Genomic DNA, 57,671 nt, shown 5'->3' with positions numbered 1-57,671 from the left:
GACCTGGGCACCGGCCGCGAGCAGTCCGTCACCATCTCCGGCGGCTCCGCGATGTCCAAGGACGACATCGACAAGATGGTCCGCGACGCCGAGCAGTACGCGGAGGAGGACCGCAAGCGCCGCGAGGAGGCCGAGGTCCGCAACAACGCCGAGTCCCTCGTCTACCAGACCGAGAAGGTCATCAAGGACAACGAGGACAAGATCCCGGCGGACGTGCGGTCCGAGACCGAGGCCGCGGTGGCCGAGCTCAAGACCGCCCTTGAGGGCACCGACGTCGAGGCCATCCGCTCGGCGAGCGAGAAGGTCGCGCTGGCCAGCCAGAAGATCGGTTCCGCGATCTACAGCCAGGGCCAGCAGGGCGGCGCCGACGGTGAGGCCGGCCCGTCCGCCTCGGAGACCGCCGACGACACCGACGTCGTGGACGCCGAGATCGTCGACGAGGACAACGGCAAGGGCAACCAGCAGTCCTGAGTCCCAGGTCGAGCCGAGGAAGGAGGGCGCGTCGGACATGGAGCCGTCGGACAAGAACAACCCCGGCACCGGTGACGGTGACGAGAAGCAGGGGCCGGTGATCCGCGACAACCGCCGGATCGACCCCGAGACCGGTGAGGTCCGGGAGCCCAAGGGGGCCACCGCCTCCGGGGAGGCCGCCGGCGGGCCGGACGACTCCGATGAGGACGTCGTCGAGGCCGAGCTGGAGGACTTCCCCGAGATTCCGGACACACCGGAATCCGTGGTCACGGACGCGATCAACGCGGACGAGCGGGTCATCGAGCTGACCAACGACATCAAGCGCGTGCAGGCGGAGTACGCCAACTACCGCAAGCGCGTCGAGCGCGACCGCGTGGCGGTCCGCGAGATGGCCACCGCCCAGGTCCTCGGCGAACTCCTGCCGATCCTGGACGACATCGGCCGCGCTCGGGGCCACGACGAGCTCAACGGCGGGTTCAAGGCGGTGGGTGAGGCCCTGGAGGCCTCCGTCACCAAGCTGGGCCTGGAGCGCTTCGCGGACCAGGGCGACGAGTTCGACCCGACCATCCACGAGGCACTCACCCTGGTGCCGGTCCCCAACATCTCCGTACAGTCGGTGATCGAGGTCTTCCAGCCGGGGTACCGCATCGGTGAGAGGATCCTCCGTCCGGCCCGCGTGGTCGTCGGGGACCCGGTGGACGGCGGCGGCGAGGCTCCGGCCGAGTCCGCCGAGAACAACGGGGCCCCCGGAACGGACGAGGCCGACGCCGCGGCCGAGCCCGGTCGCGAGGAGAACGGCAAGTAGCGGGCACGCCCGTGACGCTCCGGCCGTGACCTCCGCGCGAGCGGCGGCCACGGCCGGAGGCGGACCCCGGCCCGTGGCGGGCCGGGGTCACGTGGAACCATCGGACGCAACCGGCACCAGCGGGGAGAAGGCACCAGTCGATGAGCACCAAGGACTACCTGGAGAAGGACTACTACAAGGTCCTGGGAGTCTCAAAGACCGCCTCGAAGGACGAGATCAAGCAGTCCTACCGCAAGCTGGCCCGGGAGAGCCACCCCGACGCGAACACCGACGACCCCAAGGCCGAGGACCGCTTCAAGGAGGTCTCCGAGGCGTACAACGTCCTGTCGGACGACAAGCGCCGCAAGGAGTACGACGAGGCGCGTTCCCTGTTCGGCGGGTCGTACCGCCCGGGTGGCGGCACCGGGCCCGGTGGGTTCGACATGGGCGACCTGTTCGGCCAGGGCTCCCCCGGGAGCGGTGGCGGCGCGGGCGGTGAGCGCCTGAGCGACATCTTCGGCGGCCTGTTCGGCAACCGCGGCCGGGGCGGCGGGGGTACCCGCAGCCGGCGCGGCGCCGACGTCGAGACCGAGACGAACCTGAGCTTCCGCGAGGCCGCCGACGGGGTCACACGGTCCTTCCAGCTGACCAGCGAGGAGCCGTGCCCCACCTGCAAGGGCACGGGCGCCAAACTCGGTACTGCCCCGCGGATGTGCCCGAAGTGTTCCGGCACCGGGCACGAGAACACCAACCTGGGCGGCTTCTCGCTGTCCGAGCCGTGCAGCGAGTGCAAGGGCCGCGGCCTGGTCGTGGACGACCCCTGCGCCACCTGCAACGGCAGTGGGCGCGGCAAGAGCACCCGCACCATCCAGACCCGCATCCCGGGCGGGGTGTCCGACGGACAGCGAATCAGGATCAAGGGCAAGGGCGCGCCGGGTGAGAACGGCGGTCCGGCGGGCGACCTCTACGTCGTCGTCCACGTGAAGGAGCACCCGGTGTTCGGCAGGAGCGGCGACAACGTGACGATCACCGTGCCGGTGAGCTTTCCCGAGGCGGTGCTCGGCGCGGACGTCCGCATCCCAACGCTCAACGGCTTTCCGGTGACCGTGAAGATTCCGCCGGGTACACAGAACGGCCACAAGCTGCGGGTGCGCGGCAAGGGCGCGACCCGCAAGGACGGCACCGCCGGCGACATGGTCGTCACGGTCGAGGTCGCGGTGCCCAAGACGCTCAGCGGTGACGCGCGAGAGGCCCTGGAGAAGTTCCGCGCGGCGACGTCCGACTACGACCCGCGTGACGGGCTTGAGGCGCGGGCGAAGGGTGCGTGAACAACGTGAACGGCTCCTTCGGCGCTGACGCCCCGGTCTACGTGATCTCGGTGGCCGCCGAACTCGCGGGGATGCACCCGCAGACCCTGAGGCAGTACGACCGGCTGGGGATCGTCTCCCCCGGTCGGGCGTCGGGCCGGGGGCGCCGCTACTCGATGCGCGACGTGCAGACGCTGCGCGAGGTGCAGCGGCTGTCCCAGGAGGAGGGCATCAACCTCGCCGGGATCAAGCGGATCCTGGAGTTGCAGCGCGAGGTCGAGCAGCTGCGCGAGCAGATCTTTCACGTGGCGAACGAGCTGGAGGCGGCCCGGCGGGCGGTGTCCAGGCGGGGCAGGCCCGAGACGGGGCCCGCGGTCCGCGGCGAACTGGTGCGCCGTACCCGTGTGACCATCTTCAACACGGCTGAGCCCTTCGGCAGCGCGGGAAGCGACGAGGAGCCCCGGGACACCGGGCCGAACGCTCCCGGTCAGCAGGGGAAGCCCGGCCAGGGCGGACCCGGCCCGGGGATTCCCGGGCAGGGCGGGGGCCAGGACGGCCCGCAGCGCGGAACCGGGTCCGGCGGTCCGGAGAGGGGCCGTCCGAAGAGGGGCCGTCCGGAGGACGGGCGGGGCTGACGGGCCTCCACTCCGGTGTCACGGGCAACGGTCGGCCATCGAACATCACACTGTGTGACATGATTTTTTCGAGGAGTCACCGCACATGAACTACAAGCTCACCCAGAAGAGCCAGGAGGCTCTGTCGGTGGCCATCCGCCGCGCCACCACGGACGGCAGCCCGCAGACGGAGCCCACGCACCTGCTGGCGGCCCTCCTGGACCAGCCCGAGGGGATCACCCGGCCGCTGCTCAAGGAGGTCGGCGCCAGCCCCGACTCCCTCAAGGACAAGGTCGAGGCGGCCGTCGGCGCCCTCCCCAAGGCCGCGGGTTCCACGGTCAGCTCGCCCAGCTCGTCGCGGCAGTTGATCGTCTCCATCAACACGGCGGCGCAGCGCGCCCAGCAGATGGAGGACGAGTACGTCTCCACCGAGCACCTGCTGGTGGGTCTGGCCACCGACGGCGGCGAGGCCGCCCGTCTGCTCACCGAGACGGGGGCGACACCCGACGCCCTCCTGGAGGCGTTCGAGCGGGTGCGCGGAACGGGGAAGATCACCACCGAGAACCCCGAGGACACCTACAAGGCGCTGGAGAAGTTCGGCGTCGACCTCACCGAGCGCGCCCGCGAGGGCAAGGTCGACCCGGTCATCGGCCGCGACGGGGAGATCCGCCGGGTCATCCAGGTGCTCAGCCGCCGGACCAAGAACAACCCCGTGCTCATCGGTGAGCCCGGCGTGGGCAAGACCGCCGTCGTCGAGGGGCTCGCCCAGCGCATCGTGGCCGGTGACGTGCCGCAGTCCCTGGTCGGCAAGCGCCTGGTCAGCCTGGACCTGTCCGCGATGGTGGCGGGCGCCAAGTACCGGGGCGAGTTCGAGGAGCGGCTCAAGTCGGTGCTCTCCGAGATCAAGGCGTCCGAGGGCCAGGTCATCACCTTCATCGACGAGCTGCACACCATGGTCGGCGCGGGCGCCGCCGAGGGCGCCATGGACGCGGGCAACATGCTCAAGCCCATGCTGGCACGCGGCGAGCTGCGCATGGTCGGCGCGACCACCCTGGACGAGTACCGGGAGAAGATCGAGAAGGACCCCGCCCTCGAACGGCGGTTCCAGCAGGTCATGGTGGGGGAGCCTTCGGCGGGCGACACGATCGCGATCCTGCGCGGGCTCAAGGGCCGCTACGAGGCACACCACAAGGTCCAGATCGCCGACGCGGCGCTGGTGGCCGCGGCGACCCTGTCCGACCGCTACATCACCGCCCGGTTCCTGCCCGACAAGGCCATCGACCTCATCGACGAGGCCGCGTCGCGGCTGCGCATGGAGATCGACTCCAGCCCGGTGGAGATCGACGAGCTCAAGCGCACCGTCGACCGCCTCAAGATGGAGGAGATGGCGCTGGAGAAGGAGTCCGACCCGGCCAGCGTCCAGCGGCTGGAGCGGCTCCGCGCCGACCTGGCCGACACCCAGGAGCAGCTCACCGGCCTCGTGGCCCGGTGGGAGCAGGAGAAGGCCGGTCTGAACCGGGTCGGCGAGCTCAAGGGCCAGCTGGACGACCTGCGCACCCGGGCGGAGCTGGCGCAGCGCGAGGGCGACTTCGGAGAGGCGTCCCGGCTCATGTACGGGGACATCCCCGAACTGGAGAAGCAGGTCGAGGAGGCGTCCAAGGCCGAGGAGAGCGCCGCCCCCCAAGACGGCGACAGCATGGTCAAGGACGAGGTCGGGGCCGACGAGGTCGCCGACGTGGTGTCCGCGTGGACCGGTATCCCGGTGGGGCGGCTGATGGAGGGCGAGACCTCCAAGCTGCTGCGCATGGAGGACGAACTGGGTTCGCGGATCATCGGCCAGAGGGACGCCGTCGTGGCGGTGTCGGACGCGGTGCGCCGGGCGCGGGCGGGGATCTCCGACCCGGACCGGCCGACGGGTTCGTTCCTGTTCCTCGGCCCGACCGGTGTCGGAAAGACCGAGTTGGCCAAGGCGCTGGCGGAGTTCCTGTTCGACGACGAGCGCGCGATCGTGCGCATCGACATGAGCGAGTACTCCGAGAAGCACTCCGTGTCCCGCCTGGTCGGGGCGCCCCCCGGGTACGTGGGGTACGAGGAGGGCGGCCAGCTGACCGAGGCGGTGCGCCGGCGCCCGTACACGGTGGTGCTGCTGGACGAGGTGGAGAAGGGGCACCCGGAGGTGTTCGACACCCTGCTCCAGGTGCTGGACGACGGCCGCCTGACCGACGGGCAGGGACGCCAGGTCGACTTCCGCAACACCATCCTGATCCTCACCTCCAACCTGGGATCGCCGTTCCTGGTGGACCAGTCGTTGGAGGAGTCGGTGCGCCGGGACCGCGTCATGGACGTGGTGCGGGCGACGTTCAAGCCGGAGTTCCTGAACCGGTTGGACGACGTGATCATGTTCGACGCCCTGTCCACGGCGGAGCTGACACAGATCGTGGACCTCCAGGTGGACAAGCTGGCCGGCCGCCTGGCCGACCGGCGGCTCGGCCTGGACGTCACCCCGGGCGCCCGGGAGTGGCTCGCCCTGACGGGCTTCGACCCGAACTACGGCGCGCGTCCGCTGCGCCGTCTGGTGCAGTCCACCATCGGCGACCCGCTGGCGCGGGAGCTGTTGTCGGGCTCGCTGTCCGAGGGGGACACGGCGGTCGTGGACGTGGAAGACGTGTCGGACAAGCTGCGGGTGACCGTGCGCAAGGCCGACGTGCCCGTCTCCTAGGGGCACCGGCGGGGGTGATCGCCCCGTCCCCGGACGGGGGCGGGGCGGATGGGGCGAGAGGCCGGAACCGGGCCCGTGCCCGAGCAGCCCAGTCACACGGTGACGATCCGTACCGCGCTGTCGAGGCCGACGAAATCGTCGGCGTTGCGCGTGTACAGGGGAAGCCCCTGCACCGAGGCGACTGCGGCGATCATCAGGTCCAAGCGGCGCGGCTTGGGGCTACGGTTCGCCGCAAGGGTGAGGGCGACCAGGGTTCCGTATCGGACTGCCGCCTCACCGTCGAACGGGAGGGGAAGGAAGTCCACCGCTGCGGACTGCAGCTTCTCCGCGCGCTGGGCTCTGCTCACCGGATCCTTCGCCATCGCCACGCCCTGGTGGAGTTCGGCCACCGTGACGGAGGTGATGTCGGGGAACCTGGGGAGCAGGTCGGGATCGAGCTTGCCGAGGTCGACGAAGACGCACGTGTCGAGCACCCCGTTCTCAGGCCGCTCAACCACGCTCGTCGTCCCCGACGCGGTCCCCGCCACCGAACAGGTCATCGGCTTCCTCACGCATCCGCGTGTAGTCCACATGGGGGAGCCTGCGGTGACGCTCCACCAGTTCCTCCGCGCTGAGTCGGCGGCGGCGTGCGATCGGACTGACCTCGGCCACCTCGACCCCGTTGCGAGTGACGTGGAACGTCTCCCCGGCTTCGACCTGGTCCATGACGGAAGCCGCGTTGTTGCGGAACTCGCGCTGAGTGATGGTCTTCATCACCTCATCGTAGCTCGCCGTGTCTCACCGTGCTACACGCTTGTTCCGGAAGGCACAGAACAGCTTCGTGCGCGGTCTCGCCTCCTTCGGGGCCGTCCGCGCACGGCGCACGCGGGCCGCGGATCACCCGGCGGCGAGGACCCGTGCCTCCACCTCGGGGTCCAGCCCCACCGTCGGGCGGTCCGGCCGCTGGGGGGCCGCACCGCCCACGGACAGCAGCCACTCCCAGGTGTCGGCGACGGTCTCCGCCACCGGGCGGCAGCTCAGTCCGGCCGCGAGCGCCCTGGCGACGCCGGCACCGTGCATGGACTCGTGCATCTCGCCCGGCGGCAACCAGACCGGCAGGTCCGTCCACGGCCGGATGCCCGCGTCCACGACGGTCCCGGGGTCGGTCCACCGGAACTCGGCGTCGGAGCCCGTGGCTGCGGCGCAGGCGTCCAGAAGCCCCTCCATCGTCGTGTGCCCCGCGGGGCTCACCAGGTTGTGGGGGCCGCCCAGCCCCTTTCCGACCGCGTCCAGGGTCCAGGCGGCGAGGTCGCGCGCGTCCACGTACTGCAGCGGCAGGTCGCGGGGGCCGGGCGCCAGGACCGGGCCGCCCCGGGCGATCCGGTTCAGCCACCAGGGCAGTCGGCCGATGTTCTCGTACGGGCCGAGGATGAGGCCCGCCCGCACGGACAGAGCCCGGTCGCCGAAGACCCGCTCGGCGGCCAGTTCGCCGCCCCGTTTGTCGTTCGCGTACTCGGTGGCGCCGGCGTCCGGAGCCCCCTCCACCACCGGCCAGTCCTCGTCGGAGCCCGGCGGGGAGGGGTAGGTGTAGACGGAGCAGCTGGAGACGTAGGCGTAGTGGCCGACACGGTCGGCGAGCAGGTTCGCGGTGGCGGCCACCGCGCTGGGGGCCGCGGACCAGGTGTCGACGACGGCGTCCCACTCGCCCGTCCCCAGCTCGGCGAGCCCGTTCCCGGCCAGTCGGTCGCCGTGCAGCACGGTCGCGCCCTCCGGGGCGGGCCGGGTCCCCCGGTGGAACACGGTGGTGTCCCACCCGCGCCCCAGCGCGTCCTCCACCACGGCTCGTCCCACGAACTCGGTACCGCCCAGCACGAGAAGTCTCATGGCCGGGAGTCTGCCGGTTCCGGAACCGACCCGCCAGGGCTGCCTGCTCAGGGCAGAACCGTGCGCGGACCTGACACGGGGGCGTTTCCCGCCCGGCTCCGTGTCAGGAAGGCTCCGACCTCGTCGCCGACATCACCGGCCGACAACCGGCGCGGATCGTTCCGGCGGGAACGCTCCGAGGCCCCGGACCGGAACCCTCAGCCCCCGGCGCAGCCGCGGACGCGCTCCAGGAGCAACGAGCGCTCGCGCTCGTTGAGGGTGAGGTCCGCGGCGCGCCCGAACTCCTCGCGCGCCTCCCCGGGGCGGTCCAGGCGCAGCAGCAGGTCACCGCGCACGGCGGGCAGCAGGTGGTACCCGTCCAGGACCCCGGCGTCGCGCAGGGAGTCCACGATGTCCAGGGCCGGCCCCGGCCCGTCGGCCATCGAGACCGCCACGGCCCGGTTCAGCTCCACCACCGGCGATCCGGTGACCCCGACCAGGGCCAGGTACAGTCCGGCGATGCCCGCCCAGTCGGTGTCCTCCACGTCCGCGGCCTGGGTGTGCTTGGCCGCGATGGCCGCCTGGAGCGCGTAGGGGCCGCGCGGCTCGGACGGGTCCGGCGACAGCGCGTGCCGCAGCGCCCGCAACCCCCGAGTCACGAGCCTGCGGTCCCAGCGGGTGCGGTCCTGGTCCGCCAGCGGGACGGGCTCGCCGCCCGGGCCGACCCTGGCCCGAAACCGGGACGCGTGCAGCTCCATCAGCGCGACCAGTCCGTGCACCTCGCGTTCCCGGGGCAGCAGCGCGGCGAGCACCCTTCCCAGGCGCATGGCCTCCTCGCACAGCTCGGGGCGTATCCAGTCGCCCCCGGAGGTGGCGGTGTAGCCCTCGTTGAACACCAGGTAGACGACCTCCAGGACGGAGGTGAGGCGGGCGTCGCGGTCCTCGCCGACCGGCACCTCGAAGGGCACCCGCCTGTCGGCGAGCGTGCGCTTGGCGCGCACGACGCGTTGGGCGACGGTGGACTCCGACACCAAAAACGCGCGGGCGATCTCCTCCGTGGTGAGCCCGCCGAGCAGGCGGAGGGTGAGCGCGACGCGCGCCTCGGTGGAGAGCACCGGGTGGCAGCACACGAACATCAGCTTGAGGAGGTCGTCGCCGTAGTCCTCCTCCAGGACGGCGGCGAACTCGGCCTGCCCGTCGTGTTCGGCGATGTCGCGGCCCAGGTCGGCCATCCGCTTCTGGAAGCGCTCGTCGCGGCGCCAGCGGTCGAGCATGCGCCGTTTGGCGACGGTGGTCAGCCAGGCGCCGGGGTTGTCGGGCACCCCCTCGCCGGGCCACTTCTCCAGGGCGCTCACCAGGGCGTCCTGGGCGAACTCCTCGGCGAGGCCGATGTCGCCGACCATCCGGGTGAGCGCGGCGACGAGGCGGGCCGACTCGATGCGCCAGACCGCCTCGACCGCGCGGGTTGCGTCGGTGTGGCTCACGGAACAATGACAGCACCGTCAGCCACACCACCGCAAGCCGGGACGGGCCGGCCGTTCAGGCCTCGTGCTCGTTGTGGGCGCGCAGCTCGCGCTCGCGCTCCTTGAGCTCCTCGGGCATCTCGTCGCCGAAGTCGTCGGTGTCCATGATGCGGCGCAGCACCAGGCTCATCTCGGTGGTGTCGCCCTCCGCCGGGTGCGGGCAGCGCCTGGCCCACTCCACGGCCTCCTCGGGCGAGGACACCTGGATGATCCAGTAACCGGCGATGAACTCCTTGGCCTCGGCGAAGGGGCCGTCCGTGACGGTCGAGCGCCCGTTGGAGAAGGTGACCCGGGTCGCCTCCGCGGAGGGGGCCAGGCCGTCACCGGCGAGCAGGACCCCGGCCTTGACCAGCTCCTCGTTGTAGGCGGCCATCGCCTCGAAGATCTCCGGCGTCATCTCGGTGTTCGCCTCGGCCTGCGGGTCGGACATGATCGACATCATGTAGCGCATGGTGTTCGCCTTCCGTGTGAAGGGGGAGCCTCTCTCCCCCGCTCTCGTCTACACGTCGAACGGAACGGCGCAGGATCGACACGACGGCCGAACTTTCTTCGGAACTTTTCCGGGGAGCCCCGACCGGACCGCCGACCCGGCGTGCGGGCGATCGGGCCGTGCACGGGAGCACCCCCACGCCCGTACGTGGCCACAACCGGTCATCCCGGTGGCCGCCTCGGGCCCGACCTGGGCCGTTCGGTAGAGTTCCGGCACGGTCGCGCCGGGCGGCGGTCGCGGAGCGAGGGGGCGGTTCGGATGGGCTTGTTCTTGGACACCGCCTTCGGCTTTCCGACGGTGCTGTTCACCCCGCTGCTGATCGTGGCCGCCCTCTACTGGCTGTTCGTCGTGATCGGCGCCGCCGACCTGGACCTCCTCGACGGCGTGGACGCCGACGGCGACGCCATGGGCCTCAGCGCCGTCATGGGCAGGGTCGGGCTGGGAGGGACCGCGCCGAAGGCGTCCGTTGAGGGCGGTGGCCCGTCCCGCGCGCAGCGCCCCACGGGCGGTGGCGGGCGACGGGCGGGCGTCCCGGTCACGGTCACGCTCACCATGCTCGTCTGCGTCGCCTGGTTCGTGAGCATGATGGGAGGCATCATGAGCAACCTCCTGAACACCACCTCCACCCCCCTGCTGCTGGCGCTCGGCGCCGTGGTCCTGCTGATCGCGCTCGTCGCCGCGTGGGCGGTCACCAGCGGGCTGGTGATGTCGGTACAGCGGTTCATCCCCCAACGCACCAGCGGGTCCAAGCACGAGCTGGTCGGACGCACCTGCGTGATCCGCATCGGTGAGGCCGACGAGTCCTTCGGCCAGGCCGAGATCACCACCGCGGGCGGCGCGTCGATCTCCATCCCGGTGCGCACCACCGGCGGCGAGGTCCTGCCCCTGGGCAGCACCGCCCTGATCTTCGACCACAGCTCGGAGAACGACGTCTTCCTCGTCACCCACTTCGACGCTGCGCTGGACCCCGGCCAGTCCTGAGTCGGCCGGCCCTGGACCCCGGCCCGCGCGCCGTCGGGGCCGGGCCGTGTCAGCGGGTCGGCCGGGACGGGGCGAAGCGGTCGGGCCCGACCCGCCTGGGACGAAGCGGAACCGTTTCGGGTGGGCCCGCGTCCCACCATGACGAGCGCACTTCTCCGGGGCGGCCACCCGCAGCCGCCACGCCCCCGAAGCCCCCGCTTCCCCCGTACGCCACTCGCGGAAAGAGACCCCCACGTGTTGCTGAGTGCTACCACGAACGGCCAGGAGGCGGCGGACGCGGCCTTCCTCACCGTCGGTGTCGCCGTGGCCGTCGGCCTCGTCGTCCTCCTCGCCCTGCTGCTGATGGTCACGCGCCTCTTCCGCAAGGTCGAGCAGGGCAAGGCCCTGATCATCTCCAAGGTGCGCGACGTCCACGTCACCTTCACCGGCGCGATCGTCCTCCCGGTCCTGCACAAGGCCGAGATCATGGACATCTCCCTCAAGACGCTGACCCTCGACCGGCGCGGGCGGGAGGGGCTCACCTGCAAGGACAACATCCGCGCGGACATCAAGGTGTACTTCTACGTCCGGGTCAACGAGACCGCCGAGGACGTCAAGAAGGTCGCCAAGTCGATCGGCACCGCACGCGCCAGTGACCAGGACACGCTCCAGGAGCTGTTCAACTCCAAGTTCTCCGAGGCGCTCAAGACCGTCGGCAAGCAGTTCGACTTCGAGGAGCTGTTCACCCACCGCGAGCAGTTCCGCCACGCGATCGTCTCCCTGATCGGCACCGACCTCAACGGCTACAGCCTGGAGGACGTCGCCATCGACGAGCTGGAGCAGACGCCGCTGCACCAGCACGACAGCAACAACATCCTCGACGCGCAGGGCATCTCCAAGATCACGGAGCGCACCGCCAAGGAGCACAAGCGCACCAACGAGTTCGAGAACGACCGCAAGAAGGAACTCGACCGGCAGAACACCGAGACCGCCGAGACCCTCGCCGAGCTGGAGAAGCGCCGCGAGGAGGCCACCGCCAAGGCCAAGCGCGAGATCGAGATCATCCGTGCCCGTGAGGAGGCCGAGACCGCCCGCGTGCAGGCCGAGGAGCGTCTGAAGGCCGAGACGGCGAACATCCGCACCTACGAGGCGCTGGGCGTCCAGACCCAGAACCAGCAGCGTGAGATCGCGGTCGCCGAGAAGAACCGCGAGCGCGTCATCGCCATCGAGAGCGAGCGCATCGAGAAGGACCGCATGCTGGAGGTCATCGGGCGCGAGCGCGAGACCGAGCTGAGCCGCATCTCCAAGGACAAGGAGGTCGAGGCCGAGCGCCGCGAGGTCGCCGAGGTCGTCCGCGAGCGGATCGCCGTGGACCGCACCGTGGCCGAGCAGGAGGAGGCCATCAAGCGCCTGCGCGCCGTCGAGGAGGCGGAGCGCCAGCGCCAGGCCGTCATCATCCACGCCGAGGCCGAGGCCCAGGAGAACCTGGTCAAGGACATCAAGGCCGCCGAGGCCGCGGAGGCCGCGTCCAAGCACCGCGCCGCCGAGGAGCTCACCCTCGCCGAGGCCCGCCAGCAGGCCGCCGAGCTGGACACCCGCGCCAAGATCCGCCTGGCCGAGGGCACCCAGGCCGAGGCCGCCGCCGCGGGCCTGGCCGAGGTGCAGGTCCGCCACCAGGACGCCGAGGCCATCGAGAAGGTCGGCCGCGCCGAGGCCGTCGTCGCCCGCGAGAAGGCGCAGGCCGAGGCCGAGGCCATCGAGCAGAAGCTGCGCGCCGAGGCCGCCGGCCTCACCGACAAGGCCGAGGCGATGGCCGCCCTGGACCAGGTCAGCCGCGAGCACGAGGAGTACCGCCTGCGCCTGGAGGCCGAGAAGGAGGTGCGCCTGGCGGGGATCAACGTCCAGCGCGAGGTCGCCGAGGCCCAGGCCACCGTCCTGGCCACCGGCCTGGAGAACGCCGACATCAACATCGTCGGCGGTGACGGGGCGTTCTTCGACCGCATGGTCGGGGCCATCGGCCTGGGCAGGTCGGTCGACGGGTTCGTCAACAACTCCAGCACCGTCCAGGCCCTGGGCTCGGGTTGGTTGAACGGCGAGGGCGACTTCGGCGGGGACATCCGCAAGGTGCTGGCGTCGGTCGACACCGCGGACGTCAAGAACCTCACCGTGTCCGCCCTGCTGCTCAAGCTGATCGGCTCCGGGGGTCCGCAGGTCGACAAGCTCAACGGCCTGCTCGGCACCGCCCGCTCCCTCGGGGTGGACCAGCTTCCCGCCTCCGCTCTCGCCAACTCCAAGCAGTGAGGTAGTCCTCCGTGACCGAGGCCCAGTCCCAGGAGAACTCAGGCACCGGGCCGGACGCCGCTGACGCGCAGTCGCTGGACGCGGGCACCTACGAGGTGCTCCGCGCCCGGCTGCGCGAGCAGTCCGGTGAGCTGGCCCGGCGGACCGAGGAGCTCAACGCCCGCCGTCTGGAGGTGTTCGGCGGCACCGAGATGACACTGCTCGGCACCGAGCGCATCCGCACCGAGCACAACTGCGTGCCCCGGGACATCGTCAGCGTGGGCAGCTCCGTCGGCTCGGGTGCCGAGGGCATGATCCTGTTCGGCTACAACGTCTTCATCGGCATGCAGCGGGAGACGCACGTCGCCGACGTGTTCTCGCTGCACCGGTACGAGCACGGCGGCGACGGGTTCACGTTCGCCGCCGCCGGGGACGCCGTGCCCGGGTTGATCTCCGACGAGGCGTTCCAGCAGGACTTCGCGAAGCTCTACCGCTACTACCGCGACGCCCATCTGCTCCAGCTGCGACGGATCGAGGACCGGCTGCTGGCCGTGTTCCAGACCGGTCCGCGCACCGAGGACGTGCGCGTGCTGCGGTGGTCGGTGCAGCCGACCGGTGAGATCGCCTACCTCGACGACCGGGGCGAACGCGACCACGTGTTCCCGCCGTCGCACGACTTCACGTGGGTGGAGACCACCCGCGAGGACCACGTGCAGGGTCGCCACCCCCACATCTCGATCCTCGACGAGCTGTTCGTGGAGACCGTGGGCGGCGACCTCACCATCAAGGTCGAGAACAACACCGAGGTCGGCGAGGGCGTCTACAGCGAGCCGGTCGACGAACCGCTCCAGAGCCTGGCCGACGCCTCGGTGTCGTACGCCAGGGCGGGCGCGCTGATCCTTCTGCGCGTCCTGCCGTACAACGAGACCGAGTGGCGGCACCTGGTCTTCAACACGCGCACCAAGGAGGTCGAGCGCCTCGACGGTGTCGGCCAGTCGTGCCAGCGGCTGCCCGACGACCAGGGGCTGATCTTCCCCGGCGGCTACTACCTGGCCACCGGCGTGGCGCGGACGTTCGACACCGACGTCACCGACCTGGAGTTCGAGCGCGTGGTGCGCTCTCCCAACGGCGAGGACGTGCTGTACGTCTTCCACTCGCGCGCGGACGGCCGCAGCCTGCTGCTGTCGTACAACACGATCCGCAAGGAGGTCGCCAACCCCCTCGTCTGCCACGGGTACTCGCTGTTCGACGACGGCACCATGACGGTGTTCCGCAGCGACTCGGGTGAGCCGACCCGTGTACACCCGATGCAGGTGTGGCAGACCCCGTACGTGTCCGACGTGTACGCGGCGGCCCAGCCGGTGGGGACCGGCCCCCTGGAGCGGATCGGCAACGCCGAGCTGGTGAGGGGCGTGTCCGAGGCCCTGTCGGTGGCGCGGATGACCACCGACATGCGGCCCTCGACGGAGGTGTTCGAGGCGCTCATCGCCGCGTGCCGCCGGGCGTTCGACCAGTTCCACTGGCTGGGTGAGGAGGAGCTGGGCGACCTGGCGTCGCCGCTGTCGGAGGTGCGGACCACCGCCGGGCGGGTGCTGGAGGAGTTCGAGACGGTCCAGGCGCTCACCCGGCAGGCCGCCGAGTCCCTGGCGGAGGCCGAGGACAGGGCCGCCTCGCTCATCCGCACGGCCCGGGGCGAGGCCCCCAGGTCGGCGGAGGGGTGGGTGGCGCGGCTGACCGAGCTGCGCCGCGCCCAGGGGCAGGCCGCCACACTGCGCGAGACGCGCTACGTGGACACCGACGGCCTGGACGCGCTGGACGGCAGGCTCGGCGAGGAGATCACGGCGGTCGGCCGCAGGACGGTGGCGTTCCTGGAGCAGGACGACGCGTTCGCCGGGTACCACTCCGAGGTGGACCGGCTCGTGGCGGACGCCGAGACCATCGACGCGGTCAGCGCGGCCACGTCCGTCGGTGAGCGCATCGCCGAGCAGACCGAGGGCCTCCAGGTCGTCACCGAGGTCGTCGGCTCGCTGGACATCGGCGACGCCAAGGTGCGCACGCGCATCCTGGAGCGGGTGAGCGAGGTGCTGGCCGGGGTCAACCGGGCGCGCGCCACGCTGCAGACCCGGCGCAAGGAGCTGCTGGCCCTGGAGGGGCGGGCGGAGTTCGCTGCCGAGTTCGCCCTGTTGGGGCAGGCCATCACGGGTGCGCTGGCGGCGGCCGACTCCCCGGAGCGGTGCGACGAGCAGCTGGGGCGGATCATGCTCCAGCTGGAGAACCTGGAGTCGCGGTTCGCGGAGTTCGACGACTTCCTCGGGGAGCTCTCGGACAAGCGCGAGGACGTGTACGAGGCGTTCTCCACCCGCAAGCAGGCGCTGGTGGACGAGCGGTCGCGGCGGGCCGACCGGCTGGCGTCGTCGGCCGCCCGCGTGTTGGAGGGGGTGCACCGGCGGGTCGCGACACTGACGACCCTGGAGGAGATCAACACCTACTTCGCGTCGGACGCCATGGTGGCGCGGTTGCGCCGCACCTCCGAGGAGATGCGCGCGCTCGGCGACACCGTGCGCGCGGAGGAGCTGGACGGCCGGATCACGGCCGCCCGGCAGGAGGCGGGCCGGGCCCTCCAGGACCGCACCGACCTGTTCGAGGGGGGCGCGGGCGGGGAGACGATCCGGCTGGGCAGGCACCGCTTCGCGGTGAACACCCAGCCGATCGACCTGACGCTCACCCCCCACGGCGGTGAGATGTCGGTGGCGATCACCGGCACGGACTTTCGGGCGCCGGTCACCGACGAGGCGTTCGGCCGGACCCGGCACCTGTGGGACCGGCTGCTGGTCTCCGAGAGCCCGGACGTGTACCGGGCCGAGTTCCTGGCGGCGTCGATCCTCGCCGCCGCCGAGGAGGGCGCGGACGGGCTGTCGCTGGAGCGGCTGCGCGAGGCGGCGCTGACCCCGGACGGTCCCGGCCTGTCAGGAGTGGTGCGCGAGGCCGCCGAGGCCCGGTACGACGAGGGGTACGAGCGCGGCGTGCACGACCACGACGCCGCGAAGGTGCTGTCCGCCCTGCTGCGGCTCCGCACGGGCGCCGGCCTGCTCCGGTACCCGGGCGGGACGCGGGCTGCGGCGCAGCTGTTCTGGGCGTTCGGTGCGGGGAAGGAGCAGCGGTCGGCGTGGGAGGTCCGGGCCGCGTCGCTGGCCCGCGCCCGTGCGGTGTTCGGGGCACGACGGTCGGCGGCGATCGACGGGTTGCGCACGGAGCTGGCGGCGGCCGTGGACGCCTTCCTGACCGACAGCGGGCTGCACCAGGACGCCGACCTGGAACTGGCGGGCGAGTACCTGTTCGAGGAGCTCGCGGCGGACTCCCCCACCGAGCGCGGGTTCGTGACCGGTGCGGGCGCGCGGACACTGCTGGACCGGTTCCACCGGGCTCTGGGCAGCACCCAGGAGACCACGCGCGCGGCGTTCGGTGAGGACCTGCGCAAGCTCGACGGGAACCTGGCGGCCCAGCACCAGCTGGTGTCGGCGTGGTTGGAGGCGTTCGCGGCCACCCTGGACGGGGTGGACCCGGGCGACCTGCCGGAGGCGGCGGCGATCGAGATGACCGGGGCCGCCGCGGACCGGTACGAGTCGTCGGCCGCCGTGGCGGAGACGGTCGGCGGGATGCTGGGGTCCCACCCGCGCGTGCGCGACCGGTCCCTGGAGGTGCGGTTGGACGAGATCCTGCCGCGCACACGCCGGTTCCGGTTGGAGGAGGTGCCCGCGTACCGGGACTTCCAGCGGCGCCGCAACGCGCTGGTGGCCGCGGAGCGGGAGCGCCTGCGCCTGGAGGAGTACCGCCCGAAGGTGATGAGCGGGTTCGTCCGCAACCGCCTGCTGGACGAGTCGTACCTGCCGCTCATCGGCGACAACCTGGCCAAGCAGCTGGGCGCCGCCGGTGACGACAAGCGCACCGACCAGAGCGGCCTGCTGCTGCTCATCTCCCCGCCCGGTTACGGCAAGACCACGCTGATGGAGTACGTGGCGAGCCGCCTGGGTCTGGTGTTCGTGAAGGTGAACGGCCCCGCCCTGGGGCACGCGGTGACGTCCCTCGATCCCGCGGAGGCGCCGGACGCCACGTCGCGGCAGGAGGTCGAGAAGATCTCGTTCGCCCTGGAGATGGGCGCCAACACCATGCTCTACCTGGACGACGTCCAGCACACGAACCCGGAGCTGCTCCAGAAGTTCATCTCGCTGTGCGACGGCCAGAGGCGTATGGAGGGTGTGTGGAACGGGAGGACCCGGACCTACGACCTGCGCGGGAAGCGGTTCGCGGTCTGTATGGCCGGCAACCCGTACACCGAGCAGGGCAAGCGGTTCAGGATCCCGGACATGCTGGCCAACCGCGCCGACGTGTACAACCTGGGCGACGTGCTGTCGGGCAAGGAGGAGACGTTCTCGCTGAGCTACATCGAGAACGCGCTCACCTCCAACCCGACCCTGGCCCCGCTGTCCACCCGTGAGAGGGAGGACGTGTACCGGTTCGTGCGGATGGCGCAGGGCGACGACTCGGTGGGCACGGACCAGCTCTCGCACCCGTACTCGGCGGTCGAGGTGGACCGGATCGTGTCGGTGCTGCGCAAGCTGCTGCGGGTGCAGGAGGTGGTGATGGCCAACAACCGGGCCTACATCGCGTCGGCGGCGCAGTCGGAGGACGCGCGCACCGAACCGCCGTTCCAGTTGCAGGGGTCGTACCGCAACATGAACCGGCTGGCGGAGAAGATCGTGCCGGTCATGAACGACGCGGAGGTGGAGGCCGTCATCGACGACCACTACCTGGGCGAGGCGCAGACTCTCACGTCGGGTGCGGAGGCCAACCTCCTCAAGCTGGCGGAGCTGCGCGGGGTGATGACGCCCGAGCAGAAGGCCCGGTGGGCGCAGGTCAAGGAGGGGTTCCGTCGGGGCCGTGCACTGGGCGGGGCGGACGACGACCCGCTGACCAGGGCGATCGGAGCGATGGGGCTGCTGGCCGACCGGGTCGGCGAGATCGGCACCGCCATCGACCGGACCCGCGAGGGGTAGGTAGGTGGCCCGTGCGCGCCGGCGGCAAGAGCCCGGCGCGGACGGGCCACAGCGGCGGTCGGCTCCGGGTCAGCCCCGGGTCGGCCGCTGTCGCGGGGATTGCGGGGCGACGGCGGGGAATGTAGGTTTTTCCGCTTTCGCCCTGAAGCGCGAAGGGTACCGCCGTCCCCGCGGGAACCCGGCCCCGGAAACCCGGTCCCGCGCCCGGAAGGCGGCCCGTTTCCTGCCGAGGCCCAGGGCGGTGACTGGTGGACACGGCCCGACAGCGGCCGGTCCCCCGTGCCCCGTACTCCCCGCCCCACCGGGGCGCCGGGGCGCGCGGGTCAGATCCGGACGGTGTCCCGGGAGGGGTCGGTGAGCATCTTCGGGTCCCGGTCGCGCAGGAGGGCCACGAGAGGGGCGGCGGTCCCGGCCTCCTGGACGGCGGCCCCCTCCTCGGACTTCAAGCCGACGAGCTGGAAGAAGAGGACGATCCCGTTCGGGGTGTCCATGGCGCGGACCTCGACGTCCGGGACGATGACAAGGGACGTCATGTCGCCGTTGGCGGGCTCGCCGCCGAGGGGTGCCGGGGTGACGATCCAGTGACCGACGTCCAGGTCGCTGCCGGAGAGGAACCGGGCGGCCAGGGCGTGCAGGACCCGGAGAACCCAGGCGGGCACGGCCTCGTCGCCGTCCTCGCGGGGGACTCTGCAGGTGAACTCGAAGCCCGCCCCGGACACCCGGGCCTCCTCGCTGGTCTTCTCCCCCAGCTCGGTCAGGCCGAAGCCGACCAGGAGCCAGTGGCCGTCCAGCGGGTAGGCGAGCACCCCGTCGAGCCCGGCGTTCGGCTCCCCGTCCGCCGCGAACTGGACGGTCAGCGGCTGTACGTCGGGGTACCGCTCCGCCCACTCCTCGTAGATCCGGACGAGTCCGGGCAGCATCTCCAGCATCGCGTCGTCGCTCTCCAGGTCGGTGGTCGCGGTGACCGTCGTCGGTGGCTCTCATGGAGGCCGGGGCCGGCGGCGGCTCGGCCACGCCCGCCGCCGGTGATCGTCCAGGTCCGAGGATACGAGCGCCCGGCATGCGGTCCGGACGCCGCCGCCGAGACGTGGGCACGGGGGCGTTTCCCCGGGAGACTCCGGCGGCTCACCGGCCGACGTCCGGGCCGGGGCACGGGCACAGGCCTACGCTGGCCGGGTGACCGATCTGCCGCAGAGCTGTGACGTCGTCGTGGGGGCAGGGGTGGCCAGTCTTGTCGCCGCCGCCGACCTCGCGGCGTCGGGACTCGACGTGACCGTCGTGGAAGCCGAGGAGACCGTGGGAGGGCGCGTCCGCAGCACCGTCCGGGACGGCTACGTGCTCGACCGCGGCTTCCAGGTGCTCAACACCGCCTACCCGGCCGTCCGCCGCCGACTGGACCTCGACGCGCTGCGCCTGCGGTCCTTCCGCAAGGGGATGGCCGTGCGCACCGACCGGAACCTGGTTCGGCTGGAGGCGTCGTTCGGGGGCGCCCTCTCCTCTCTCTCCCTGCTGTCGGGAACGCTGGTGCGCCCCTCCGACCTGGTCCGTCTGCTGCGGGCCGCGGCCGCGGACGCGCTCCTGCCCGCCTCCCGCCTCAAGGAGCGCCCCGAGACGGACACCCTCACGGCCCTGCGGCGGCTCGGCCTCGGCAGGAGGGCCGTGAACACGCTCGTCCGGCCCTTCCTGACCGGCGTCTTCCTCGACCCCGGCCTGGGCACCTCCAGCCGTGTCAACGACCTGGTGTGGCGCAGCTTCGCCCTGGGGAGGCTGACCGTCCCCGAGGCGGGCGTCCAGGCCGTCTCCGACCAGTTGGCGGCGCAGGCCGCGGGTGCGCGCGTCGTGCTCGGGGTCCCCGTACGGGAGGTGGCCCCCGGCGTGGTGCGTACGGAGTCCGGGACCGTCCGGGCGCGCGCCGTCGTGGTCGCCGTCGGCCCCGGAGCCGTGGCCCGTCTGCTGCCGGGCCTGGCCGCACCCGTACTCAACCCCGCCACCACCTACTACCACTCCCGTCCGGCCTCGCCCGGCGACGACCCGCTCCTGCACGTCGACGGGCGCTCGAAGCGGGGAGGGATCGGGCTCGCCGGCGTCATGGTGCTCACGGCCACCGCGCCGTCCTACGCTCCGCCCGGGCGGGCACTGGTCGCGTCGTCGGTCGTCGGCGCGGAACGCCCCTCTCCCGAGCGGGTGAGCGCCGAGGCGGCCCGCCTCCTCGGCATCCGCGACACGGACTGGGAGCACCTGGACACGGTGCACGTCCCGGACGCCCTGCCCGCCGCACCGCCGCCGCTGGGCGACCTGCGCAAGCCGTCGGCGGTGGGCGGGGGCCTCTACGTCGCCGGGGACCACCGGGACACGCCCTCGCTCCAGGGTGCCCTCGTGAGCGGTGAACGGGCCGCGGCAGCGGTCCTGGCCGACCTGGTCGGGGCCGAACGGTCCGCCGAGAGAGAGTGAGGGACACGACATGCCCGGATCAGAGCCGGAACGGCCGCTGGTCGTCCACGTCGGCCGCAAAGAGCTGGTCGTCCGACGCCGGTACGAGGCACTGAGCATCGCGAACGACACGCTCATCGCGCTGTGGTTCATCGCGGGCAGCATCATGTTCTTCTCGTCCGCCTGGATGACCACGGGGACGTGGTGCTTCCTGCTCGGCAGCGTCGAACTGCTGATCCGCCCGGTCATCCGGCTCACCCGGCTGATCCACGTGCGGAGCATCCGCGCGTCGGGCGGCCACTCGACCGAGCCGCCGGACTCCTCCGCGGACTTCTGACCGCCCCGGCGCACGCCCCCGGCGCCGTGGCCACCGCCGGCGGGCCGTTCCCGGAGCCCGCGGTCGTACCGGACGATCCTGGTGAACGACCTGGTGGGCCGGTGCGCACGCCCGGCAGCCCAGGGCGCGCGGTCGGGCGGAGGGGCTGCGCGGCCCGCGTGGAAACGCTCCTGTCCCCACCCGGAGTCGGTCTCCTGCCACAAGCTCGGTTTTCGCCACACATGGGTGTCTTGCGGGCCACAAGTCCCTCGCACTACTGGCATAAGGAGCTACTCAGTAGTAACATTGTTTTGTTACTAGTCGGTAGATCCGCGTGTACAGACACCGCGGCCAGGAAACAGCGGAGCTGTCCATGACGCATTACAAGAGCAACCTGCGCGACATCGAGTTCAACCTCTTCGAGGTCTTCAAGCGCCAGGACGTACTGGGCGAGGGCCCCTTCGAGGAGCTCGACGAGGAGACCGCCCGCACGATCCTGGCCGAGGTCGACCGGCTCGCCTCCGGCGTCATCGCCGAGTCGTTCGAGGACGCGGACCGCAACCCGCCGGTCTTCGACCCGAAGACGAACACCGTCGCCATCCCCGAGAGCCTGAAGAAGTCCTACCAGGCCTACATGGACGCCGGCTGGTACAACCTCGACCTCCCCCAGGAGCTCGGCGGCCTCGGCGCCCCCCGCTCCCTGGTCTGGTCCGCCGCCGAGCTCGTCCTCGGTGCCAACCCCTCCGTGCACATGTACTCCGCCGGCCCCGGCTTCGCGAGCATCCTCTTCTCCGAGGGCAACGAGAAGCAGAAGGAGTTCGCCAAGGTCGCCATCGAGCGCGGCTGGGGCGCCACCATGGTGCTGACCGAGCCGGACGCCGGATCGGACGTCGGCGCCGGCCGCACCAAGGCCGTGGACCAGGGCGACGGCACCTGGCACATCGAGGGCGTCAAGCGCTTCATCACCTCGGCCGAGCACGACATGTCCGAGAACATCTTCCACCTGGTGCTCGCGCGCCCCGAGGGCGCGGGCCCCGGCACCAAGGGCCTGTCCCTGTACCTGGTCCCCAAGTTCCTGGTCAACGACGACGGCTCCCTCGGCGAGCGCAACGGCGCCTACGTGACCAACGTCGAGCACAAGATGGGCCTCAAGGCCTCCACCACGTGCGAGCTGACCTTCGGCGACAAGCACCCCGCCATCGGCTACCTCGTCGGCGACAAGCACGACGGCATCCGCCAGATGTTCCTCGTCATCGAGTACGCGCGGATGATGGTCGGCACGAAGGCCATCGCCACCCTCTCCACCGGCTACCTGAACGCCCTGGAGTACGCCAAGGAGCGCGTGCAGGGCAACGACCTGGCCGGGGCGAAGGACTCCCCGAAGGTCACCATCACCCACCACCCGGACGTGCGCCGCAGCCTCATGACGCAGAAGTCCTACGTGGAGGCGATGCGCGCCCTCGTCCTGCTCACCGCCACGCAGCAGGACAAGATCCAGATCGCGCACTCCAAGGGCGAGGACGCCACGGAGCTGGAGGCCATGAACGACCTCCTCCTGCCGATCGTCAAGGGCGTGGGATCCGAGCGCTCCTACGCGCTGCTCGCCGAGTCCCTGCAGACCCTGGGCGGCTCCGGGTTCCTCCAGGAGTACCCGATCGAGCAGTACATCCGGGACGCCAAGATCGACACCCTCTACGAGGGCACCACGGCGATCCAGGCCCAGGACTTCTTCTTCCGCAAGATCGTGAAGAACGGCGGCCAGGCCCTGGGTTCGCTCTCGGCCGAGATCAAGGCCTTCGCCGAGAGCGACGCGGGCAACGGCCGGCTCAAGGAGGAGCGCGAGCTGCTCCTTGAGGGCCTCGGCAACATCGAGAAGCTCGTCGAGCTCATGGTCGGCCACGCGATGGGCTCCGCCGAGAACCCGCGCGAGCTGTACAAGGTGGGCCTGAACTCCACCCGCCTGCTCATGTCGTTCGGTGACGTCGTCCTCTCCTGGCTGCTGCTGCGCCAGGCCGAGGTGGCCCTGAACAGCATCGACGGCGCAGCCGGGGCGGACAAGGACTTCTACACCGGCAAGATCGCCGCCGCGCGCTTCTTCGCCGAGCAGTTCCTGCCGCGCATCGCCGCCGAGCTGCGTGTGGCCGAGGGCGTCGACCTCGACCTGATGGACGTTCCCGAGTCCGCCTTCTAGGGCGTACCGGACCCCGCGACGGGCGGGGCGGCCTCCTGGCCGCCCCGCCCGTTTCGTGTGCGCGGACCCTGTGCCCGTGAGGCCGGACACACGGAACAGCTCACCGACAAAGAAAATAGTTTCCAATTTGGAAAGTATGTGCGATGCTGGATACCCCACGAGCCCACGGCAGCAGGAGGAACCCATGGACCAGAGGGCGGACGGGCGGGAGGCGGCAGAGCTCCTGGAGCACGCCGAGGCAGTGGGCCGCAGGCTGCGCGGCGGGGCGCGCTGGACGGCGCTGACCGTCACGGGACTGGGCGCCCTCATGGTCTGCATGGTCCTCGTCGTCGGCCTGGCCCCCGGCGGCGCCGCCGTCCGCACGGCGGCCTACGTGGTGGCCGTCTTCACCCTGCCGGCGATGAACTGGTACGCCTACAGCCGTCCCGTCGCCCTGCGCCACCACCTGGCCGTGCACTACGTTCTGACAGGGGTGGGCGTCGTCCTCCTCACCGTCACGGTGACCGTGGGCCTGACCGTGTTCGCCGGCTCGGTCCCCTGGTGGTCCGTCGGCGCGGCGCTGAACGGCCTCCCCTTCCTCGCCGCCGTCCTGCTGAACCGGGTCGGCCTCCGCAGGGGCACCAGGTGAACGGCCGGAGATCCGGAGAACGACCATGAACCACCCGCGCAAGTCGATCGACCCCGTCATCCACGCACCCGTGCGCTTCTCGATCGTCGCCGCACTGGCACCGGTCGAACAGTCGGACTTCGCCTCGCTGCGCGACGCCGTGGAAATCTCCGACTCCGCCCTGTCCAAGCAGATCACCACGCTGGAGAACGCGGGCTACGTCGTCGTCCGCAAGGCTTTCGTGGGCAGGCGTCCGCGCACCTACCTCTCGCTCAGCAGGGAGGGACGCGAGGCGCTCACGCTCCACATCAGGGCGCTGCGGCAGATCGCGGAGGCCGTGGAGGACCCCGCCTGACGGTCCCCGGGCTGACGGGCGGGCCGGACCGCGAAGACGGGGCCCACGGCTCAGGACGGGGACCAGACGTAGGGGGTCGTGGTGGTGACGCCCTCGAAGCCCAGACGGCGCAGGACGGGGGCGCTGTCGCCGGAGGCGTCCACGTGGAGGTGGCGGACACCGCGCGCGGCGGCGATACGGGCACGGGCCGCCACGAGGGACCTGTAGATCCCCTTCCCCCGCCACTCGGGGAGGGTCGAGCCGCCCCACAGCCCGGCGAACCCGGTCCCCCTCCGAAACACCAGCCAGGCGGCCGACACCACCTCACCGCCGGCTTCGGCGACCATGACGGCGATACCGTCCGGATCCGCGGCGATCCGGCCGTCCAGGTCGTCGCCCAGCCAGCTCCAGTCGAGGCCCCACACCCGCGACTCCATGGCGGCGATACGGCGCATGTCGTCCGGTTCGGTCACCCGCAGGAGGGAGACCCCCTCGGGCGGGTCCTGGGAGGCGATCACGTCGGTGCGGCCGACGAGGACGGTCTCCCGCTCCTCGGGGGCGAAACCGGCGGCACGGAGGCGGTCGGGAAGCTCCTCCGGGCGGTCGTGCCCGTGGGTCCTCCACTCCACGGCTTCGCCCCGCGCTGCGAAGCGGTCGCGCTGCCGCGCGACGAGCCGGTCCAGTTCGTCGCCGTGCACGCCCAGGCGGGGCGGCGCGGTAACGAGTCCCCGGTGTCCTCCCACCAGCCGGACAACCGGCCCGTCCCGCTCGACCGACACCCCGGGGGGAAGGTCGGAGGGGGCTCCACGCAACTGCTCGTCATAGGCCGCGAGCAGGCCTTCGATGTTCGTCACAGGCCATGACACCACGGGGGTGTCGGTCCCGGTCAACCGGATTTCGCCCGGGGCCGCACCGCACGGCGCCCCGGACGGCCCGGGGCCTCCTCCGCGGGGGCAGCCCCGGGCCGTCCCGGGAAGCACCTCCGGGTGTGGCCCGTACCTGCGCCGCAAGATGCCGGGCAGTCAGGAAACGATACGGCCGCGCTCCTCGGTGATGGTGATGGAGCCCAGCGACTCCGAGTCGACTCCGTCGTGGTCCCGGGCGAGAAGGCGGTGCTGGTCGCCGACCCTGCCACCCCGTCGGCGCAGTCCCGAGACCTCCTCCTCCAGCTCCCGCTGCCTCCGGGCCAGGGCCCGCACGGTGCGGGACCAGAGCCTGACACCGGCCTCCAACCGCTGGACTCGCCGGGCCAGGTCGCTGTTGCGCTCCCGTTCTCGCACCAGATCCCGCTGATCAGCGGAGCGGTTCTGAAATTCCTGGCTGCTCGTCCAATGCAGTGCTGCCTGTTGGACGGCCTCACTAGCGCTCAAATTTTTGGCCCTTCGGTTCCTTCCATTCATCCTGATCCCTTCCGAGGGCGAGTGGGCACCCACCAGGGTGTGGGCAAAAATCCCGTCCTATTACCACCGTAGCAGTAGAAAAAAAATTACCCGGCACGGACAGCCCTCCGCATGAGCACCCCAAAACCCCCTCAAATGAGACTCAAAAACAGCTGACACACCACCTGACCAGCACCTAATCCATTATTAGCTGAATATAAAAACGCGCGCCCTCGGAAATTTATACCGCCCACACATCACAGGAGCGCACGCGTGATCCCACAGCAGCACAGGACACCTAAACGTGTCATCCCCCATACGAAAAAGATCACAAAAAACCGAAAGAAATCACAGCGGGTGACGACGGGGGGAGCCCGGGATATATTTAAAAAAATCTGCCCAGGGCTTTTAGAAGCTAAATTGAGGGAATATAGAAGGTCCACGGGAAATTCTCTCCACCCTCGATCCACCCATCCCCACCGGTTCTTCATCGCCGACGCCACCGGCGTTCTGACCGGTCACACACCAGACCCCGGGAGCCCTCTTGTCGAACACGATCACCACCACGAAGACGCCCAACTCCGGTCCGAAGCGGACACAACCGTTCCCCCGCCCCCGCACACGCACCCCGGCCGAGAACTCCTCCGCCGAGGAACTGCTGGTCGCGGCGAGGCGCCTGGGCGAGAACGACCCCCGCGCGGACCGGCTCCGAGAGCGCGTCGTACTGCTCCACCAGCCCCTGGCCAAGAAGATCGCGCGCCGCTACCAGGGCCGGGGCGAACCGCTTGAGGACCTGTACCAGGCCGCCATGGTCGGCTACACCAAGGCCATGCGCGGCTACGACCCCTCGTACGGCAAGCCGTTCGTCGCCTACCTGGTACCCACGGTCGCAGGAGAGGTCAAGCGCCACTTCCGCGACCACACCTGGGCCATGCGGGTCTCCCGTTCCCAGCAGGAGGAGCGCAGCAGGCTGCGCAGGGTGACCTACGAGTTCCAACAGGACCATGCCCGCACGCCCACCACCGCGGAACTGGCCCGGCAGATGGACATGACCGAGGACGAGGTGAACCAGCTCACCCAGGCGTCCAACGCCTACCAGTGCCTCTCCCTGGAGGCCCCGGACACCTCCGGCGCCGAGGAGGAGTCCATGCGCCTGGAAGACCACCTGGGCAGCAAGGACCACGCCCTGGAGCTGGTGGACCAGCGGGAGAGCCTCAAGCCGGCGCTGGCCCGCCTTCCCGAGCGCGACCGCCAACTCCTGGGACTGCGCTTCTTCTGCGACCACACCCAGGCCGAGATCGCCGACCGGATGGGCTGCTCGCAGATGCACGTGTCCCGGCTCCTGTCCGGGGTGCTGGAGCGGCTGCGCACGGAGATGGGCGAGTCGACGGCGAAGGCCCGCACCTGAGACCCGTGGCGCGGGCAGGGGCCGGGGGCGCGCGGGGGCCGCGCCCGGCCCCTGCCCGCGCCACGGGGCAGGAGGCAGGGGCTCCGGCGTGTCTCCGCCGCAGGGCCCGGCCGGTCCTTACACTCCCGCGCGCGCCCGCCCGCGCACGCGCGCGGAAGAAGCGGTGGTGTTCCCGGAGCCTACGCGCGGGAGCGCGGGCGGGACAGCACGAAGTAGTAGAGCGCGGCGGTCGCCGCGACCGTGGTCACGCACATCGGCACGAACGCGATCTGGTAGGACTCGGGCCCCTCCGGGAGCGCCTGGAGGATCGCCCCCGCGGCCACCGTGCACAGCACGGCGGTCGTGAAGCCGCTCATGTTGACCAGGCCGGAGGCGACGCCTGTCCGGCTGGCGGGGATCCCGTCGCGGGCGAAGTCGAAGGAGATCGTCGGTGCGAGGGTCTGGCCCACCGCGCTCACCGCCATCACCGTCAGCCCGACCGGCAGAGGCGGGCCCCCGGGCCACACGACCAGCAGTACCCAGCCGGCGCTGAGCACCGCTCCGAGGGTCAGTGCCAGCCACCTGCGCACGTGGGGGCGGCGGCCGACCAGGATGCCCACGAACGGGGCCAGCCACAGCCCTCCCGCCGCCAGACCGGTCAGGGTGAGCGCCGCGGTGCCCTCCTCCAGCCCCAGGCCGCTCACGAGGAACGGGTAGCCCCACAGCACCATCATCATCGTGAAGGGCGCCATGACGGCCGCGTGGTGCGCCATTCCGATGAGCGGACCGCGCGCGCGGAGCGCCTCCTTGAGCGACGCCCAGACGGAGATCGGGTCGGCGACCGTGGAGCGCCCGGCGGCGCCGACGGGGCGGTCGCGCACGACCAGCAGCACGAGGAGCGCCATCAGCGCGGTCAGGGCCGTGGTGGAGAGGAACGCGACCACCCAGCCGACCTCGCCCAGGGCCCACGCGAGGGGCGCGGCGCTGGCCACCTGGCCGGTGCCGCCGACCACGCCGGTGAGGCCGCTGACGAGGGCGTAGCGCGCACGTGGGAACCACAGGGCGGCCAGCCTGATGACGTTGAGGAAGACCAGGGCGTCACCGAGCCCGATGAGGAACCGTCCGGCGACCGCCGTCTCGATGCCGGGCGCGAGCGCGAACAGGCAGGATCCGACCACCATCGCCGCCATGCCCATGACGAGCGTGTAGCGGGGGCCGAGCCTGTCGGCGAGCAGGCCCGCCGGGACCTGGAGGAGGACGTACACCAGGAGCTGGAGCATCGGCAGCAGGGAGAGCAGTGCGGGACCGACGTCGAACCGGGCCTGGGCCTCCAGCGCGGCGACACCGAGTCCGTTGCGGTGCAGCATCGCCAGGAAGTACCCGGCGACGGCGACTCCCCACACGAGCCAGGCGCGGGCGCCTCCCGTGGGCTCGGCGGACATGGCGCTCCCCTCCGGTGTAGTCCGGTCACCGGATGTCTCAGTCTGTGTCACTGGGCGACTTCTCTCCGTTTCGTCCGACCTTTCCAGTGTCCTCCAAGCGCAGGCCCGTCCCTTACACCGGGGTGACAGGGTGCGCAAAACCCGGCGACGCCCGAAGACGCGGGGGGACGCGTCCTCGGCAAGACCCGGACTTGACAGAGTCAAGAGCTCGCAACCTGCACAGAGTCACCATGAGTCACCAAAAGCAAGCCAAGAGTCGCCAAAACGGGTGAGACTCACGACAACACGTGCGGGACTAGAGGCGCTTTATCCACCCCTCACGGTTCGAACAAAGGATCGAAAACAAGAGCTTGAACAGCAGGTTCTTGTCTTTGCACAGTCGATACCCTTTCGTTAAATGTGACATTGGTCACTCACAGAAGCCTCGACTGCAAGGGGTGAGTTGCTGCTAGCATCCGGAGCGCAAAGGATAACTACGAGGTAACGACACCGTTCACACCTCCCCAACTTTGTGGAGGGAAACCGCCAAGGTCTCAGGACGGGCGGAACCCCTCGAACCGCGGCGACGTGGCCGCACGGAGCACACACGGTCAGCACCGCGGCAACCGAGACCTACTGGAGACGACCTTGAGTCACTGGCGCCTGAACAATCCCCGGGCCTCCCGGGCGAAGTCGGCACTCGCCAGACGAATCAAGCACAAGCCCCGTCACGCGTTCTGCGCCGAGCGCGCGATCACGGCGCTCCTGGGCGAGCTCGTCGCAGCGACCCAGCGCCAGTTCTACTGGTCGGGTACCACCGAGATGGCCGTCATGTCGGTCCAGCGCGACGTCAACGTCTGGTGCCGCGACGGCCGCTTCTTCTGGAACGACCTGTTCCACGGCGGCACGGTCTCCCACCCCGCGAGCGACCCGGTCGGCGCCGCCGAACTCCTCAACCCCTTCGCACGGGGGCCCGAGCCCGTCTACAGCCACGGCTTCGGCGCCACCCGCCAGCCGGTCGCCGCCTGACGCCTCCGCGCTCCCTCTCCGCACCTCCCGCCTGGGCCGACGCCCGGTGCTTCCGCGCGCCCCGGACCTCCGACGCTCTGGAACACTGGGGTGGGGGACACCCCGTGTCCCCCGCCCCAGCACACAGAGCACAGTGAGGAGAGACCGGGAACCATGATCCTGATCGTCGTCAAGTACAGGGTCAGGCCGGAGGCCGTCGACCGCTTCCTCGACGAGGTCGCCGACTTCACCGCCGCCACCCGGGCCGAGCCCGGAAACCTGTGGTTCGAGTGGTCTCGCAGCGTCGAGCGCGAGGACGAGTTCGTCCTCGTCGAGGCGTTCCGGGACGGCACGGGCGAGGCCCACGTCAACAGCGACCACTTCCGCGCCGGCCTGGCCGCCATGAAGCCGCTCCTCGCCGAGACCCCGCTCATCGTCAGCCGCGTCGTGGACGGCGAGGGCTGGGACCGGATGGGCGAGCTCACCGTCGACGAGTAGTCGTTCCGGGCCGCCGCCCCTGCGGTCGAACCGCCGGAGGGGTTAGTCTGCCGGTCGGTCATCCGACGATGGGAGGGCGGTCCGTGGGCACCTACACGGCGCGCGAGGAACGGTACGACACGACGGAGTACAGCAGGTGTGGTGACAGCGGGCTGCACCTGCCCCGCCTGTCACTGGGCCTGTGGCAGAACTTCGGCGCGGACCGCGACCAGCAGAACCAGCGCCGCATCCTGCGCAGGGCGTTCGACCTGGGCGTGTTCCACTTCGACCTCGCGAACAACTACGGGCCGCCGCCCGGCGCCGCCGAGGAGAACCTCGGCCGCGCCCTTGCCGAGGACTTCGCCCCCTACCGGGACGAGCTGGTCATCACCACCAAGGCCGGGTGGGTCATGGGCCCCGGCCCCCACCAGCAGGGCGGGTCGCGCAAGTACCTGCTGTCGTCGCTGGACCGGTCCCTGGCCCGGATGGGCCTGGATTACGTGGACGTCTTCTACAGCCACCGGCCCGATCCGGACACGCCCCTGGAGGAGACCATGGGCGCCCTCCACCACGCGGTGGTGTCCGGCCGCGCGCTGTACGCCGGCATCTCGTCGTACGGCCCCGCCGCCACCCGGGAGGCCGCCAGGATCATGCGCGAGCTGGGCACCCCGCTGACCGTGCACCAGCCGTCGTACTCGATGTTCAACCGGTGGGTGGAGGGCGGGCTGCTGGACACGGCGGCTGACGAGGGGATGGGCGTGGTGGCCTTCTCACCGCTGGCGCAGGGCGTGCTGACCCCGCGCTATCTCGGCGGGGACGTCCCGGCGGACTCCCGCGCGGGCGTGGGCCGCCCGAGCTGGCGCGACAACATGCTGTCCGAGGAGGTCCTGGAGCGCGCCCGCGCCCTGAACGCGATCGCCGCCGAGCGCGGCCAGACGCTCGCCCAGATGGCGATCTCCTGGGTGCTGCGGGACCAGGGGCCGCGCACCGTGACGACCGCTCTCATCGGTGCTTCGAGCGTGGAGCAGCTCGAACAGAACCTCGCGGCGCTGGACTCCCCCGGGTTCACCCCGGAGGAACTGCGGCGCATCGACGAGTGGGCGGTGGACTCCGACGTCAACATCTGGGCCGGGGCCACCGCCTCCCGGCCGTAGTGGCACACCGGGCCGTCCCGGAGTCCGCAGCGTCCCGATGGGGCGTGCGGACGCCGGGAGGGCCGTGCACGGCGCCGGGTGGCGAGGTCGGACAGAACAGATCTTCGGACCTGGGACACCAAAGGGTGACATAAGGGCATACACCCCCTGCGAACCGGTCGGAATCGTGCTCTTCCAGCAACCTTCTCGCGTTACGGTGGCTCCTGAGCACCCTCCGGCAGACGTACCGGGCCACTCCTGACGGGCCCCGGGTCGTCCTCCGCTCCTGGCCCCAGAGGACCCATGCGACCCCTCAACCCCGACGAGCCCACCCGGCTCGGGGAGTTCCGAATCATCGCCCATCTCGGTTCCGGCGGCATGGGCCGCGTGTACCTGGGCGCGGACCATCAGGGGTGCCCCGCCGCCGTCACGGTCGTCCGCGCCGCATACGCCGTCGACCTCGACTTCCGTGCGCGCTTCGCCCGCGAGGCCGCCCTCGCGCCGCGCATACGCAACCGCTTCACCCCGCCCCACCTCGGCCACGACCTGTCCGCGCCCGTCCCCTGGACGGCCACGGCGTACGTGCCCGGCCCCACGTTGCGCACGCTCGTACGGCGCGCCGGCCCCTTTCCCCCGACAGCGGTGACCACCCTCGCCCGGGGGCTCGCCGAGGCGCTGGCCGCGGTGCACTCCGCGGGCGCCGTGCACCGCGGCCTCACACCCTCGACCGTGCTGGTGGACGCGCACGGGCCCCGGCTCATCGACTTCGGCGTCTCCCGGGCCGTCGACGGCGCCCGGCTCACCCGCCCGGGCGAAGGTGTCGGTTCCCCCGCCTACCTGTCGCCCGAACACCTCTCCGGCGGCGCCGCCACCCCGCCCAGCGACCTGTTCTCCCTCGGCGGGGCCCTGCTGTTCGCGGCCACCGGGGCCGACCCCTTCGGGGAGGGGGAGCCCTCCGACGTCCTGTACCGGGTCCTGCGCGAGCCGCCCGCCCTGGACGGCGTCACCGACTCCCTGCGCCCGCTCGTCACCGCGTGCCTGGACAAGCTCCCCGAGAACAGGCCGACCGCCCAGGAGGTCCTCGACCACCTCGGCGGGCCGCTCCCGGCCGAACCGCCGCGCGCCCCGTGGCTTCCGCCGCGGTCGCACGCCGTGGTCACGGAGGCCGAGAGGGCCTACCGCTCGATCGCGGCGCCGCAGGCCGACGGCACCGCGTCACCCGACCCCTGGGCGGCCCTCGTCCCCGGCCCGCGTCCGGTGCCCTCCGCACGTACCGGTCCACGGCGACCCCGCCGGCTCGCGCTGCGTGCCGCGTCGCTCCTCGGCGTGGTGGCCCTCCTCGCGAGCGCGGGCCTGTACGCCGTCGCGCTCCCTGCCTGGGAGGCGGCCGGGGGGGCCGGCGCCGCCCGCGACTGCTCCGCCTCCGGACAGATCTCGGAGGACCTCACCCCCACCGGACCGCCGCAGGTCATGTTCCCCACCGGGGTCCCCCTCGAACTGTCGTTCTCCCCGGACGGCACCGTCCTGGCCGTCTCCCAGGTCGACCGTGTGACCCTGTGGGACTGGGAGGGGTCGCGCCCCCTGGCCCGGATCGACAACGAGGCGGCCACGGTGCCGCCCACCCCGGCCGCCTTCAGTCCGGACGGCTGCCGGATCGCCTACGGCACCCTCGACGGGGCCGCCGTGACCGACCTGGGCACGGGCAGGGCGTGGACCGTCGGCCCGAAGCGGCCCGTCCGGTCCGCCGCCTTCAGCCCGGACGGGTCCTCGCTGGCCGTGGGCGTGCAGAGCGACCCCGGCGCGCGGTTCCTGCACCTGTACGACACGGAGGACTGGAAGCTGACGTCCGCCCTGCCCGGGTCAGGGAGCCTCGGCTCGATCCAGTACTCGCCCGACGGCACGCGGGTCGCGGGCGGCGAGGTGGACGGAGGGGTCGCGGTGTGGCATGCCGGGGCGGCCGACATCGACCCGCTGGGACTGGTCAGCGAACGCTCGGAGGTGGGCGCGGACGCCTTCGACATCCTGCCCGACGGTTCGGGGGTGCTGCTCATCCGCTCCGACCGCGTCCTGCTGGTCGAACCGGAGAACGAGCGCGTCCTGCGCGAGTTCGTGCCCGACGACGAGGACCACTTCCTGGTGGACGTCGCGTACAGCGAGGCGAGCGGCCGGGTGTTCGCCGCCCTGCTGTCCCCGGACGCCGGGTCCGGGAGCACGATGGCGTGGGACTACAGCGACGCCGCCAGCGCCCGGCTCGGACCGGATCTCCCGCAGCTGTTCCCGCTCGCCCTGTCCCCGGACGGGTCCCGGCTCGCCGGGCTGCGCGCGGACACCGGGGACCTGGCCGTCTACGACACCGACCTGTCACTGCTCGGTGTGATCGGCGACTGACCTGGTCCTGGGCCGCAACCGGTCACGCGTCCGCACCGCCCTGCCCGACCGGGACGGGGAGAGCCAGGTGGACATCGCCGACCCCGCCAGCGTCGGGGGAGCCGTTGCGGTCACGGCTCCCCGGACGCGCCGAAGCACCCGGTTCCGTCCTACGCGCTATAGCGTGAAAGCACGTGCCCACACCCCGAAAGGACCCGAGGCCATGCCGGAATCCGTCGCTCGCCGCATCAGAGAGGCAGCTCCGAGCCGCCGTACCAGCCCCGCGCTGTCCGTCCTGTCCGAACTGGTCCGGAACACCGGGATGGCCGCGCGGTCCGCGACGGTCTTCGGTGACCCGGTGTCGTCAGGGGGCTCCACGGTCGTCCCGGTCGCCCGGATCACGTCCCTCACCAGCATGGGCGGGGGTTCCAGCCGCCTGTTGGCCGCGGGAGGGGACGGCGCGGGCGGCGGCGGGTTCGTGCGGGCCCGGCCCGCGGGGTTCATCGTCCTCGACGACGCCGGGGTGCGCTTCCAGGGCATCCGCCAGCCTGTGACGATGCTCGTCCTCCCGCTCGCCGTGATCGCCGGGTTCACGGCCGCCCGCATCGTCGGGGTCTCGCTGCGCGAGGCGCGCCGCCGTCGCCACCTCAGCGCGCGCTGCAAGGTAGCCGTGGAGCCCCCGGCCGGGGGCTCTGGGCCCGAGGCGGAGCAGCACGCCTGACCGGTTCCGGCTCATTTCTTCCGGCCCTGGACGCACGGCTCCGTGCCCACCGGGGTGGGACGGGCCGACCGGGTGCGTTGCCCGTGGGCCGCAGGGGCCTCCGGCCCTGAGGATCTTGTACCTGTAGACGGTTTCGGCGCCTTGGGAGCTACAAGTACAAGATCGCGGCGGAGGGGGCGCGCACCGGTGGACCCTTGCGCACTCCGACCCAGGTCGTGTTTTTTGCATCCTTGCCGGGCTCGCGTCCACCAGGCTTCCCCTCGCTGCGCCTCTGCGCTCGCGAAGCACGACCAGGCCGAACGCCGCACATCGCCTTGCGAGAGATCGCCCGGACGGCCGCCCGCCGACCCGAAAACCTTCAAAAACACTCCCTAGCCGGTCATGCGGGCGACGAAGGCGAACAGCCCCATCGACCACGCGAACACCGCGGACATCCCGATGATGACGAGGATCTCGGTCCAGTTGAGCAGGCGGCGCAGCGAGGCGCGCGGCACGTCGGTCAGCCGCACCCAGCTCAGCACCCCGAGCACGATCCCCGCCAGGAGCACGATCAGCGGCAGCCACGGGCCCATGAACGGGTACTCGACGACGACCGCGACGCCCGTCGCCCCCAGACCCAGCACCCCCGCCAGCCGCAGCGGCAGCACGTGCCGGATGCGGTCGAACAGCCGCGAGCGCAGCACCAGCAGGATCGAGAGGAGCCCGCCCAGCAGCAGGTCGGGAGGCCCCTGGGCCAGGACGGCGAGCAGAACGGTGACGGCACCGCCGCTCACCGACGAGCCCAGCACGATCCCCATGAGCAGCCGGTCGGTGTTGCCGTACGTGTCCTCGAACCGCTCCGTGGGCACCTGCCCCGAGCGCCCCACCTCGTAGTCGAGCCCGGAGAGTCCGCCCATCACCATGGCCACGCGCGGCAGCGCGCCCACACAGAGCGCCAGGGCGATCCCCATGGACCGCACCCCCTGGACCGGCTCGGTGAAGATCCCCACCACCACGAGGACGGCCGCGGCCACCGCGACGACCCCGAGCCCGGAGATGTACGCCAGCCCCGTCTCGTGCAGGGCCCAGCCGATCACCGCGACCAGAAGCGCCCCGGAGAGCGCGAAGGCCGCCATCACCAGCGGGTTCGTGCTCGTCACCAGGTTGGCGGCGAGGACCGCCGTGGCCCCTCCCCACACGCAGGCCGCCGCGAACAGCACGTGCGCGACGGCGGGCAGCGGCCTGCGCGCGGCGAGAAGCATGACGGCGACCGTGAACAGGGTTCCCACGGAGGCGATGCCCAGGTGCCCCACGGACGGGCGCAGCCACATCATCAGCCCCAGGAGGAGCAAGGGGCCGATACTGGCCACGAGGAGACCGAAGGACAGCGTCGTCGTGGGGTTCCAGATGCGCGCGGTCTCGTCGACCCGGTCCTCGACGGCACCGCGGACGTCGTCCACGTGCGAGGGTCGGCTCGGCGCGGTGCGGCGGTCCAGCAGCAGCACGTCGCCGTCGTAGACCCCCGCGCTCTCCAGGGGTTCGTCCGGGTGCACGGGGGACCCGTCCACCGTGGTCAGCGACCACGCGGCAGGTTCTGTCCGCTCCTCGTCGGGGGCGCACACCTCGATGATGCGCGGCATCAGAGTGGCCACGGGAACGGTGCCGGGGAGTGCCAGATCGGCCCAGCGCTCCGGCCCGGTGACGGTGACCCGGCAGTATCCACTCACACCAATGGTTCCTTCTGTCGTCGTCGGGGGCGGTATCCACCGCGGAGGGGGAGGACGGACGCGAATTAGGTGATTCGCGGGGTTCGCGAGATCATTCCTAGCGTAGTCACCCAGACACCAACCCCCGTAGGTGGACGGAAAGAGAGCGCTGTGGCGACGAGACCTGTGCCCCGCCCTGCCCGCAGTGTTCCGCCTGCTCCCGGGAACACGCCCCTGGTCATCGCGGCCCCTCCGCAACTGCCGGAGAACGCACCGGCGTCCAGCTCCGGGGCGATGATCATCATGCCGATCATCACCGGTTCGGGGTCCCTCCTGATGTCCATCACCATGGGCCACCGGCCCCTGATGGCCGTCGCGGGCGTCATGATCATGATGGCCAGCGTGGTCGTCGGCATCATCATGTTCGTCGCCCAGCACAACGGTCCCCGCAAGCGCATGCGGGAGCAGCGCGAGCGGTACGTCGACTACCTCGACCAGCTCCGCGAGATCGTCCGGGACGTCACCTCGACCCAGCGTGCGGACAACGCGTTCCGCCACCCCGATCCGTCGCTGCTCACCGAACCCGCCAGGTCGCGGACGCGCAGGTGGGAGCGGCGCCCCGCCGACCCCGACTTCCTCGACGTCCGCGCCGGCACCGGCACCCGCCCGCTCTCCCGACGCCTGAAGCTCAAGGTCGACACCTCGTCGCCGCTCATCGAGTACGACCCCGTCTGCCAGGGCGCCGCCGACCAGCTCATCGAGCTGTACGCGGACGTCCCCGAGATGCCGCTGGTCGTCCCACTGCGGGAGCACGGGGTGGTGTCGGTCGTCGGAGACCGCGAGGCGGGGCGCGGGCTGGTCCGCTCCATGATCGCCCAGATGGCCACCTTCCACTCCCCGCACGACCTGCGGATCGGCGTGGTGCGGGACACCAAGCTGCGCGACAGGTGGGAGTGGCTCAAGTGGCTGCCCCACAACACGTTCGACGACGCCCAGGACGGGCCGATGCCCGCCCGGTTCGTGTCCGGCAACACCGTGCAGGTCGCCGAACTGCTCGCCGACGAGATCGAACGGCGCACCGTCGACCTCCAGCGGCGGCGCGGCAAGCCGCCGGGCCCCGGGACGCAGCGCCTCGTCGTGGTCCTCGACGGGGAGCACCAGTCGACCCTGTCCGGGCTGCACGCCGAACCCCCCGTCAGCTCCCTCGCCGACCTGGGCATCCACATCATCGCCCTGGTGGCGGACCGCCGCGAGGAGCCGGAGTCGGTGGACCTGCGGCTCAACGTCGACGCCGACGGCACCCTCACCGAGGACACCGAGAACCCGGGCGCCGACGACAGCCCCGGACGCACACCGTTCCAGGGGACCGCCGACCGGTCGGGTGTCGCCCACCTGACGAGTCTGGCCCGCATCCTGTCCCCGTACGGAATCGCGGCCTCCGACGGCGACGACGCCATGCACGCCACCGTCGGCCTCCCCGAGATCCTGGGGGTGGCCGACGTCGCCCAGCTGGACACCCGCCGCACCTGGCGCAAGCGCAGCACCGGCGACTACCTGCGCGTTCCCATCGGTGTGGGTCCCAACGGCAACACGGTGCTGCTGGACCTGAAGGAGTCGGCGTTCGGCGGCATGGGCCCGCACGGGCTGGTGGTCGGCGCGACCGGTTCGGGCAAGTCGGAGATGCTGCGGACCATGGTGGCGTCGCTGGTCATCAACCACTCCCCCGAGTCGCTGGCGCTTCTGCTGGTCGACTTCAAGGGCGGCGCGACCTTCGCCGACACCGACCGACTGCCGCACAGCACCGGACTGATCACCAACCTGGCCGACGACGACTCCCTGGTGATGCGGTTCCGGGAGGCGACCTTCGGTGAACTCACACGGCGGCAGCAGATCCTCAAGGACGCGGGCAACCTGCCCAACCTGCACGCCTACGAGGCGGCCCGGGAGGACGATCCGGGCCTGGAGCCGCTGCCGCACCTGCTGATCATCATCGACGAGTTCTCCGAGCTGCTCACCGCGCACCCGGACTTCGCGGAGCTGTTCGTGGCCATCGGCCGGATCGGCCGGTCCATCGGCGTGCACCTGCTCCTGGCCACCCAGCGCCTGGAGTCGGGCAAGCTCAAGGGCCTGGAGTCGCACCTGTCCTACCGGGTGGGCCTGCGCACGTTCTCCGAGGCGGAGAGCCGCGAGGCGATCGGGGTCGGGGACGCCTACCACCTGCCGCCCGAGCCCGGCTCGGGCTACCTGAAGGTGGACACCTCCGTCTTCGAGCGGTTCAAGGCCGCCATGGTCTCCCAGCCCTACGAGCCCCCCGCCGAGGAGGAGAAGGAGGAGCACGAGCCGGTGCTCCCCCTGCTGTCCTACAACGGCCTCAGCAAGGTGACCGGCGAGGGCTCGCTGGTGGAGTCGCTCATGGCGTCGGTCCGCGCCAAGGGCGAGGAGTCCAAGCCCAGGAAGGACAAGCGCACCACGCTCCAGGTGACCGTGGACCGGCTGGTGGCCTCGGGCGCCGACAAGGTGCGGCCGATCTGGCTGGAGCCGCTGCCCGAACTGCTCACCCTCGACACCGTGCTCGCCGACCTGGGCGAGGGGGACGACCTGGAGGGCCCCGGGACCGAGCCCCCCGCCTCGGAGATGCGCGCGGTCCTCGGCCTGACCGACATCCCCCGCGAGCAGCGGGTCGTCCCCGCCGAGATGGACTTCACCGGGGCGGAGGGCAACGTCATCGTCCTGGGCGGCCCCCAGTCCGGCAAGTCCACGATGCTGCGCACGCTCGTCGCGAGCCTGGCGTGGCGGTACCCGCCGGGCCGCGTGGGCGTGTACGCCATCGACTTCGGCGGCGGCGCCCTGCAGGCCATGGAGGACCTGCCCCACGTGGCGGGTGTGGCCGGGAGGGCCGACCCCGAGAAGGTACAGCGGGTGCTGGTCGACGTGCGCGCCCAGCTCGACCGGCGCCAGCGGGTGTTCCGCAAGTACAAGCTGGACTCCCCCGCCGCGCTGCGCCAGGCGCGGGCGGACGGGAAGGTCGCCGGGAACGTGGTCGGGGACCTGTTCCTGATGATCGACGGCTGGTCGTCGGTGCGCGACACCTTCGACGAGGCCGACGAGGTCCTCATGGACATCGCGACCCGGGGCCCGTCCCTGGGCGTGCACACGGTGCTGACCGGGGCGGCGACCTCGCAGGTCCGCTCCCGTCTGCAGGCCCTGTTCGGCGGCCGGTTCGAGCTGCGGCTGAGCGACCCCATGGACTCGGGGATCGGCCGCAAGGTCGCCGACGAGATCCCGAAGGACACCCCCGGGCGCGGCCTGACCTCGGCGGAGCACCACACGCACGTGGCACTGCCCCGGGTGGACGGGGTCGCGTCCGACGAGGACGTCACCGACGGGATCCGGGACCTGGTCAAGCGGATCGGCGAACGGTGGCCGCAAAAGGCCGTCCAGGGCGTCAAGACGCTGCCGGCCAAGGTCGAGCTGGACGAGCTGCTCAAGGGCCGGCGTACGCCGAGGGGCCGCCGCGACACCGAACTGGTGCTGGGCATGGCCGAGAGCTCGCTGGCACCGGTCACCACGAACCTGGAGCGGGACCCGCACCTGGTCGTGTACGGCGACCCGCAGACCGGCAAGACCGCCCTGCTGCGCGGACTGGTCAGGCAGATCGTCCAGCGCCCGGCCAACGAGGTCGGCGTGGTCATGGTGGACTTCCGCCGCAGCCACCTGGAGCTGGTCCCGGAGGACCACCTCCTGGCGTACTGCACGAGCGCGGAGCAGACCAAGGCGGTCGCGGCGAACCTGGCCGGGTCGCTGAAGGAGCGCATGCCGGGGCCGGACGTCACCCCGAAGCAGCTGCGCGAACGCAACTGGTGGAAGGGCCTGGACCTGTTCATCGTGGTGGACGACATGGACATGCTGGGGGCGCGGTCGAACCCGCTCGCGCCGCTGGCCCCGTTCATCCCGCAGGGCGCCGACCTGGGTCTGCACGTCATCGCGGCCCGGCGCACGGGTGGTTCGGCGCGGGCGATGTTCGAGCCGGTGCTCCAGGCGCTGACCGACATGGCCACGCCGGGCATGCTGTTCTCCGGCGACCGGATGGAGGGGCGCCTGGCCAACGGCACGGCGTCCAAGCAGCTCCCGACCGGACGCGCCCAGCTGGCACGACGGGGGCAGCGCCCCGACCTGGTCCAGGTCGGTTGGAGCGAGTCCCCGGCGTAGACCGACGAGGCCCGTTGCGCCCTCCGGAGGGTGTGCGGGCCGGGTATGCGGGCCGGATGTGTGTCCTGGAAGGCGGGTGGCCGGGGTGTGCGGCCGGGACGCATGTGGCCGGATGCGGCCACGGCCGCAGAGCCCGCGGCCCACCTGCGGGTTCCCTGCCCCGGTGTGCCGGTTCGCGAAACTTTCGTGACGTTCATCCGATTCAATGTTCTTCGTCCCCGACATCGTGCCCACTCGGAACAGGCTCCGACGCGGCGACGGGGGATCCACGGGACGCGGGGGCAGCTCCCTGGCCCCGGAAACCACGGCCGAACCCCGAGTGCCGCGAGAAGACATCTGAGAGCAACCTGGTTGACCATGAACGCAGGAACAGTCTGGGCCCTGGCGGCGGCGACCGCCGTGCTCCTCCTCGGGACGTCCGGCTGCGCGGTCCTGCCCGGTTCCGGGCAGGAGACCCGGGAGCTGGCCGGTTACGAGGTCGTCCACGAGATGTCCGGGGACCAGCTCGAAGAGCTCGCGGTGCCGACCACGGTCTCCGAGGCCTCGTGGGTCTGGGAGGGCCCGCGGGCCGGGGAGCTCCGCAAGATCCTCCCCGTGCCCACCGGCGCGGTCCTGCACCTGACCGACGGCGCTGTCGGTCTGGACCCCACGACGGGGAAGGAGACATGGAGCTACGGCCTCCTGGAGTCCGAGGCCGATGTGGCCGTCTCCCCCGACGGTTCGCTGGTCGCCGTGAGCGCGGGCGGCACCCTCGCGCTCCTGGACTCGGGCACGGGAGTGGAGGTGCGGGTGATCGAACACGGCAGCGCCGGAGCGGACCACCTGTCGGTCCGGGGCGCCGGTCTGGTGACCGACGACGGGCTGGTCACGGCGGAGGCCGACGGCCCCGGGGGAGTCGTCGTCTCCTTCGCCCCGTGGGACGACGGGCCCGGTTGGCGCAACGGGGGTCTGCGGTGCCCGGAGGGCACGGGGGACCCACGGGTCGAGGACGGCTTCCTCACCCCCAGCGGAGTCGTGGTGGTCTACTCGTGCGGTGGCGCCGACCTGCGCATGGCCGGGCTCGACACGGCCACCGGTGAGGAGCAGTGGAGCCTCGTGCGCGGAGAGGACTTCGACGACGGGGCCGAACACCCGGAGCAGCTCCCCAGGGAGGGGTTCGCCGCGGTGGGAGACGTGGCCGTGCTGGAGAACATGGCACTGCTGCGCGGCACCGTCGTGGTCGACACCGTGCACGGCGAGGTCCTGGCCGAGGCCCTCCCCTCCGAACCCGACGACACCGTGCTGCGCGTCCTGCCCCACGGGTACCTGGCGGTCCGCTCCGAACGTCTGGGGAACGGGGAGTGGGAGGACCGTTTCGAGGTGCGGGACTTCTCGGGCTCGGTGCGGAGCACGGTCGTCACCGACGAGAACAAGGTCGGGAGCACCGTCTCCGGGCAGCTCCCCCTGGAGGACTCGTTCCTCAAACCGAGGTGGTCCGAGGAGGAGGACAACATGGAGGTCGCCGTCTTCGACTGGGACGCGGAAGGTTCCGAGAAAACGATCGCGCTACCCGTGGAGATCGATCTCAGCGGGATCGACAGCATCTGGAAGGTCGAGGAGGCCCTTGGCCCGGGTACCTTCCAGGAGGTTCCCGGCGCCGTGCTCGTGCGCGAGCACGCGCGGGGGGAACAGGTCCCCCGTGTGGCGGGGCTGACGTGACCGCCGCCCGCGCACGCCCTGTTTGCCCCCTGCAGTCCTACGGAGTCCTTGCCAGCAGTGGCCATACCCATCCACCCTGCCAAGAGCCACGCCCGAAGCATATTCTCGTCGGACTAGAATATGTTCCTCATTTCATCACTATTCAGCTTCACGGCAACCGGCAACTTCCGAACCAAGCGCGCACCTGAGTCGACTTCACGAAACCTTAGAGAGACCCGCATGAGCAATGGAACAGGCGCAAACCCAATCGAGGCCCAACAGGGTGGCGAACTTGCCGAAACACTCGCCCAGGCAATGGCAGGAATAGCTGACATGTACGACTTCCTCCTGGATGAAGCCAGGGCCAAAACAAAAAATACCGATGCATCCAACGGATTCAATGTTTTCAAGAATTTGACATACCAATCTTTCATCGACGTCCAGACACATGGAATTCAAATATCCAACAATATCCAGAGCGGAGCAGGCAGCATCGCAGAGACAGATTGGAAGAATTCGGAGGATTTCTCCCAGGCCTGGAATGGCCATCGGGATATCAATTTTTAATAGTCTACGCGACCTTCAGGTCCACCCACTTCACATGTGAGGTAAAAATGAGCGTATTTACCATTTCCTTCAATTAGGATAAAATCGAGGACTACTCTCACACGGCAGACTCCATAAAGGAGGAATTCGAGATCCTGGAAGCCCGGCTCCTCGGGCGGGCAGACGACCTTTCAGGAAGCTTCGACTCCGCAGCTCAGCAATTCGCGGACATTATCGTCTGGAACATCTCCTTCGCAAGTCAGGAAGATTACCAACTTTGGGCCGAAGCCTCTACAAATATCAGATTTCTTGTTGGCATGTCCGACAGGTGGTCCAAGTGCATCCAGGATTTTTGGGATGAATACAATGCAATTTATGAGGATTGGAGAGAGGCCAAGAGTTCAGTAGAAAGCCGAGTCCCAGAAAATATTTCCTATATCAGCGCCCACAACCCTGAAAGGTCTCTCGTCGACTGGGATGCCAACAGAGCCCGTGATCTGTACGACGAACTCTCCGAAATCCGATCAGAGCTTAGAGAACGATCTCGTTTGAACATGAGCAAACACGAAGAGCGCGCGGAAGAGATCGCGATCATGTTCAGCGAGGGGCCAACAGAACTCAACGTTCAGAGACTCGTCGACGGTGGAAACACCGATTGGGGATTCGCCAGCATCGACCTGTCTGAGTACTTGGAAATCGACCACGATCTCACCCCGGAAAGTGCCGAAGAAAATGCAGAAGAGTTGGCCCCGTATTGGTCGGGTGACAAACCCCTGGATGACCGGTACCACGAACTCATGCTCGTCATGAGCATGATTAGCATCAACGCCAGGCACTCCCAGAACGAAGGCGAGAGGCTTGATGACGAGACCATCGAATTCCTTGAGACCTTTTATACACGTCTCGAACTGGAGGGAGGCGGCAATCAGGCGGGAGTTCTTTCAGTACCAGGGTGGATGGAGGGGGATCACATGACCGAGGAGGAGCGCTCACATGCCCTCGGCATGCTTGAGATGGTCTTCTGGTGCTCTCTGATAACCAACTCGGAGGTGGCTACGACAGCCTTCCAGGGAGCGTAAGAACGGCTTCTGAAGGACCCTTTCTCAGCACCGACCCGAACGCCCCTGTCTATGACATGTCCAGCTACCAGGAAGATGCACAGGCCCTGGCACAACTTTTTGCCCATACCAGCGATGATCTGCAAGGCGGCTATACCCTCTCAACCAACCTGACCATGTCAACTGGCTCCTACAACTACTTCTGGGGCAGCCAGGAAGAAGGGGGGTGGCTAACTTCTGAAGAGCTCGACGCGCTCGTTGACGTGGGAACCCGAAACGAAGACTCGAACTATTACGTGCTCACTGGGGAGCACCCCCAACCCCTCCCGGAGCTCGGACTCGACCACCATGACTCCTTCCGGGAACAGGCAGTCCAAGGACTTTTCTCCTATGAGTGGCACGACCAGGGATCCACGGCACGCCAGCTGACCGACTGGATCGCTGAGGACTTCACAAGCAGCGACGATGAAGGCGTCATCCGGGCAGGGAACGGTTTTGCCGGGCTCATGGAGATCATTACCGATCCCGACATACATGACGCTCTCACCAAAACCGGTGTGGACGTCACCGAAGGGGAAAACGAGTATACTAACGCCTCTTTCACCCAGTTCAACGGGGAACTCGCAGACAGCCTGGCGAACGTCTTCGACGCCCACATCTACAGCTTCGCCAACGGTGACATCTATGACACCAATGACATACCCGTCGAGGGTATCGGCCTTTATGAGCACGACACCGGGCTCGTGCAAATGGGACCTCAAGAGCGTGCAATGTACATGCAGTATCTCATGGGAAACGACGAATCCGCTGGCTATGTGGTCAACTCGGTGGACCTATACCAACAGATTGAATCGATCGCCTACTTGGATTCTGGAAATGCTCCCAGCAGCGCCCGCGGCGCTGGTCAATTGCAAGCCCTTTTGGAGCAAGCTCTGGACATGGAATCGAAAAACCGTACCGACGACCTCGATGAGCAGATCGACCGCAAAACGCAGATCACGGACTCCATCGTCGGCGAGGCCGGAAGTCTTTCAGAGAAAATTCCGGCCATTGGCGCCGCAGTGGCTCAGGCCTTGGAGCTGGGACAGGAGAGCATCGTTCAGACCATTGTCGATGGCGAATACGATGTCTCTCCGCACTTCCCTACTTACACGACGGACGAGCACATTGAGCGCGCCTTCAGCCTGGAGACACTCGATTTTGTCAGCCAGAACAACCCAGGGGAACTGAATAAAGTCACCAACCTCGATGACTTGCGCATACTAGTGGACGGTGGCGCCTTGAGCATCGAACGCAATGGCGAATCTATTAACTCCGAGGACATAGGAAGCAGCTTCACTTTCGATGATTCCATCATGATCAGCCTTGAAAAGAACCCCAACGAGTGGTCGGCCAACACCATGTCAGAACTCGACACCATGGACAGTGCCATGCGCGACGTCCTGAAGAAAATCGATATAAACGTCGACGGCGAGGAGGCCAGCGGCGCCTCATATGTCAGCGATTTCGTTCCTGACTACACGAGTGCCTACAACACGACTCGAAACTTCTTCGATAACCAAGCGTCAGAGGAAGAGGTCAACTGAAATTCGACGGAATCCAACTAACTTGCCGGAGCTCCTCCCCGGCCTTACGCCTGATGGAGTACCCGTTGTCTTACCGCGCACGCCGGTTGTCCGCCTTGCTGGTGACCACCTTGTCCTGCCTGATCCTGTCCGCGTGCACGTCAGGGGGGCCGGAGGAGCCCTCTGACACACCCGGTGCAGAAGAGAGCCCTTCCCCTACGTACGTCTCCTACTTCTGGGTCGAACGTGAGGTACGGGTGCGCGCGCTCGACCGCATGATGACCGAAGGCGACCCGCAGGAGGTCGTGGACAACACAGGCGACCTCGTCGAGCGGCTGTTCGCCACCGGCATCATCCAGGAGGGTGAAAACGGTTACCGCGTGGAGTTGGACAAGGACGAATGGACGCCGGAGGCCGTCACATTCGTCAACCGCTTGGACTCGGGTCTGGCCGCGGCCATGAAGGGCAACGAGGTCACCTGGTGCGGGGACCCCTTGCCCGGTGACGAGTTCGTCAGGGGCTACACCGACGAGTTCTGGGAGGCCTACGATACGGCTGAGGAGTACGAGGAGAGTGTCGCCAACTACGTCGACTGCGGCACCGGCGAGCTGAACTGATGGCGATGTCCTTTTCCGACCCGGGTCTGAAACACGCCCCGCCTTGTGCGAACGCTCCCACCCCCATGAAAGACACCCGGTTCTCCGCCGTCCACCGGGCGAACCCGGTCCCGCACCCCCCGTCGCAGATCGAACCATGACACCCTCGGGGTGATCCCACCCCTGTGCCACGATCGTCCCCGTCGTCCCCTCCGCCCGCCGTCCCCTCCACCCGTTCCCACCACCGCCATTCCCCGAAAGGCAGCTCCATGCGGCGTTCCCCCGCCCTGACCCCGGCCGTGTGCCTGCTCGCCCTCGCCGCCCTCACCGCCTGCACGGACACGGCCGGCGGCTCCGACGGGTCCGCCGAGACGGTCGAGGATCTGGCCGAGGAGGGGCTGACCGGGCTCGCCCTGCTGCACCGGGGCTTCGAGGGCGGCGACCCGGAGACCGACCAGGTCCTCGTGTTCCACGACCCGGCAACGGGGCAGCCGCTCCACCTGATCGCGCTGCCCGACGGGGCGGTCGACCCCATGGCGTCGTCGGTGCCCGTGCACTCCCAGTTCTCTGAGGACTGGACGTTCTTCGCGTACGCGACCACGGAGCCCAACGCCGTGAACGTCGCCGTGCTCACCGACCCGGAGGAGACCGACGTGGAGGAGATCTCCTACCAGCCGGTCGAGACCGTCACACCGGCGGCGGGCGAGATCCTGTCGCAGCCCGTTATTCACGGCGACCGGCTCTGGTTCGTGTCCGACACCGAGCAGGGCGGGGCTCCGCCCCAGGTGCTGTCGGTGCCGCTGGACGCCCCGACGGGTACCCCCAACCAGGAGGGGAGCCTCGCCCTCGGCGAGGCCCAGCGGCCGAGCGACTGGGCTCTCACCCCCGACGGTGCGCTGCACATCCGCAACAGCGTGCAGACCCAGCAGATGAACGCCCCGGGCGGGGGCAGCCTCGTCGTACGGCAGACCGACGGCAGCGTGGTGAACGCGACCCTCAACGTCGACGGCGGCCAGTGGCAGACCTTCGACGGCGCCCAGGTGTGGGGCGAGGGCACCGCCGTCCTGCGCCCGGACGCCGTGGCCGGCGCCGACGCTTCGCCGGGCGCCTACCTGGTGGCGGTCGAGGGCCAGAGCCACGAGGCGACCCGGCTGCTGGAGGAGGCCGACGGGCCGGTCGTGCAGTACGCGCCCGCCCCCGGGCGTGAGTCCGTCCTGCTCCAGACCGAGGAGGCCTGGTTCCGGGTGGACCTGGCGGACGGCGCTGTGGAGGAGACCGCGGAGGCCTTCCCCCGCTTCCACGACGCGTCCATGGACGGGTGGCCCCTCGCGGTCCGCTGGGCGACGGAGCCCGTGTCCGGCGGCACAGAGGCCGACCCGAGCGGCGACCCCTCCGGCTCGCCCTCCTCCTGACGCCCCCGGCCCGGCCCGTCCGTCCCGCCCGCCCTCCCCCGGCACGGGCCGCCGGACCACGCACCGCCCGGTACCCGGTCCCGCCTCCGTCCCAGCCCACGGGCCCCGTCCGAGCGGAACCCCGGTCCGCCCCGGAGGGCAGCCGATACCGTTCCGTAGTGAACTTCGCGATCCCCCCGCAACTCACACAGCAGACGATGCGTCGCAGTAGGCGACACGTTGACCGCGTCGGACCGACCACGGCCGGCGGCGAACACCGACGAGGGGCAGGCGGATGACCGAGGCAGGCGGCAACCCGATCGACGGGATGCAGGGCGGCGAGTACGCCGAGACCCTCGCGTCCGCCATGGCCGGACTGGCCGACATGTTCGACCACATCATGGGGGACGCGGAGGGCGTCGCCAAGAACAGCGACGTCGCCCTGGGCTTCTCACTGTTCCGGCAGGAGATGCTCCCCGTCTTCCAGGGCGTCCAGGACCACGGCCTCCAACTGGCCGAGAACATCCGGGTGGGTGCCGGGGAGATCGCCCTCAACGACGTGCAGTCCGCCGAGGACTACCAGTCCCCCTGGGAGTCCCACCGGGACATCAACTTCGACTGACGCGCTTCGGATCCGCCCCGGCCCGGCACCGCCCCGCCCTGCCGCGTCCCCCGCGCCGCCCCGCCACGACCCCCGCCCCGGTCCCCGACACGGCCCCGAACCGGCCCCGCCCGATCCCGGTCCCCCGTTCCTCCCCCGCTAGGAAGACCATGGCCTCATTCCAGCTGTTCTTCTCCCCCCGCTCCATCGAGTCGTTCGAGAGCCAGATCCGCCCGGTGAGCGAAGACCTCGTCACCCTGGAGGCCCGGCTCCTGGGCAGGGCGGACGACCTGGAGGGCGGTTTCGACTCGGCCGCCACCCACTTCACCGACATCGTCGGCTGGGACATCACAACCCTCGGCTCGGAGAACTACCAGCAGTGGGTGGACGCCGCGGTCAACCTCAGGTTCGCCATCGACGTCAACGACATGTGGGCGGACTTCGTCAAGGAGTTCTGGGACAAGCGCGACGCCATGTGGGACGACTGGGACGAGGCCGTCGCCTCCAAGGTCTCCCAGGTCCCCTCCGAGTACCAGGGCACGGTGATCACCGCCCAGTCCCCGACGCCGGACCACTGGTTCGACTCCGACGCCAGGAAGTGCCGTGAGCTGTACGACGAGCTCAGCGGCTACCTGGAGGGCGTCAAGGAGCGCGAGCGGGACAACTGGGACGCGCACGAGGAGAACGCCCTGGAGATCCTCGGGATGCTGCGCGGCGGGCCGACGAGCGAGAACGTCCAGAAGCTCATCGACGGCGGCTACGCGAACATGGCGTACGCCAACCTCGACCCCGAGAAGTACCTGTCCATGGAGTCCGACTTCGAGCTGACCCCCGAGTCGGCGGAGGAGGCGGCGTCGGAGCTCGCCCCGTACTGGTCGGGCGACAAACCCCTCGACGACCGCTACCACGAGCTGATGCTCGTCATGAGCATGATCGGCACCAACGCCCGCAACGCCCAGAACGACGGCACCGAGCTGCGGGACGAGGAGGTCGACTTCCTGGAGGCGTTCTACACGCAGCTCGAGATGGAGGGCGGCGGCCCGTACACGGGTGTCCTCTCGGTCCCCGGATGGATGGAGGGCGACCACATGACCGGGGAGGAGCGCGAGCACGCCCTCGGGACGCTCGGCGACGGCCTGCTCGCCCTGTCCGACCCGGAGCTGGGCGGGGGCTACGAGTCGCTCCCGGAGAGCGTCCGCAGGGCCGCCGAGGGTCCGTTCCTCACCATGGACCCGAACGAGCCGGTCTACGCCCTGGTCACCTACACGGACGACGTGGGGGCACTCACCGAGCTGCTCCGGCACACCGACGAGGACCTCCAGGGCGGCTACACCCTCTCCACCAACCTCACCATGTCGGCGGGGTCCTACAACTACTTCTGGGGCTCGGCCGGGGAGGAAGGGTACGTCATGTCCGAGGATGTGTCCGTGCTCGCCGACGTGGGCACCCGCAACGAGGACGCCAACTACTACGTGCTCACCGGGGAGCAACCGTCCCAGGCGCCGGAGACCGGCCCGGACTACCCCGACAAGTTCCGCCAGGACGCCGTCCAGGGCCTGCTCACCTACGAGTGGCACGACCAGGGGGAGGCCGCCTCGGGGCTGATCGACTGGATTTCGGAGGGCTCCCTGAGCGAGGACGAGGACGTGCGGAACATGGCGGGCGAGGCCGCCTCGGGGTTCATCGGCATGGTCACCACCCCCGAGATGCAGCAGGCCCTCACGGACACCGGCGTGGACGTGGGCGACAGCGAGGACGCGTCCTTCACCGAGTTCAACCCGGCCCTCGCCGACAGGTTCGCCGACGTCTTCGACTCCTACCTGTTCAGCTTCGCCGCGAGCGAGATCTACCCCTCCGGCGGCACCGACCTGCTCACCGGGGTCACGGACTACAACCCCGAGACCCGGGCGTTCAACATCGGCGTCCAGGAGCGCGCCGCGTACATGCAGTACCTCATGGGTGACGACGACACGGCCGCGCGCGTCCTCAACTCCGCCGCGGCCTACGAGCGCGCCGAGATCGAGCTGTACCTGGGCACGGGTGACACCTACCAGACGGCTCCCGGCGCGGCCAGCCTGTACTCCCTCATCGACCTCGGCCTGGAGATGGAGGTCGAGGACCGCACCGGCGACCTGGAGTCGGCCCAGGAGCGCAAGGAACAGCTCTACACGTTCGCGCTGGCGGAGGGCGGGGACCTGGCGAAGAAGCTCCCCGTCGTCGGCGCCGCCATCAACAAGGGGCTCGATCTGGGCGCCGACGCGATCGTGCAGCAGCTGGTGGACACGGATATCGAGATCACACCGAAGGTTCCGCGGAACGCCAGCGAGGAGACCAGGAACATCGACCAGCAGGCGGAGTTCCTGAACTTCGTCGTGTCCTCGGAGAGCGAGAGCATCCTGAACGGGCCCGACAGGGCCCATCTCGACGTCCTGGAGGAGTACGGTGCCCTCACCTACGAGGACGACGGTTCCGTCACCATCGAGACCGACTCCACCAAGTGGGACGTCACCGACGAACCGGGAGGCGGCAGATCCGAAGTGGCCGACGCTCTGCACGGCGCCCTGAACAGCACGCAGATCGACCCCTCGAACAGGGAGCAGAACCACGGGAACTACTTCTACAACGAGTTCTCGACCCCGTACGAGAATCGTTACACCCTGATCCAGGACGTGGGTAGACGAGAGGAGGAGAAGTGACCGAGCCGTCCGACCGGGGAAGCCGGGAACGGCGCGGCCGGCGGTTCCTCCTGCCCGCCGCCGTGGTCGTCGTGCTCCTCACCGCCGTGGTCCTCCTCCTCACGCGGGGGAGCGGCGGGACGGACGTTCCCGAAGCCGGTCCCACGTCCTCCACGGAGGAAGGAGCCCGGCCGAGAACCGACCCGGAATGGGTCCGGCAACAGGTCAGGATCCTCGTCCTGGAGAGGATGTTCACCGAGACGGACTCGGCCGAGATCGTCGGGAACGCCTCGGAGGACACCAGGAACACCCTCCTGGAGAGTGGGGCCGTGGTCGAGGACGGCCAGGGGTTCCGGGTGGAGACCGACCCCGTCGCGTGGACCGTCGCCGAACACCTCGGAGAGCAGGGCGTCCGGCGCGGCAGCGTCGACGACGCCATGGACGCGCTCCTGGGGGAGAACGACGTCGCCTGGTGCGGCAGCGGGGTCGACGGCCGCGACTTCGTGCACAACTACATGGACACCTACGAGGGGGCCTTCGACACGCGGGAGGAGTACCTGGAGAGCATCGCCGACCACGTCGACTGCGGCTCCGGTGGAACCGGCTGAGACCTCCCCGGACATCGGCGCGGCCCCGACCGGGGCGGGCGGGCTCCGTGCCGCGTGGCCGGAAGCGGCCAGTCGCCGCCGCGTCCGCGCCCGGGTCTCCGGGGGGTGCCGGTCCAGCAGGGGCGGGGGGAACACCGTGCAGGGTGGCCCGATGCCGTCCCGGGCCGCCGGGATTTCGCCGAAGCCGACCGTGCCTGCGCCCGCCACCCGAAGTCACAAGACGCGCACCTCCGTTGACCGAGAGGTGAGATCCTTACTATCGTCCGTATTCTCCCCTTCTATCTGTGGCCACAGGCATCCCCATGTGAACACGGCTCCCGAAGGGTGAGCCCCCACCCGACTTTCCGGAAAGGTCCAGATGTCGCACGTCGGTCTTGAAAACGTCAACAGCCTCTCCACTGGCGGTGAGCAGCTCGGACAGGAGTCCGACGGTCTCCGTACCCAGATGAACCAGCTCATCCAGGACATGGTCAACGACGCCGACTCCCTCCAGGGCCAGGCGCTCAACGACTTCCGCATGGCCCGTGAGCAGCTGACCGAGCGCTTCGACGAGCTCATGTCCTGGTGCAGCCAGAACGGCATCAAGCTCAACGAGGGCCAGCAGGAGTTCAACGTCACCGACACGGACTCCGGCGCCGAGTACTCGCAGGCCGGGAACGACCTCGGCGGCCTCAGCCGCCCGGTCAACGTCTGAGGCCTCCCCTCCCCCGCTCCTCCCTTCAGAAAGGCGTTCCCCCATGGGTTCCCAGTTCGACGTGTACGGCGATGTCGCCGGTCTCCAGGGCCTGGCCGAGGACCAGCAGGCCCACCTGGGCCGCTTCTCCGCGATCATGAGCCAGATCAACGAGCAGTCGGAGTCCACGGTCAGCCAGTGGGAGGGCTCCGGCAGCTCCCAGTTCCAGGCCAAGGCGTCCGAGTTCGACACGCAGTTCTCCGAGGTCAACTCGGCCTTCGCCAAGGTGATCGCGGCGACCAGCAACACCGCGGACAACTACGGAAGGCTGACCAAGTACCTCGACGGTCTGTTCTAGTAGGCTGACCGGCGATGTCCTCCCCGACCCCGACGTCCCCGCCGGCCTACCCCGACCCGGACCCGCAGCTCCCCGAGGCGTTCCACTACACGCCCAACGAGGAGAAGTACGTCCTCCAGGCGGACGCGCTGCGGCACCGGCAGCTGCGCTCGGCGCTGCTGTACGGGTCGAGCCGCTACTGGCGCCGAAGGCAGCAGGTGTGGCCCGCGGTGATCGGCGGCCTGATCCTGGTCGCGCTGATCTGCGGGGTCATCGCCCTCATCGGGGCCTTCGGCAGGCAGCAGGAGGTCAACGAGGAACGCGGGTGGGGGAACACCACCACCCGTCAGCAGATGATCCAGAGCCCCCTCACCGTCGCACCCTGACCCCGTGGCACCCGTGACACCGGTGCCGACGGGTCCCACGCTCCCCGCCGCCCGACGGGCGGGGAATCCTCCACCACGAACGCCACAAGGGGGCCGCTCTCCCGTGTCCGGCTCCGAGCACGCCCCCTGGGCGCCCGGGTATGACACCTCCGCACTGCTCCACCAGGGGCGACGCGCCCGGATCATCCGGGCGACGCGCTCCACCAGCGGTGCCGACGTCGTCCTCAAGGTCCTTCCCGAGGCCTTGGGTCGCGCCGAGCTGAACCAGCTGCGCGACCTCGCCGGGGTACCCGGGGTGGTCCCGCTGCTGGACGCGGGGACGACCGCCGACGGCGACCTGTTCGTGGTCCTGCCGTTCTACGCGGACGGTTCCTTCGGCGACATGCTCGTCCGCAAGGGGCCCGCGCCGGTGCTGGAGGCCGCGGCCGTCGCACGGAGCGCGGCGGCGGCGCTGGGTTCGATGCACGGGCGGGGCCTCCTGCACAACGACGTCTGTCCGGGGAACATCCTCCGGGCGGGACGGACACCGGTCCTCACCGGTTTCGGTTCCGTCCAGCGGTCGGGAGAGGCCCTGCCCCCGCCCGCCCCCGGTACGGAGGCGTTCCTGCACGCGGCGCCGGAGGCGCTGCGCGGCGAGGTCCGCACTCCCGCGACCGACGTCTACCAGCTGGCCTCCACCGTCTGGACGCTGCTCGCCGGGCACGCGCCGTTCTCGCCGACGGACGGCGGACCGTTCGACGCGCGGGCGTACGCGAAGCGGGTCCTCTCGGAGGAGCCCAGGCCCGTCCCCCGGCCGGACGTCTCCCGCAAGCTGCGCGGTGTGCTCACCCGCGCGCTGTCCAAGCTCCCGCAGGAGCGCTTCCAGAGCGCGGCGGCGTTCGCCACGGCGTTCGAGCAGGCGCGCACGGCCCGACCCTCCGCGCCCGCCTCCGGTTCCACCGGCGGGCAGACCTCCTTCTCCGGGGCCCAGGAACCACCGGGTGGGGCGCCCGCCCCGGCGACCGCCCCCCAGGTCCCCCCGTCGGGGCAGCCGAGCGCCCCGGCCGCGCAGTGGTTCCCCAGCGGCGCCCAGACCTCCCACGCACCGGCGTCACCACCCGCCACCGGGCCGCAGACCCCTTCGACCGGGCCCGACGTCCCTCCGTTCGCCCCCGCGGCCCCGCACACCGGACCTCAGGGCTCCCACGGCGCGCTGCACGCCCCGCCCACCGGCCCGGAGGCCCCGCGTGCGGACCAGGTGCTCCCACAGGCCCCGCCGACCGGGCCGAACGCGTCCGCGGCCTCCGCCACGGGCCCGCGTACCCCCTACTCCGCGCCCTCCGGTGCGCAGAGCCCCTACTCGGTGCCGTCGGGCTCGTGGACGCCCCCGGCGGTGCCGTCCGGGCCCCAGGTCCCGCCAGGCTCCGCCATGCCCTCGGGCCCCCAGGTCCCGCCAGGCGTGCCACAGGCGACCCACGCACCGCCCGCACCCAGCGGGCCCCAGGCACCACCGGAGACGTCCTGGTTCCCCGGTGGCCCAGTCGGCCCTCACACATCAGCGGCACCACCTCCGACCGGCCCGCAGGCGCCTCCGCAGCACCTGCCCCCGGGCCCCGAACGGCGGGAGCGCCTGCGCCGCCCCACCGGCCTGGAGGGGAGCAGGCTCCCGGCCCTCGACGCGGGCGGCACGGCCGAGATCATGATGGCCAAGATGCGCGGCGAGGAGATCTCCCCGCTGCGCGCCTGGTCCCGGTTGGAGGGGTGGACCGGCACCGCCGAGGCCTCGTTCCTTCCCGTGGACGAGAGCCCGGCCAAGAAGAACGACGTCCCCGAGTGGAGCCCCGTACCCGACGGCCACCAGGGCCAGGCCCGCTGGCGCCGCCACCTCCACATCGGCGTCACCGTCTGCGGCATCCTGCTCGCCACCAGCGTCTCCGGTGTGTTCGCCGCGACCGGTGCCGAGGAACCCGTGGTGACGGCGGCGGCCGAGGAGCCCGAGCCGGAGGCGCCGGCCGAGGACGGCCCCGCCGACGAGACGGTCGCCCCCGAGGCGCCACCGGAGGTGTCCGCCCCGTCCCAGGTGCTGCTCTCCGACAACTACGGCTCGGTCGAGTTGAGCTGGACGGACACCAGCGGCGGCACCGCCTCGTTCTTCGTGGTGGGCGGCCCCCGGGACCATCCCCCGGCCACCCTGGCCAGAACCGGCCCGGGTGTGGTGTCCGCGCAGGTCGTCACGGCCAACACGGCCGTCGAGTACTGCTTCACGGTCGTCGCCGTGGACGGTGCGTCCGCCGCCGCCGACGAGGTGTGCACGACCCGTGCCGCGGACCAGGCGGAGGCCGACCGCCTGGAGGAGGAAGAGGAGGAGCGGCAGCGCGAGGAGGAGGAACAGGAGGAAGAGGAGGCCGACCCGTCGCCCTCGCCCAGCCCCGACGCCGCCGACTGACCGCCCCCTCGGGGCGCCGCGTCCGACAGTGGTGGGGCCGCCTCCCCGAGGGCTCCCTGTGACGGGGGGCATATCGGGGCACACCGTCCTCAGATAGCGTTTGCTGACTTCAGCCGCACGTCTACTCTGGGGGCCTTCCCTTGTCCGGGGTCATCATCGGGTTCGGCGTCATCGCCAGTATCGTCGTCATCGGCTACATGCTGGGACGGCTGCCCATCCTCGGCCCCGGGGCCAAGGAGGTCCTCAGCAAGCTGGCCTTCTTCGTGGCCGGTCCCGCGCTGATGTTCACCATCCTCGCCGACACCGACCTGTCCCTCCTGGCGTCCGGACCGGTCCTGGTCAGCGCGCTCAGCGTCGCCCTGGTGGCCGCCCTCTTCATCACCGTGGGCGCGGTGCGGCGCTGGGGCGTCGGGCAGACCACGGTCGGCACCCTGGCCGCCGTCTACGTGAACGCTGGCAACCTGGGCATCCCCATCGCCGCGTACGTCCTCGACGACGCCTCGCTGGTCGCGCCCATCCTCCTCATGCAGCTCCTCTTCCTCGCACCGGTGGCCCTCACCGTCATGGACCTCAGCCGGGGCGAGGTGCGCGGGTTCGGTCCGGTGCTCCGGCGCGCGCTCGGCACCCCGTTCCGGAACCCGGTGGTGATCGCCTCCCTCGCGGGCGTGCTGCTGTCCCTCTCCGGCTGGGAGCCGCCCGCACCCCTGCTGGAGCCCTTCGAGCTCCTCGGCGGCATGGCGGTCCCGGCGATGCTGCTGGCGTTCGGCATCTCCCTGCACGGCGGCGGCATGCCCGGGCGGGGTCCGGACCGGGGGAAGGTCCTGTTCGGGGTGGTCCTGAAGTCCGTGGTCCTGCCCCTGACCGCGTGGGCGCTGGGAGCCCTGGCGTTCGGACTGACCGGGCCGTCCCTGTTCGCGGTGGTGGTGCTGGCGGCCCTGCCCACCGCGCAGAACGTGTTCACGTACTCCGTCCAGTACGAGGTCGGCGAGAACATGGTGCGCGAGGTGGTGCTGCTGTCCACCTTCCTCACCGTCCCCGTCCTGTTCACGGTCGCGTTCCTGCTCGGATGACGTACCGCCCCCGCCGGACCGCGCACGTCCGGCGGGCCGCCCCCGCCGAGGTCCTCCCGGGACCGGTCGCCGACGCGTGGTGGTGCTGGCTGTAGTACGGGGACGCCCGGCCGTACCAGTGTTCGCGGGGCTCCAAATCCCTAGGTTCGAGGGGTAGGAAGACCACCTCCCGGGAGTACACATGCAACTCGCCCCCCGCGCCCTGCCGCTGCTGGCCGCGCCCCTGCTGATCGCCGCCGCGATCCTTCCCGGAGCGGCCCCCGCCGCCGCGGGCGAAGCCGCCCGGGCCACGCCCGCGTCCGCGGCCGAGCCCGTCCCGCTGACCGCCGAGAGCGCACAGGAGTTCGTCGACACCCGCGTCGCCGAACTCCTGGAGGAGCACGGGGCGCCCGGCGTGGCCGTCACCGTCGTCGGCGGCGGCGAGCAGCTGGCCTCCGCCTCCCACGGCTACGCCGACCTGGCCGGGCAGACCCCCCTCGACCACACCGTCCACACGTTCCCCCTGGCCTCGGTCTCCAAGTCCCTGACGGCCGCGGCGGTCCTCACCCTGGTGGACAGTGGGGAGATCGACCTCCACGAGGACGTCAACACCTACCTGCCCGAGGACGCCCGGCTCTCCACCGACGGCATCACCATGCACCACCTGCTCACCCACACCGCCGGGTTCGAGGAACTGGTCGACATCCCGCCCGCGAGCGACACCGCCGCCCACCTCACCCTGGACGAGGTCGCCCGGACCGGCGACCCGGAGTCGCTCCACGAGCCCGGGCGGTTCCCCGGGTACTCCAACCACGGGTCGGGGCTGGCCGGGTTCATCGCCCAGGAGGTGAGCGGGGTGCCCTTCGACGAGTTCGTGGAGCAGGCCGTCTTCGCCCCGCTCGGCATGGAGGGCAGCGGTTTCACGCAGGTGTACGAGGCCCGGGAGGTGCTCGACCTGCCCGCGTTCCACCTGGCCGACGGTTCGGTCCCCGAGGACCTGCACGTGTCGGCGGCCCCGGCCGGTGCCGCGCTCGCCACGACCGACGACATGGCCAGGTTCATGCTGGCCCTGCTCGGCGGGGGCGAGGTCGACGGCGAGCGGGTCCTGCCGGAGAGCGTCCCCGCCCTGATGACGGACCGGCAGTTCGAGGTCCACCCGGACCTGACGTCGGTCGGCTACGGCACGTACCAGTGGCGCGACGGGGACTCCCCCGTCGTCGGCCACGCGGGCGACCTGGTGGGCATGCACACCGCCTACACGCTGGTCCCCGCCATCGACGCGGGCCTGTTCGTCGCGGTCAACGGCGACGACACCTCCCCGGAGGCACAGGCCAACCCGCTGATGGACCTGCGCATGGACGTGGCCACCGCCTTCTCCGAGACGTTCGCCCCGCAGGACCCGCCGACCGGCGAGGCCGACCCCGGGGCCGACCTCGGTGCCTACACCGGCAGCTACATCACCAGCCGGCGCGCCGCGAGCGGCCCCGCGCAGCTCACCATCCTCCTCGGCACCATGGTCGTGCGGGACGCCGGTGACGGCTCGCTCTCGATCAGCGGCGGGATGTCCCTCGACGACCGCTGGTTCCCCGCCGGGGACGGCCGTTTCGTCGCCGAGAACGGCGAGGACGAGCTGGTCTTCCTGGAGGAGGACGGTGAGGTCGTCGCCCTCGCCACCGACTCCAACCCCACCCAGGTCCAGGAGCGGACCACGTTCCTCAACAACCCCGTCACGCACGGTGTGGCCGCCGCGGCCTCCCTGCTGATCCTGTTCACCGCGTTCGTCCAGTTCCGCCGGGCCCGTGACCGGTTCACCGTCGTCGCCCGCGTGCTGGGCTCCCTGACCGCGCTGGCCTGCTACGTGGGCGTCGGAGTGCTCGCCTACGGGATGCTCGTCGATACCGGCAAGCTGGAGGAGTGGCTCCTGGGCGGATCCCTCATGCTGACCGCGCCCCTGGCCGTCGCCGTCCCCCTGGCCCTGGCCACCGCCGCCGTGGCAGTGACCGCCTGGGTGCGGGGACGGCTTACCCGGGCCGGACGGGTCCACCTCTCGCTGGTGGCCGTGGCCGCCGCCGTCTTCCTGACGGTGGGCGCCCAGTACGGCTTCGTGTGGGGCCTGTCCTGACCTTCGGTGCCCGCCCCGCCCGCCGCGCCGACCGCGCCGGCGGGCGGGGCACCGCTGTTTCCCGGAACCCGGAAACCCACGTGTCGGCGGACCTGCCGGGGGAACACTGATCGTGTGGGCCCGCCCCCTCCCCCTTGGAGGGCGGGTCCACCTCGCGGTGGGGGGGGGGGGGGGTGGGGGCCCCCCCCCCCCCCCCCCCGCAGGTGGCCAAGCAAGTCGCCCCCCCCCCGCGTGTGAAACCCCCCCACCCCCC

Annotated in this window: 45 protein-coding genes (1 of these 45 running past the window's edge); 35 read left to right on the top strand and 10 right to left on the bottom strand. The window is 70.4% G+C overall.

Annotation, left to right across the window (positions count from 1 at the left end; genetic code table 11):
- From dnaK to clpB, 5 genes are all read left to right on the top strand, one after another.
- Nucleotides 1-471: the end of a molecular chaperone DnaK gene (gene dnaK, locus ACFWTE_RS04545; RefSeq protein ID WP_378777939.1), read on the top strand. It extends 1,383 nt beyond the left edge of the window; the window shows 471 of its 1,854 coding nt (coding positions 1,384-1,854); its start codon lies beyond the left edge, outside the window; it ends in the stop codon at nucleotides 469-471.
- Between the two features lie 37 nt (nucleotides 472-508).
- Nucleotides 509-1,276 carry a nucleotide exchange factor GrpE gene (gene grpE, locus ACFWTE_RS04540; RefSeq protein ID WP_378777937.1) on the top strand — a complete coding sequence of 256 codons (768 nt, stop codon included), beginning with the start codon at nucleotides 509-511 and terminating at the stop codon, nucleotides 1,274-1,276.
- Nucleotides 1,277-1,416: 140 nt separating this feature from the next.
- Complete coding sequence (gene dnaJ / locus ACFWTE_RS04535; RefSeq protein ID WP_378777936.1) at nucleotides 1,417-2,583, top strand: molecular chaperone DnaJ; 1,167 nt, start codon at nucleotides 1,417-1,419, stop codon at nucleotides 2,581-2,583.
- Nucleotides 2,580-3,197, top strand: a complete 618-nt coding sequence (locus ACFWTE_RS04530) for a heat shock protein transcriptional repressor HspR (protein ID WP_378777935.1) — start codon at nucleotides 2,580-2,582, stop codon at nucleotides 3,195-3,197. Before dnaJ ends, ACFWTE_RS04530 begins: the two co-directional genes overlap by 4 nt.
- A gap of 85 nt (nucleotides 3,198-3,282) precedes the next feature.
- A complete protein-coding gene (gene clpB, locus ACFWTE_RS04525; protein WP_378777934.1) occupies nucleotides 3,283-5,895 on the top strand; it encodes an ATP-dependent chaperone ClpB in 2,613 nt (870 codons plus the stop codon).
- Nucleotides 5,896-5,987: 92 nt separating this feature from the next.
- Here clpB and ACFWTE_RS04520 read toward each other — a convergent pair whose 3' ends face one another.
- The 5 genes from ACFWTE_RS04520 to ACFWTE_RS04500 form a co-directional block, all read right to left on the bottom strand.
- The gene (locus tag ACFWTE_RS04520) at nucleotides 5,988-6,392 is read right to left on the bottom strand and encodes a type II toxin-antitoxin system VapC family toxin (RefSeq protein ID WP_378777933.1); all 405 of its coding nucleotides are present in this window, start codon (nucleotides 6,390-6,392) and stop codon (nucleotides 5,988-5,990) included.
- On the bottom strand, nucleotides 6,385-6,648 hold the full coding sequence (locus tag ACFWTE_RS04515; protein WP_378777932.1) for a type II toxin-antitoxin system Phd/YefM family antitoxin: 264 nt from the start codon (nucleotides 6,646-6,648) through the stop codon (nucleotides 6,385-6,387). The genes ACFWTE_RS04520 and ACFWTE_RS04515 overlap by 8 nt, the downstream gene beginning before the upstream one ends.
- Nucleotides 6,649-6,771: 123 nt before the next feature.
- Nucleotides 6,772-7,758 carry an NAD-dependent epimerase/dehydratase family protein gene (locus ACFWTE_RS04510; protein WP_378777931.1) on the bottom strand — a complete coding sequence of 329 codons (987 nt, stop codon included), beginning with the start codon at nucleotides 7,756-7,758 and terminating at the stop codon, nucleotides 6,772-6,774.
- A gap of 197 nt (nucleotides 7,759-7,955) precedes the next feature.
- Entirely contained in the window at nucleotides 7,956-9,221 is a 1,266-nt protein-coding gene (locus tag ACFWTE_RS04505; protein ID WP_378777930.1) for an RNA polymerase sigma factor, read from the bottom strand.
- A 55-nt stretch (nucleotides 9,222-9,276) separates the two neighbouring features.
- Nucleotides 9,277-9,711 (bottom strand): YciI family protein, encoded by a 435-nt coding sequence (locus ACFWTE_RS04500; protein WP_378777929.1) that lies wholly within the window; start codon nucleotides 9,709-9,711, stop codon nucleotides 9,277-9,279.
- Between the two features lie 297 nt (nucleotides 9,712-10,008).
- On the opposite strand from ACFWTE_RS04500, the gene ACFWTE_RS04495 reads away from it, so the two are divergent.
- The 3 genes from ACFWTE_RS04495 (at nucleotide 10,009) to ACFWTE_RS04485 (ending at nucleotide 18,044) form a co-directional block, all read left to right on the top strand.
- Nucleotides 10,009-10,731: a DUF1449 domain-containing protein gene (locus ACFWTE_RS04495; protein ID WP_378777928.1), complete on the top strand. Its 723-nt coding sequence runs from the start codon at nucleotides 10,009-10,011 to the stop codon at nucleotides 10,729-10,731.
- Nucleotides 10,732-10,965: 234 nt separating this feature from the next.
- Nucleotides 10,966-13,011, top strand: a complete 2,046-nt coding sequence (locus tag ACFWTE_RS04490) for an SPFH domain-containing protein (protein WP_378777927.1) — start codon at nucleotides 10,966-10,968, stop codon at nucleotides 13,009-13,011.
- An 11-nt stretch (nucleotides 13,012-13,022) separates the two neighbouring features.
- Entirely contained in the window at nucleotides 13,023-18,044 is a 5,022-nt protein-coding gene (locus tag ACFWTE_RS04485) for a DNA repair ATPase (RefSeq protein ID WP_378777926.1), read from the top strand.
- 323 nt (nucleotides 18,045-18,367) lie between these two features.
- Here ACFWTE_RS04485 and ACFWTE_RS04480 read toward each other — a convergent pair whose 3' ends face one another.
- Complete coding sequence (locus tag ACFWTE_RS04480) at nucleotides 18,368-18,973, bottom strand: suppressor of fused domain protein (protein WP_378777925.1); 606 nt, start codon at nucleotides 18,971-18,973, stop codon at nucleotides 18,368-18,370.
- 247 nt (nucleotides 18,974-19,220) lie between these two features.
- On the opposite strand from ACFWTE_RS04480, the gene ACFWTE_RS04475 reads away from it, so the two are divergent.
- From ACFWTE_RS04475 to ACFWTE_RS04455, 5 genes are all read left to right on the top strand, one after another.
- On the top strand, nucleotides 19,221-20,495 hold the full coding sequence (locus tag ACFWTE_RS04475) for an FAD-dependent oxidoreductase (RefSeq protein WP_378777924.1): 1,275 nt from the start codon (nucleotides 19,221-19,223) through the stop codon (nucleotides 20,493-20,495).
- 10 nt (nucleotides 20,496-20,505) lie between these two features.
- A complete protein-coding gene (locus tag ACFWTE_RS04470; protein WP_378777923.1) occupies nucleotides 20,506-20,811 on the top strand; it encodes a YrhK family protein in 306 nt (101 codons plus the stop codon).
- A gap of 352 nt (nucleotides 20,812-21,163) precedes the next feature.
- Nucleotides 21,164-22,981 (top strand): acyl-CoA dehydrogenase, encoded by a 1,818-nt coding sequence (locus tag ACFWTE_RS04465; RefSeq protein WP_378777922.1) that lies wholly within the window; start codon nucleotides 21,164-21,166, stop codon nucleotides 22,979-22,981.
- A gap of 184 nt (nucleotides 22,982-23,165) precedes the next feature.
- Nucleotides 23,166-23,609: a hypothetical protein gene (locus ACFWTE_RS04460; protein ID WP_378777921.1), complete on the top strand. Its 444-nt coding sequence runs from the start codon at nucleotides 23,166-23,168 to the stop codon at nucleotides 23,607-23,609.
- Nucleotides 23,610-23,634: 25 nt separating this feature from the next.
- Nucleotides 23,635-23,943 carry a winged helix-turn-helix domain-containing protein gene (locus ACFWTE_RS04455; protein WP_378777920.1) on the top strand — a complete coding sequence of 103 codons (309 nt, stop codon included), beginning with the start codon at nucleotides 23,635-23,637 and terminating at the stop codon, nucleotides 23,941-23,943.
- Between the two features lie 50 nt (nucleotides 23,944-23,993).
- Here the strand turns inward: ACFWTE_RS04455 and ACFWTE_RS04450 are convergent, their stop codons facing one another.
- Together ACFWTE_RS04450 and ACFWTE_RS04445 are read right to left on the bottom strand one after the other, a co-directional pair.
- Nucleotides 23,994-24,776 (bottom strand): GNAT family N-acetyltransferase, encoded by a 783-nt coding sequence (locus ACFWTE_RS04450; protein ID WP_378777918.1) that lies wholly within the window; start codon nucleotides 24,774-24,776, stop codon nucleotides 23,994-23,996.
- Nucleotides 24,777-24,944: 168 nt separating this feature from the next.
- A complete protein-coding gene (locus ACFWTE_RS04445; protein WP_378777917.1) occupies nucleotides 24,945-25,202 on the bottom strand; it encodes a hypothetical protein in 258 nt (85 codons plus the stop codon).
- 643 nt (nucleotides 25,203-25,845) lie between these two features.
- Between ACFWTE_RS04445 and ACFWTE_RS04440 the strand changes: the two genes are divergently transcribed.
- Nucleotides 25,846-26,709 carry a SigB/SigF/SigG family RNA polymerase sigma factor gene (locus ACFWTE_RS04440; protein ID WP_378777916.1) on the top strand — a complete coding sequence of 288 codons (864 nt, stop codon included), beginning with the start codon at nucleotides 25,846-25,848 and terminating at the stop codon, nucleotides 26,707-26,709.
- A gap of 179 nt (nucleotides 26,710-26,888) precedes the next feature.
- Here the strand turns inward: ACFWTE_RS04440 and ACFWTE_RS04435 are convergent, their stop codons facing one another.
- The gene (locus ACFWTE_RS04435; protein ID WP_378777915.1) at nucleotides 26,889-28,130 is read right to left on the bottom strand and encodes an MFS transporter; all 1,242 of its coding nucleotides are present in this window, start codon (nucleotides 28,128-28,130) and stop codon (nucleotides 26,889-26,891) included.
- A gap of 627 nt (nucleotides 28,131-28,757) precedes the next feature.
- Here ACFWTE_RS04435 and ACFWTE_RS04430 point away from each other — a divergent pair.
- From ACFWTE_RS04430 to ACFWTE_RS04410, 5 genes are all read left to right on the top strand, one after another.
- The gene (locus ACFWTE_RS04430; RefSeq protein ID WP_378777914.1) at nucleotides 28,758-29,138 is read left to right on the top strand and encodes a hypothetical protein; all 381 of its coding nucleotides are present in this window, start codon (nucleotides 28,758-28,760) and stop codon (nucleotides 29,136-29,138) included.
- 153 nt (nucleotides 29,139-29,291) lie between these two features.
- Nucleotides 29,292-29,615: a putative quinol monooxygenase gene (locus tag ACFWTE_RS04425; protein ID WP_378777913.1), complete on the top strand. Its 324-nt coding sequence runs from the start codon at nucleotides 29,292-29,294 to the stop codon at nucleotides 29,613-29,615.
- 83 nt (nucleotides 29,616-29,698) lie between these two features.
- Entirely contained in the window at nucleotides 29,699-30,748 is a 1,050-nt protein-coding gene (locus ACFWTE_RS04420; protein ID WP_378777912.1) for an aldo/keto reductase, read from the top strand.
- Nucleotides 30,749-31,030: 282 nt separating this feature from the next.
- A complete protein-coding gene (locus ACFWTE_RS04415; protein WP_378777911.1) occupies nucleotides 31,031-33,115 on the top strand; it encodes a WD40 repeat domain-containing serine/threonine protein kinase in 2,085 nt (694 codons plus the stop codon).
- A gap of 202 nt (nucleotides 33,116-33,317) precedes the next feature.
- Nucleotides 33,318-33,815, top strand: a complete 498-nt coding sequence (locus tag ACFWTE_RS04410; protein WP_378777910.1) for a GerW family sporulation protein — start codon at nucleotides 33,318-33,320, stop codon at nucleotides 33,813-33,815.
- A gap of 371 nt (nucleotides 33,816-34,186) precedes the next feature.
- Here the strand turns inward: ACFWTE_RS04410 and eccD are convergent, their stop codons facing one another.
- Nucleotides 34,187-35,521, bottom strand: coding sequence for a type VII secretion integral membrane protein EccD (eccD, locus tag ACFWTE_RS04405; protein ID WP_378777909.1), 1,335 nt, complete (start codon nucleotides 35,519-35,521; stop codon nucleotides 34,187-34,189).
- A 219-nt stretch (nucleotides 35,522-35,740) separates the two neighbouring features.
- Here eccD and eccCa point away from each other — a divergent pair, with 219 nt between their 5' ends.
- From eccCa to ACFWTE_RS04325, 16 genes are all read left to right on the top strand, one after another.
- A complete protein-coding gene (gene eccCa / locus ACFWTE_RS04400; protein WP_378777982.1) occupies nucleotides 35,741-39,709 on the top strand; it encodes a type VII secretion protein EccCa in 3,969 nt (1,322 codons plus the stop codon).
- A 357-nt stretch (nucleotides 39,710-40,066) separates the two neighbouring features.
- Nucleotides 40,067-41,407: a hypothetical protein gene (locus ACFWTE_RS04395; protein ID WP_378777908.1), complete on the top strand. Its 1,341-nt coding sequence runs from the start codon at nucleotides 40,067-40,069 to the stop codon at nucleotides 41,405-41,407.
- Nucleotides 41,408-41,626: 219 nt separating this feature from the next.
- Entirely contained in the window at nucleotides 41,627-41,953 is a 327-nt protein-coding gene (locus ACFWTE_RS04390) for a hypothetical protein (RefSeq protein ID WP_378777907.1), read from the top strand.
- A gap of 296 nt (nucleotides 41,954-42,249) precedes the next feature.
- Nucleotides 42,250-43,011, top strand: coding sequence for a hypothetical protein (locus tag ACFWTE_RS04385; protein ID WP_378777906.1), 762 nt, complete (start codon nucleotides 42,250-42,252; stop codon nucleotides 43,009-43,011).
- A 56-nt stretch (nucleotides 43,012-43,067) separates the two neighbouring features.
- Nucleotides 43,068-44,576, top strand: a complete 1,509-nt coding sequence (locus ACFWTE_RS04380; protein WP_378777905.1) for a hypothetical protein — start codon at nucleotides 43,068-43,070, stop codon at nucleotides 44,574-44,576.
- 101 nt (nucleotides 44,577-44,677) lie between these two features.
- Entirely contained in the window at nucleotides 44,678-45,172 is a 495-nt protein-coding gene (locus ACFWTE_RS04375; protein ID WP_378777904.1) for a hypothetical protein, read from the top strand.
- Between the two features lie 248 nt (nucleotides 45,173-45,420).
- Nucleotides 45,421-46,563 (top strand): hypothetical protein, encoded by a 1,143-nt coding sequence (locus tag ACFWTE_RS04370; RefSeq protein WP_378777903.1) that lies wholly within the window; start codon nucleotides 45,421-45,423, stop codon nucleotides 46,561-46,563.
- Between the two features lie 274 nt (nucleotides 46,564-46,837).
- Complete coding sequence (locus ACFWTE_RS04365; protein ID WP_378777902.1) at nucleotides 46,838-47,164, top strand: hypothetical protein; 327 nt, start codon at nucleotides 46,838-46,840, stop codon at nucleotides 47,162-47,164.
- Between the two features lie 149 nt (nucleotides 47,165-47,313).
- Complete coding sequence (locus tag ACFWTE_RS04360) at nucleotides 47,314-49,839, top strand: hypothetical protein (RefSeq protein WP_378777901.1); 2,526 nt, start codon at nucleotides 47,314-47,316, stop codon at nucleotides 49,837-49,839.
- Nucleotides 49,836-50,426, top strand: a complete 591-nt coding sequence (locus ACFWTE_RS04355; protein WP_378777900.1) for a hypothetical protein — start codon at nucleotides 49,836-49,838, stop codon at nucleotides 50,424-50,426. The genes ACFWTE_RS04360 and ACFWTE_RS04355 overlap by 4 nt, the downstream gene beginning before the upstream one ends.
- Nucleotides 50,427-50,784: 358 nt before the next feature.
- Nucleotides 50,785-51,120: a hypothetical protein gene (locus tag ACFWTE_RS04350; RefSeq protein WP_330092913.1), complete on the top strand. Its 336-nt coding sequence runs from the start codon at nucleotides 50,785-50,787 to the stop codon at nucleotides 51,118-51,120.
- A gap of 43 nt (nucleotides 51,121-51,163) precedes the next feature.
- On the top strand, nucleotides 51,164-51,457 hold the full coding sequence (locus ACFWTE_RS04345) for a WXG100 family type VII secretion target (protein ID WP_330092912.1): 294 nt from the start codon (nucleotides 51,164-51,166) through the stop codon (nucleotides 51,455-51,457).
- A 14-nt stretch (nucleotides 51,458-51,471) separates the two neighbouring features.
- On the top strand, nucleotides 51,472-51,822 hold the full coding sequence (locus ACFWTE_RS04340; protein ID WP_378777899.1) for a hypothetical protein: 351 nt from the start codon (nucleotides 51,472-51,474) through the stop codon (nucleotides 51,820-51,822).
- A gap of 103 nt (nucleotides 51,823-51,925) precedes the next feature.
- A complete protein-coding gene (locus tag ACFWTE_RS04335) occupies nucleotides 51,926-54,247 on the top strand; it encodes a serine/threonine protein kinase (RefSeq protein WP_378777898.1) in 2,322 nt (773 codons plus the stop codon).
- Nucleotides 54,248-54,387: 140 nt separating this feature from the next.
- Nucleotides 54,388-55,317: an AEC family transporter gene (locus ACFWTE_RS04330; RefSeq protein ID WP_378777897.1), complete on the top strand. Its 930-nt coding sequence runs from the start codon at nucleotides 54,388-54,390 to the stop codon at nucleotides 55,315-55,317.
- A gap of 181 nt (nucleotides 55,318-55,498) precedes the next feature.
- Nucleotides 55,499-57,418, top strand: coding sequence for a serine hydrolase domain-containing protein (locus tag ACFWTE_RS04325; protein ID WP_378777896.1), 1,920 nt, complete (start codon nucleotides 55,499-55,501; stop codon nucleotides 57,416-57,418).
- Nucleotides 57,419-57,671 lie beyond the last annotated feature (253 nt).

The organism is Nocardiopsis sp. NPDC058631 (assembly GCF_042716955.1).
Taxonomy (GTDB): Bacteria; Actinomycetota; Actinomycetes; order Streptosporangiales; family Streptosporangiaceae; genus Nocardiopsis.
Note: the sequence above shows the minus strand (reverse complement) of the source record. Positions and strands in the feature narration are given on the sequence as shown.

Excerpts from the sequence above, each read along its gene's own strand:
- grpE (WP_378777937.1), top strand. The coding sequence starts at position 509 with ATGGAGCCGTCGGACAAGAACAACCCCGGCACCGGTGACGGTGACGAG.
- dnaJ (WP_378777936.1), top strand. The coding sequence starts at position 1,417 with ATGAGCACCAAGGACTACCTGGAGAAGGACTACTACAAGGTCCTGGGA.
- clpB (WP_378777934.1), top strand. The coding sequence starts at position 3,283 with ATGAACTACAAGCTCACCCAGAAGAGCCAGGAGGCTCTGTCGGTGGCC.
- ACFWTE_RS04515 (WP_378777932.1), bottom strand. The coding sequence starts at position 6,648 with ATGAAGACCATCACTCAGCGCGAGTTCCGCAACAACGCGGCTTCCGTC.
- ACFWTE_RS04510 (WP_378777931.1), bottom strand. The coding sequence starts at position 7,758 with ATGAGACTTCTCGTGCTGGGCGGTACCGAGTTCGTGGGACGAGCCGTG.
- ACFWTE_RS04500 (WP_378777929.1), bottom strand. The coding sequence starts at position 9,711 with ATGCGCTACATGATGTCGATCATGTCCGACCCGCAGGCCGAGGCGAAC.
- ACFWTE_RS04495 (WP_378777928.1), top strand. The coding sequence starts at position 10,009 with ATGGGCTTGTTCTTGGACACCGCCTTCGGCTTTCCGACGGTGCTGTTC.
- ACFWTE_RS04480 (WP_378777925.1), bottom strand. The coding sequence starts at position 18,973 with ATGCTGGAGATGCTGCCCGGACTCGTCCGGATCTACGAGGAGTGGGCG.
- ACFWTE_RS04470 (WP_378777923.1), top strand. The coding sequence starts at position 20,506 with ATGCCCGGATCAGAGCCGGAACGGCCGCTGGTCGTCCACGTCGGCCGC.
- ACFWTE_RS04465 (WP_378777922.1), top strand. The coding sequence starts at position 21,164 with ATGACGCATTACAAGAGCAACCTGCGCGACATCGAGTTCAACCTCTTC.
- ACFWTE_RS04460 (WP_378777921.1), top strand. The coding sequence starts at position 23,166 with ATGGACCAGAGGGCGGACGGGCGGGAGGCGGCAGAGCTCCTGGAGCAC.
- ACFWTE_RS04455 (WP_378777920.1), top strand. The coding sequence starts at position 23,635 with ATGAACCACCCGCGCAAGTCGATCGACCCCGTCATCCACGCACCCGTG.
- ACFWTE_RS04435 (WP_378777915.1), bottom strand. The coding sequence starts at position 28,130 with ATGTCCGCCGAGCCCACGGGAGGCGCCCGCGCCTGGCTCGTGTGGGGA.
- ACFWTE_RS04425 (WP_378777913.1), top strand. The coding sequence starts at position 29,292 with ATGATCCTGATCGTCGTCAAGTACAGGGTCAGGCCGGAGGCCGTCGAC.
- ACFWTE_RS04415 (WP_378777911.1), top strand. The coding sequence starts at position 31,031 with ATGCGACCCCTCAACCCCGACGAGCCCACCCGGCTCGGGGAGTTCCGA.
- ACFWTE_RS04410 (WP_378777910.1), top strand. The coding sequence starts at position 33,318 with ATGCCGGAATCCGTCGCTCGCCGCATCAGAGAGGCAGCTCCGAGCCGC.
- ACFWTE_RS04395 (WP_378777908.1), top strand. The coding sequence starts at position 40,067 with ATGAACGCAGGAACAGTCTGGGCCCTGGCGGCGGCGACCGCCGTGCTC.
- ACFWTE_RS04390 (WP_378777907.1), top strand. The coding sequence starts at position 41,627 with ATGAGCAATGGAACAGGCGCAAACCCAATCGAGGCCCAACAGGGTGGC.
- ACFWTE_RS04385 (WP_378777906.1), top strand. The coding sequence starts at position 42,250 with ATGTCCGACAGGTGGTCCAAGTGCATCCAGGATTTTTGGGATGAATAC.
- ACFWTE_RS04380 (WP_378777905.1), top strand. The coding sequence starts at position 43,068 with ATGTCCAGCTACCAGGAAGATGCACAGGCCCTGGCACAACTTTTTGCC.
- ACFWTE_RS04370 (WP_378777903.1), top strand. The coding sequence starts at position 45,421 with ATGCGGCGTTCCCCCGCCCTGACCCCGGCCGTGTGCCTGCTCGCCCTC.
- ACFWTE_RS04365 (WP_378777902.1), top strand. The coding sequence starts at position 46,838 with ATGACCGAGGCAGGCGGCAACCCGATCGACGGGATGCAGGGCGGCGAG.
- ACFWTE_RS04360 (WP_378777901.1), top strand. The coding sequence starts at position 47,314 with ATGGCCTCATTCCAGCTGTTCTTCTCCCCCCGCTCCATCGAGTCGTTC.
- ACFWTE_RS04350 (WP_330092913.1), top strand. The coding sequence starts at position 50,785 with ATGTCGCACGTCGGTCTTGAAAACGTCAACAGCCTCTCCACTGGCGGT.
- ACFWTE_RS04345 (WP_330092912.1), top strand. The coding sequence starts at position 51,164 with ATGGGTTCCCAGTTCGACGTGTACGGCGATGTCGCCGGTCTCCAGGGC.
- ACFWTE_RS04340 (WP_378777899.1), top strand. The coding sequence starts at position 51,472 with ATGTCCTCCCCGACCCCGACGTCCCCGCCGGCCTACCCCGACCCGGAC.
- ACFWTE_RS04325 (WP_378777896.1), top strand. The coding sequence starts at position 55,499 with ATGCAACTCGCCCCCCGCGCCCTGCCGCTGCTGGCCGCGCCCCTGCTG.